Source organism: Nostoc sp., assembly GCF_036917395.1.
Classification (GTDB): domain Bacteria; phylum Cyanobacteriota; class Cyanobacteriia; order Cyanobacteriales; family Nostocaceae; genus Nostoc.
This window is the reverse complement of the sequence record NZ_JBALDI010000003.1, coordinates 173,015-230,685: the sequence shown is the minus strand read 5'-3', so window position 1 is coordinate 230,685 and position 57,671 is coordinate 173,015. Positions and strand designations below refer to the sequence as shown.

Genomic DNA, 57,671 nt, shown 5'->3' with positions numbered 1-57,671 from the left:
AGTACCTGTTTTAAAATTACTCCTGGTACAACCTCAGATTTAGTACCCAGAATACCGCGACGCAACAAAACTTTACCTTGATAAAAAACCACCAGCGATCGCGTTACTGTATTAGTCAACAATAAATGAGATGCCCAAGCTAGTTCTGTTTTCACAGCTTCAGGTAAATCTGCTGCTAGGACAAAACCAACTTCACCAATTAGTTCTACAGTATCAGGCGATCGCGGCTGAACTTGCTGCCAAATCAAACCCGTCAAAATTAACACTGCACTTAAAATCACGCCTACCACATCACCACGCGATTGAGATTGGGTTAGTTCCAGTGTCAACAAACGGTTAATTAACAAAAGCACAGCGCCTAGCCCACCCACAACAATGGGTAGACGCCGCAAAACTCGATTAGGATCAGATTTAGTCATCCTTGGGTAAAGTTATAAGTTATGAGTTATGAGTTGAAGAAAGTTTTTAACTCCTGTAGAGACGCGATTAATCGCGTCTCTACTTCTAATTCCTCACTCCTAACTATTTTCACTCCTCCCCTGGTTCAATAATCCGCTGAAAAAGATAACCAGTACCCCGCGCTGTGAGAATCAATTCTGGGTTGCTAGGATCATCTTCTAACTTTGCCCGTAAACGGGATATATGCACATCTACTACACGGGTATCCACATGACGTTCTGGTGTGTAACCCCAAACTTCCTGCAAAATTTCCGAACGGGAAAAAGCTTCTCCAGAGCGACTTACTAACAACTCTAATAAGCTGAACTCCATACCTGTCAATCGAATGCGCTCATCGCCTTTGTAGACTTGTCGCTTATTCGTATCGATTTTAATAATAGCGACATGAATTACCCCAGAACTGGGAATACCAGATCCACTAGTTTTGTCTACCCGCCGCAGTACCGAGCGAATTCGAGCTTCTAGCTCCTTCGGGGAGAATGGTTTAACTACATAGTCATCAGCACCTAATTCTAGTCCAGTGATGCGATCGGCTACATCCCCCAAGGCTGTTAGCATAATAATGGGGACATCTGATTCTTTTCGTAATTCTTGACATACACCGTAGCCGTCTAGCTTTGGCATCATTACATCCAAAACTACCAGGTCAGGATCAGTTTTGCGAAAAGTTTCCAAAGCTTCTTCCCCATCGCCAGCTGTCACTACATCGTAGCCAATCATGGAAAGGCGCGTTTCCAAAATCCGGCGAATGCTGGCTTCGTCATCTACCACCAAGATTTTTTCTTTATGGCTTTCCAAGTTTTTCAACGCTCCTTCACTAAAAATTTACATGATTAATTTTTAATACCATAATATTAAGATATCATTCCATCAATTGATTTGGAAAAAGCTCTAAATACTACTATTATTGGTTTTTAGTTTTTCCCAAGAACTAAGCAAATATTAAGAATATTTAATAAGATTTAAGAATGGCAAAGCCAAAAACCTTTTACGTTTGTAACGAATGTGGAGCAGAATCGCCCCAGTGGTTTGGTAAGTGCCCAGCTTGCGGCACATACAATTCTTTAGAAGAACAGATCACTATCCAGTCTTCAGTAGATGTACCCAGTCGAGGGGGAGTTAGTAGTTGGCAATCAACTCAAACCAATGGCAAATCTCACGCTAAACCAGCTAAAGCGCGAGCCTCTTTAACATTTGACCAAATTACCGATCGCCAAATTGCTCGATGGGAGTCTGGTTATGAAGAATTAGATCGGGTGCTTGGTGGTGGAGTTGTCCCAGGTTCTATGGTGCTGATTGGTGGTGATCCGGGTATTGGGAAATCGACTTTATTGTTGCAAGTATCAAATCAATTAGCACAGAAATATCGCATCCTTTACGTAACTGGTGAAGAATCGGGACAGCAGGTAAAATTACGAGCTTCTCGTTTGGGAGTATCAAAAAGCGTAAATCTGGTTAATGAGCAGGAGGGAACAGTGGTAGTAGATACTACACTACCCATAGACCCTGACAGTATAGGTGCAGATTTATATGTATTGCCAGAAACAGATTTAGAAGAAATTTTACGGGAAATAGACTCTCTAAAACCAAACGTGGCGGTGATTGATAGTATCCAAACGGTGTTCTTTCCGGCGCTGACTTCTGCACCCGGTTCGGTGGCTCAGGTACGGGAATGTACAGCAGCATTGATGAAGGTGGCGAAGCACGAAGATGTGACTATGCTGATTGTGGGACACGTCACCAAAGAAGGAGCGATCGCTGGGCCAAAAGTTTTAGAACATTTAGTAGACACAGTGTTGTATTTTGAAGGCGATCGCTTTGCCTCCCATCGGTTATTACGGACAGTGAAAAACCGCTTCGGCGCAACTCACGAAATCGGCATCTTTGAAATGGTAGCCGAGGGACTGCGGGAAGTTGCCAACCCCTCAGAGTTATTTTTAGGTAACCGTGACGATCCTGCGCCTGGTACTGCCATTGTCGTTGCATGCGAAGGCACTCGCCCGATAGTTGTGGAATTGCAAGCTTTGGTGAGTCCCACCAGCTACCCTTCTCCCCGGCGTGCTGGTACTGGCGTAGATTACAACCGCTTGGTACAAATTCTCGCCGTCTTAGAAAAACGGGTGGGAATTCCGATGTCCAAGTTAGATTCCTACGTTGCTTCTGCGGGTGGGTTGAATGTGGAAGAACCAGCCGTAGATTTAGGAATAGCGATCGCGATCGTTGCCAGTTTCCGCGATCGCATAGTTGACCCAGGTACAGTATTAATCGGTGAAGTTGGGTTAGGCGGACAAGTGCGATCGGTTTCCCAAATGGAACTGCGGTTGAAAGAAGCTGCTAAGTTGGGATTTAAACGAGCGATCGTGCCAAAAGGGACAAAATTTCCCGATCTTAATATTGAGATATTACCAGTATCCAAAGTAATAGATGCAATTATCGCCGCTATCCCCCATCAGGAACTGACAACCGACGATTTAGAATTCGATGAAGATGAGTAACCATAACCCCCTTTTTTAAGGGGGTTGTGGGGGTCTAAATAGAGTCAAACACCAGGGTAAAATCCGAGATAACACCACACCAAAGGACAACCCATCATGACAGCCCTTACCCAAGACTACCAAATCACTTGGGAAAAACTACCCGATGATTACAAACTGCCAGACGATCCAGTGGACAACATCAGCCAACCAGCTTTAGCCGCAGCACTTACACAAAGCTTAGAACTTGCTGGAAAACTTCCACCTAACGCCCTCACACCAACAAATTACGGCATCTGCGCCACCTTGAATGGCAGAATCGTCGTTAAAGCTCCCGACTGGGCGTATATTCCCAAAATCAGCGTTGATAGAGAGGAAGTAATACGTAGTTATACTCCGCAGCTACAAGGAGACATCCCCATAATTGTAATGGAATTTCTTTCTGATACAGATGGTACAGAGTATTCCGTCAAACCGACATATCCCCCAGGAAAATGGTTTTTTTACGAGCGGATCTTAAAAGTGCCTAATTACATTATCTTTGATCCAAATAACGGCAGTTTAGAGATGTATCGCTTGTATAACGCAGAACAGTACATTTTGCAAGAGCCTGATGAAAATCAAAGCTACTGGATAGCCCAAATGAATCTTTACCTTGGGGTATGGCAAGGTACTCGGGAAAACCGCGCCGGAAAATGGTTACGGTGGTGGGATGAACAAGGAAACCTTCTGCTTTGGGGTGGAGAATTAGCCGAACAAGAACGCCAACGTGCTGAACGACTAGCAGCACAATTGCGGGCGGTGGGGATTGAGCCAGAGGTGTAATGACTTGTTGTTACGTCCTCCTAATGAAGATCCAAAGTCCTGCAAGAAACTGCTCAAGCCAAACGAAAAGCAGAACGTTTGCGTCACTTAAGCGTGAATCCTGATCAACTAGATAAATTATTCTAGCTTTAGGAGTCTTTTATTGTATACAGGATAATTTTCTGCTTTTGAAGAATCACCTGTACTGAAAACTTTGATGGCGGATGTTGAAGCAGCTATATCATAACGATATTCTCTCGCAGAAAGATTAACTTTTGAGAGCGATCGCATATTCAGCACTTGAAATACATATAATATTCCCTTTGGGAAGTTTATAGCAACCTCAGTTTTCTAGAATAAACCATAATGTCACGCTATATCCTTACTGTTCCAAAACTCAGTGCCAATTGAGTTATTAAGGGTAAGATGTGGTTCAGCAGCAAATCCAAAAGGCGATGCCCTGAACACTCGCAGATATTACCGCAGACACTAATTATCTTCCGGCTGCTAAAATACGTAAGTATGAGTAGTATGATCGAACTACTCAAGTAAAAATTGTCTACTTGATCATACAAGACCGTCGAAAGATTGTAGAAAAGTGTGTTTCCCTGTATTGATAGTAGTGCTAACCTCAATTTTAAGGATGTTATCAGCCTTTATCTGCTAGAGTTTCTGACTTTCAGCAAACAAGATAATCTATCAATAATAAAATCGCAAGGAGTGCGATGAGATGTCACAGTCCCCGATGACAAGACCAGAAATAACTGCTGGAACTCTAATCGATAACCGCTATACTATCCAAAAACTTCTAGGACAGGGAGGATTGGGACGAACTTACTTGGCGTTTGACACTCGTCGGTTTAATGAAGCTTGTGTTCTCAAGGAGTTTGCACCCATTGGCACAGGGGAAAGTGGACTGGAACAATATCGCAACTTATTTAAAAGAGAGGCAAAAATTCTTCATCAATTGCAACATCCTCAAATTCCCAAGTTTTTAGCTTGCTTTGAAGGAGATAATCGGCTGTTTCTAGTACAAGAGTATGTTGACGGTAAAACATATTCTCGGCTGCTGGGAGAACTTCAACGTCAAGGAAGAAACTTTTCCGAAGAGGAAGTTATAGAGTGGCTAAAGAATCTACTGCCTGTTTTGGAATATGTCCACCAACACAACATCATCCATCGAGATATTTCTCCTGACAACATCATGTTACCCGATGGCAAGGATCTGCCAGTGCTAATTGATTTCGGTGTAGGCAAGCAAATTGCTGATATTAACGAGGCGAGAAGTTCTAACCATCAGGTGACCTTTGTTGGCAAAATGTCCCTTGTAGGCAAAGTGGGATACGCTCCCCGTGAACAGATTAGCTTGGGTTTATGCTCCGCCTGTAGTGACCTTTATGCTTTGGGGGTAACAGCAATTGTATTACTCACAGGTAGAGATCCATCTTTACTAATGGATCAGTACTCCCTAGAATGGAACTGGCGTTATTATACCTATGTCACTGAGGATTTGGCTCAAGTACTTAATTATATGTTGGCAGATAGGCCTAACAACCGATACCAAACAGCCAGGGAAGTTCTTATAGATTTAGAGCGGATTGGAGAACCAGAAGTGGCAATGTCTCCTCCAATCATGGTTGATGATTTGCCTGCCACGATATTTAATCCGGAATTTCAGGCTATGTCGGCAATATCGCCGTCATCCAACCAACCTGGAGAAACAATTTTTAGTCCACCTACTTCACCTATTAATCCGCAAATTGGGCGAATTGAACAACAACCTTCACTCAAACCAGCATATATCAAACATTGTCAGCAAGAGTTAGCTTACCACATCGGACCAATGGCAAATCTGATTATAGAAGAAATATTAGCTGAAAATCCTTACATTTCGCCTGACCAATTTGTTGAACTGATCATCAGGGAAATTCCTGATTTTCAGGCAGCTTTTGAATTTAAAAAAAGCTTATTTTCATAGACATTTAGACCACTGTTAATTAAGGAGAATTTTGAATTTTTTAATCCACTGTACCTCCCTGAGTGCGTTTGATTCTTTTCATTGCCATTTCTAAACTTAACTGCATCCGTTTAAAAGCTTTAGCTAAATTACCGATTTCATCATTAGACATCTGCTCAAATTCAACTTCCATATGTCCCGTACTGACTTCTTCAGCTATGCGAGTCATGCGTTTGAGAGGCAAAACAACTTGTCGATTCAAGAAAAAGTTGACTAATAGGATAGTTGCTATAAATATAGTTGATACAATTAGGATAATGAGTAAAGAAGACTGATTAGCTTTGCTGATGACATTATTCGCCGGCACTGATATAATCTGAGCGCCAACAATTTCATTCAGCTTCCACCCAAATCCATTAGCTGTACCATACTGAGTAATCATACTTTGAGGTGCAGCTTCAGGTACGCTATGACATACCAGACAGCTTTGTTCCGAAATTGGCAGCGGACGAGCAATGTAAAAGATATCCCCACCAGGAATTGAGCGAAATCCACTCACTTCTTTAAGGTCTGATTTATTTCTGAACCTTTCTACAATTTCCGTCTCAAAACTGTCAGCCTTATCCCGAAGATTTGTGGGATTGAGAGTTGCTTCTTTATAAAAGAAGTCACGGTAATCTGTCGTTTTTCGTAAAATTTCAAATACCTCGCGTGCTGAGTATGCAGGCACACTTTGCGGCAAAAACTCAGTTGCCAATTTATCAGCTAGCTCTGGATTAACTTGAGTACTGGTGTATTTACGAACAGAACTCATTGTTTGCATGAGTATAAGACCTGTTGAGCTAATATCTTGTTTAGCATTCTCCCTGAGCAGAGAAGAAAGAGCAAATCCACTCAAGCTCAGACCAAATGTTAGAATTACCAGTAGTAAAATTGTAAACTTTTGTTTCAGCTTCAAATTCTTTAGCATAATTCTAAATTACCTACAATTCAAATTATTATGAACAAATATGGTGAAACTTATCGTTTACTTTATCATGATCAATCAACTCTCATATTAGGGTGTGAAAACATCGTTTAGCTAAAACTATTAAAGTAGACGCAACTTTATACTATTAGTAATTATTCAGGTTAATGAAAATGTTCTCTAAGTAACTAAGTCATAAAAAGCTACAACAGCAATTCAAATGGAATTCCCAAAAATTCGTATTGGCTGTTTTGATACTGTGCCAAAATAAATACCAGCAATTGTCAAATATTACTAATGGTGTGGAATGCAAGAAAGTCTTTATTCGGGGGACGCTACATTATTGAAAGCCAACTAGGTGAAGGCGGAATTGGCATTACTTACCTTGCCAGAAATCAACAAAATCAACTGCGAGTAATTAAAACCCTCAAAGAAGAAATCCTGAACCACCCTGCCTGGATACTCCACCGAAACAAGTTACGGCAAGACTTCCGTGATGAAGCAGTTCGGCTAGCTGTGTGTCACCATCCTCATATAGTACAGATAGAAACCATCTTCGATGAGGGAAATTTGCCCTGCATGGTGATGGAGTACATTGAAGGCGAAGACTTAGGACAATACTTGAGACGGATGGGGGTGCTATCAGAAGCAGAAGCGCTGCTGTACATCCGGCAAATTGGCGACGCTTTGACGCTAATTCATTCTAAAGGACTGCTGCATCGGGATTTGAAACCACGTAATATTATGATCCGCATTGATAAATCAGAAGCAGTACTGATAGACTTTGGCATCGCTAGAGAATTTATTCCCAATATGATTCAAAGGCATACAGTGTATCGCACTCCTGGTTTTGCCCCACCTGAGCAATATGAATCAGAAGCACCACGAGGAGAATACATTGATATCTACGCCTTAGCTGCTACCTTGTATAATTTGCTCACCGCCGTTATACCGACGAGTGCAGATGATAGACGTCACAATATTAATTTAGAACCACCACAATATTTTAATCCTAATATCAGTAACAGAGTCAATCAGGCTATTATATGCGGCATGGATCTGGAGTCAACCTATCGTCCCCAGTCTGTGCAGGAGTGGTTGGATTTATTGGGATCTGACACAGGAAAGAATGTAGTATTAGTAACGCATGAGGTAGTGAAACCGCTTAGACTTAAACCACCTCCACCTGTTGTATTAAATCAGCATAACTGGCAATGCATACAGACCCTCAAAGGTCATTCTAGTATGGTTCATGCGATCGCCATTAGCCCAAACGGGCAATTGATTGCTAGTGGCAGTAATGACCATACTATTAAACTTTGGCAAGTGGGTACTGGCAAGCTAGTGCGTCAACTGGGTCGTTGGTCTTCTGGTCATTCCAGTATGGTTCATTCCGTCGCCTTTACCCCAATCTCTCCAAACCTTTCTTATCAAGGAGAGTCGGGCAAATCTGCGAAAGTTGCAGAGCTGAACTGGGGAATCTTGGCTAGCGGTAGTTGGGATAACACAATCAAATTGTGGGATGTAAACACAGGCAAAGAAATTCGTACTCTCGTTGGTCATGCTAATTGGGTGAATTCCGTTACCTTTAGTCCAGATGGTAAGTTTCTAGCTAGTGGCAGTGCTGACTGCACAATTAAACTGTGGCAAGTACACACAGGCATAGAAATCCAAACTCTCATAGGTCATTCTGACTCAGTTTCTTCAGTCGCCTACTCTCCAACGATGCCGACAACGAATAGCAAAGATAGACTGCTTGTGGCTAGTGGTAGTAATGACTACACCATCAAATTATGGCAAGTATACACAGCCAGAAACATTTCCACATTATTAGGCCATTCTTTCTTCGTCAACTGTATCGCCTTCAGCCAGGATGGGGAAATTATCGCCAGTGGCAGTGGTGACAACACGATTAAACTATGGCATGTAAATACAGGCAGAGAAATTCGTACTCTCATTGGTCATTCTGATTCAGTTTGGTCAGTCGCCTTTAGCCAGAATGGGGAACTTCTAGCTAGTGGCAGTTGGGATAACACTATCAAACTATGGCACGTAAACAGTGGCAGAGAAATCAGCACACTTACAGGGCATTCCAACTATGTTAGATGCGTCGCCTTCAGTCCTAATGGCCAAACCCTAGTCAGCGGTGGTGATGACGATACTATCAAGATTTGGCGACGGAGATAATAAATAATTCCTAATGACGCTCTTACGTTGCTTTAAGCGAACGCAAGAGCGTCTCGCTTAGGGCGCAGCCTTTCGTAGACAAGGCTTTACGCTACCAAGAGAGTAATTTGTAATTCCGAATCTTTTTGCTTGGTCTGATTAGATACTTTTAGCCTACAGATAGAACTGCGATCGCCCAAAACTTGTGACAATAATGACGACAACCGTTATTTTTGAACAAGAATTAATATTTATGGGCTTTGGTATCGGTGATTTATTCTGGATTTTCCTCCTTCTCACTTCTTTGCAACCCCTTTGGCAAAAACGTCAAATAGAATATCGGCGCTTGCGTGCTTTACAAGAATTCCAGCAGGAACGCAAAAGTCGGGTGATTTTGCTGATTCACCGCCAAGAGTCTATTAGCTTTCTGGGAATTCCCTTATCTCGCTACATTACTATCGAAGACTCAGAACAGATACTGCGAGCAATTCGCCTTACACCCCCAGATGTGCCGATTGACTTAATTTTGCACACTCCTGGTGGTTTGGTTTTGGCTACCGAACAAATCGCCAGAGCATTAATTCGCCACCAGGCAAAAGTTACAGTCTTTGTACCTCACTACGCCATGAGTGGCGGTACTATGCTTGCCCTCGCCTCTGATGAAATTATTATGGATGCTAACGCTGTCTTAGGGCCAGTTGATCCCCAATTGGGTAATTACCCCGCAGCGAGTATCCTGAAAGTTGTTGAAGATAAACCTATTGGTGAGATTGATGACCAAACCCTAATAATGGCCGACCTCTCACGCAAAGCAATTGGGCAAGTACAGCGGTTTGTACGGACTCTGCTTAAAGACAGTATACCCAAACAAAAAGTTTTGCCAGAAAATATTGAATCAATTATCGAAGCCTTGACAACCGGGCGCGTCACTCACGACTATCCCATCACTATTGAGGAAGCAACAGAAATGGGGCTGCCCGTAACTGTCGGACTGCCCCATTCTATTTATGATCTCATGGATTTGTACCCACAGCCACAAGGAGGGCGACCCAGCGTCCAGTACATTCCTATGCCTTACAATGACCGCCGTCCAACTCTACCTACACCCAAGGGCAGACCCTTAGAAGAACCAAATCAAATGATTTGAGACTTTGGGGTAGGAATTTTTTTGTGACGTCTAGGGTGTAGCTGTCGGTGTAGCTGTTGGTGTAGCTGTTGGCGTAGCTGTTGGCGTAGCTGTCGGCGTAGCTGTTGGCGTAGCTGTCGGTGTAGCTGTTGGCGTAGCTGTTGGTGTAGCTGTCGGTGTAGCTGTTGGTGTAGCCGTCGGTGTAGCCGTCGGTGTACCTCTTGGCGTAGTTCTTGGCGTAGCTCTTGGCGTAGCTCTTGGCGTAGGCGTCGGTGTAGCTGTCGGCTGACTGAAGACTGTCTTTGCTTCTTCATTCAGCTTTTGGCGGAGTGCTAAATTAGCAATTCCAGTTTCTTGCAACTGATATTTCTTCTGATACTCCTTCACCACTGCTTCCGTGCGGGAACCATAAAAATAATCGCGGGGAAGGGGAGGATTTGGCTTCACCACTGCATTCAAATTTGTTTGCAGAATTTTTATGATGTTAGCAGCAAAATCTTGGGTTTTTCGTCCTGCTATCCCATCAACTGGTTGTAGCTTATACCCCGTTTGAAATTCACGAATTGCCTTTTTAGTTTGATTATCCGTCAAAGGCGTATTTGTTAGCTTGACGTTATAGCCTAATCCTCGCAACACAGCACGAAATTGCTGTGGCGTATAGCTACGTTGAGAGGCCGCGAAACCTGTGTCTGCAATTACCAAACTAGCAGTTATCAGGCAGGTAGCTGCAAAAGTCGCGCTTGATTTTCCAAACCCACACCACATATTTAAAACTCCTTTGGATTAAATCAGCAGGATCATAAAGGTTAACAGCTGCATTTTAAGTTTGTTTAATAACTTTTTTCGCTATTTTTTAATGATTTTTGAATAATTTATGATTTATTTTTGTCAAATTTAACTAGATTTAAAAAAACTAATTTGTGTCATCTATCAAAAGAAGTATCTTGTATTAGCAGAGATACAGCGGTTATTATTTGAATCGAATACACTCCTTGAACACTAAATTAAAGTAGGGGCGTACATTTGTGCGCTTCTGAGTTGAGTTGAATACAGACCTAACAAGAACAGCCCCAACGCTACAAGGGTTGGGGAGTAAGATTCAAAGCTTCGGCATCGGACGCCAGTGGCTCCTCCTTTCAGGAGAGAAGAATGGAACTGAGGTCAGAGTGTGTTGGATACAAACGAGAAACGCTATATTCCAAATATCCAAAAAGCGTATAATATATGACAAAAAATGAAAAATCTAAAATCTTCTAAGCAGCGGAATCTTTGGTTTGAAAGATTTATGGCAATTACTGCCACCGTAAATTTAGGTTTAGTTTTGTTTGATTTAAGTTACGTACCTTGGCGAGATTTCTACTTGCGAAAACTTCCCCAAATTATTGAGATTTATGACCCAATAAAAGGTATCGAACCCCATCGAGAGACGAAAAATTATTTAGAACAAGTAAAGGCATTAGAAGAACAAGTCAGCCAAACAGGATTACAGTCGCCTCAGGTAAATAGCAGGCTAGAGGAAATAAAGCGTCTGAGCAATGAGATGATTGACACTAACCCATTTGCGGGAGTGAACAAGAGTGGTACTCTAGAAAAAATCAAAAAGCGGATGCGATCGCACATCGGTAACGAATCAGCAAAACAGTCCTTTGCCACTTTTTGGAGTCAACCTCGTCTATCACAAAATGGCTGGGTTAAAGAAATTAATTTTTTTAACCAGAGCATTCGCCCTTTGATTGCCTCTAATTACTACCGCCAAATCGGTGAAAATGGCGAATTTGTTGATAATTTCTGGAAAATTGACTTACCCTTTGTAATTTTATTTGGTGTAGAATTGCTGGGGCGTACCTTCCTTCTCAGACGCCAACATCCTGGTTTTAGCTGGTTGGAAGCAGTATTGTGGCGTTGGTATGATTTATTTTTACTACTGCCATTTTGGCGGGGGTTGCGAATCATACCTGTATTAATTCGCCTCGATCAAGCGCGGTTATTGGAGCTGCATCCAGTGCGAAAGCAAATTAATCAGGGGATTGTCGCCAATTTTGCCGAAGAACTCACAGAAATTGTAGTGGTAAGGGTAATCAATCAGGTTCAGGGTTCAATTCAGCGAGGTGAGTTGACGCGCTGGCTCTCACAACAGGAAAATTTACGTCCCTACATAGATATTAATAATGTGAATGAAGTGGAAGCGATCGCAGGTCTTTTGGTAAAAACAATTGTCTACCAAGTGCTACCCAAAATTCAACCTGCGATCGTTGCCATTTTGTGCCACAACATCGAAACCGTCTTCCATCAAGTCCCCGTCTACCGCAACCTCCAGAACTTCCCTGGCGTGGGACAAGCCCAAACCCAGTTAAGTGAACAACTGGCGACCCAAATTACAACTAATCTTTACAAAACTTTAGTTAGTGCTGTTGAAGACCCTGTAGGAGCAAAACTCACCAGTCAACTGGTACAAAGCTTCAGCGACGCCTTAGGATCTGAAATAAAGGAAAAACACGTACTTTCAGAAATTCAGAGTTTACTTTTTGACTTTTTAGAGGAAATCAAACTCAACTATGTCCAGCGTTTATCCCAAGAAGACATAGATCAAATTATTGAGCAAACCCGGCAGCTACGAACACAAGTATCAGTTCCAGCAGTAGTGGATAAAGGTACTATCCCAAAAATACGGGAAGGGTAGGTAAAGCAGAGGAGCAGGGGGAGAATTTTTAACTCTTGACTAATGACTAATGACTATCCAAGAAATGCGCTAAACTCGAATTAGGCGAATCATCATTGGTTCGTCACAAGACTTCTTGAAAGATATATCTATCGCAGGAAGTGGGTCGAAGCCCACTTTTTTTATTGAATTCTCTCATGGCTCATCCTTTAGTTCCACAAATTATTGATTTGGCGACACCAGTGGCAGAAGAACTGGGATTGGAAGTGGTTGGCGTGGTTTTTCACACTAACCAAAGTCCACCAGTGTTGCGGGTAGACATTCGCAATCCTGAGCAAGACACTGGGTTGAATGATTGTGAGAGGATGAGCCGTGCTTTAGAAGCCTCCTTAGATGCTGCTCAAATCGTTCCAGATGCCTATGTCTTGGAAGTGTCCAGTCCTGGTATTTCGCGGCAACTGGTAACAGACAGGGAGTTTATTTCCTTTAAAGGATTTCCTGTCATCGTCTCCACAACGCCCCCCTACGACGGACAACAAGAGTGGACTGGTCAGTTGATTCGCCGGGATGAGACAGCACTTTACTTAAACCAAAAAGGTCGTGTAGTCGAAATTCCCTGCTCCTTAATTACTAAGGTGCAGTTAGACGAGCGCCGATAAACGAAGGGCTAGGGCTTAGGAGTTAGAGACTAGAGCACCTTGGCTCAAGGCTAAAGATTAGGGGCTAGAGGTTATGAACTAAGGGCTAGAGATTAGGGGTTAGTGTAAAGCTATTCTCTAATCCCTAGCTCTATCTAATGCATAGTTTTTAGTCCCCATTACCCCTTATCCCCTTTAGGGGCCCCGAGTTCCCCACTCCCTAATTTTTAAAGGAGATTGCTTATGTCAATGGTTACTTTACCTGGATTAAAAGAATTAATTGAAAGTATAAGTCGCGAGCGGAATTTACCCCGGCTTGCAGTCCAATCAGCTATTAGAGAAGCACTACTCAAAGGCTACGAACGTTATCGTCGCGCCCAAAATTTAGAGCGCAAACAGTTTGACGAAGATTATTTTGAGAATTTTGAAGTAGAACTCGATATTGAAGGAGAAGGATTTCGCGTTCTTTCCACCAAAACTATTGTTGAAGAAGTCAATAACACAGACCACCAGATTTCCTTAGACGAAGTTCAACAAGTAGCTCCCGAAGCGCAGTTAGGAGACTCTGTGGTGCTGGATGTTACCCCTGACCAAGGTGAATTTGGTCGGATGGCGGCGATGCAAACCAAGCAGGTACTGGCGCAAAAATTACGGGATCAACAGCGCCAAATGGTGCAAGAAGAGTTCCAAGATTTGGAAGGAACTGTGCTGCAAGCAAGAGTCCTGCGGTTTGAACGGCAATCAGTGGTTCTAGCAGTTAGCAGTAACTTTGGTCAGCCAGAAGTAGAAGCCGAATTACCGAAGCGAGAACAGCTGCCCAATGATAATTATCGGGCAAATGCCACCTTCAAGGTATATCTTAAAAAAGTATCTCAAGGTCAGCAACGAGGGCCACAGTTGCTTGTGTCTCGTGCTGATGCTGGTTTGGTGGTTTATCTTTTCGCCAACGAAGTCCCAGAAATCGAAGATGAAGTGGTACGGATTGTTGCCGTAGCTAGGGAGGCAAACCCCCCTTCCCGTTATGTCGGTCCCCGGACTAAAATAGCAGTAGATACTCTTGATCGCGATGTAGACCCAGTAGGCGCTTGTATTGGAGCCAGGGGATCGCGAATTCAAGTGGTAGTCAACGAATTACGCGGTGAAAAAATAGATGTAATTCGCTGGTCACCAGACCCAGCAACATATATTGCTAATGCTTTAAGTCCAGCCCGGGTGGATGAAGTACGCCTAATGGACCCAGATTCCCGGCAAACTCACGTACTAGTGGCTGAAGATCAACTGAGTTTGGCCATAGGGAAAGAAGGACAAAATGTCCGTTTGGCAGCCCGCCTGACTGGTTGGAAAATTGACATTAAAGACAAAGCTAAGTATGACTATGCAGGAGAGGATGCAAAATTTACAGCTGTAAGAACAAAATATCAATCAGAGGAAGATGATCTTGACTTTGAGGAAGAAGAGTTAGATGAAAATCAGGACGAATTAGAAGAGGAGGATACTTTTGACACTAACGACGATGAATAATTGATTAATTTTGTAAAGTTTTGATACTGTTGATTGTAGTCTCAGTCTCAAGGATTATTTTCTCAAAGGCTACTTGGTATAAGTAAAAAATAGTAATAATAAACTTCTTTTTACATCCAAAATCCTGGACTGAGATCGCATAGAACCAATGAAACCAAATTATCGGCGCTGTATTAGTTGCCGCAAAGTAGGCTCAAAAGATGAATTTTGGCGGATTGTCCGCGTCTTTCCATCGGGAAAGGTACAATTAGATCAGGGCATGGGGCGTTCTGCCTATATTTGTCCAGAAACGAGTTGCTTACAAGCGGCTCAAAAAAAAAATCGACTAGGGCGATCGCTACATGCATCAGTGCCAGAAACACTGTACCAAAGCTTGTCGCAACGTCTAGCCCGCACCAATACGTAAAACCAAATTTAGTTGGAATAACTTTGTGAGGTGATCACCAGAGGAATTGTGCCAAAGCCGAAGTCGTGCTTTCATCACACCCTCTGTTGATCGTTAAGGTTAGTGTCAAAATAGTAAATGGGTGTAAAAGGCATTCGGCTCTCTAATAATTAAGAGGGGCGAGGCAATATTCCCAGAACAATATGATGTAATCGATTGTGTTGTGGAAGACTCAGAATCAACAAAACAAGAAACTACAAAATGGCAACCTGGTAGCGCTCAGGCGCAGTTCGGCGTCAATTCCCATAAAAATCTTTTAAAGAAATTTTTATGGGTCTCCCTCAACCATCATTCCTGGTGGGGATGCCATTATTAAACCGAAACATCTCTCTTTCCTGATTGGAGGCACCGGCAAAAACTGAACGGCAATCTAAAAACAGTAATCCAAGGATGGAGATGTCGCAAACCAGGCAACCATCCGCTAAAACTGTAAATTAAAGGGGAAGAGTGGATGAACAACGGCAAAGTTAGAATCTATGAATTATCAAAGGAATTGAATTTGGATAACAAAGAGCTACTAGCAATTTGCGACCAGCTCGACATTGCGGTCAAAAGCCATAGCAGCACGATTTCAGAATCCGAGGCAGAAAACATCCGGGCGGCAGCAGAAAAGCTTGCAGCTACGAGTGTGTCCGCCAAAAAGGAACTAGGTACAACCAGCCATAAACCAAATTCACCAGCGAACGGTGGACTCCCGCGACCTGCTGCACCCCACAAACAGCAAATTTTGGAAATACGCAAACCCAAAATATTGAGAAATACTACCTCCAACGCCTCCGAGGCGTCACTTGCTACCAATACCCAAGCTGCCTTGTCTGAAGCTAATCCTCCCTCTCCTCCACGGCCCTTCGCTACACCAGTCTCACCCATGAAGCCGACGGCACCAACTCGACCTGTACCCCGGAATCAAGCTGAGACCCAAGAGCAACCAACGATCACAGACTTGGAACAAACGCCTAATCCAAATCAGGCGCCGGAAAAAATAGCATCCCAAAAACCGGAAAAAATAGTTCCACCCAGACCGAAATCGGAAAAACCTCAAAAACCGCAACTAGTTGCCCCTCCAGCAAGACCTGCAGAAGAAGTTGTCCAGGTGGCAGATGAGCAAGTATCTCAGGCAGACAAACCGATCCTCAAACGCGACCAACGGCTACGGCCCGTTGAAGGCGATCGCGATCAAATTAAGCCAAAAGTTGCGAAGCTGCCAACTGACCAGTCCCCACAATCTGCACCACAAAGGCAGGCTCGTCCCACTCCTGCACCCAGCAGACCAGAGCAGAGGGGCAGTAGACCATCTTCACCATCACAACTACCAGAGGGGCAACGGCCCAGGCCAGCCCGTCCTGGTGAAGCTGTAGCAGCCGCAATGCCGATCGCTACTCCACCCAGACAGATATCAGGAATAGCAGGCAAATCTCAAGGATTGGGTGATGAGCCAGTCGCACCTGATCTCCTCGATTTGAAACGCCCTAGTCCGCCTCGCCCAACCAAAGGCGGCAAAAAGTGGGTAGAAGAGGAAATAATTGACGAAGTTAAAGAGAAGGCTAAAGCTGGCGTCAAAGGCAAGCGGATCAAGCCGATATTGGATGATGAGTTTGAAGAAGATTTGCTGGATGATGACGATCTCGACTCACCAGCCACCGTCCAAGTCAGCCTTTCCATTGCCCGTCCTCCCAAACCCAAAGCCACTCGGCCTGTGCAGATGCCAGGTGCAACCCTTGCTAGCGCCCCAACTGCTAGAGGAAGTAGAAAGTCTGGTTCCAAGTCGGGTTCTGGCCGTGACCATCACAATAATAACCGTCGCCAACAAGAAGCCGATACAAAACGTGACCGTCCCGAAAAGGTCGTGATCACAGGCCCGTTGACTGTGCAAGAACTGTCTGACGTTTTAGCCGTTGCCGATACAGAGATTGTAAAAATCCTGTTCCTCAAAGGCATGGCGGTGAGTATCACCCAAAATCTGGATATTCCAACAATTACCCTGGTAGGAAAAGAACTAGAAATAGAAGTCGAAACCGCCGAGCGAGAAGCAGAAGCTCGGAAAATTACGGAAATGGTCGGCGCAGAAGACCTAGAATATCTCCACCGCCGTCCGCCAGTTGTGACAATTATGGGTCACGTAGACCACGGTAAAACAACCCTGCTCGACTCAATCCGCAAAACAAAAGTGGCTGCTGGCGAAGCTGGGGGTATCACTCAACACATTGGTGCATACCATGTGGATGTGGAACATGAGGGTAAACCGCAGCAAATAGTCTTCCTGGATACCCCCGGTCACGAAGCCTTTACAGCTATGCGGGCACGAGGAGCGCGGGTAACAGACATTGCCGTGTTAGTAGTGGCTGCTGATGATGGTGTCCGTCCCCAAACCATTGAAGCCATTAGCCACGCCCAAGCAGCAGGAGTGCCAATTGTCGTTGCCATCAACAAAATTGACAAAGAAGGGGCACAACCAGAGCGGGTGAAACAAGAACTCACCCAGTATGGTTTGACCGCAGAAGACTGGGGTGGTGAAACAATCATGGTTCCCGTGAGCGCTATCAGGGGTGAAAATCTGGATACGCTCTTAGAGATGATTCTCTTAGTAGCAGAGGTTGGAGAACTATCTGCCAATCCAGATCGTGCCGCCAAAGGAACTGTGATTGAGGCACATCTGGATAAAGCTAAGGGAGCAGTTGCTACCCTGCTAATTCAGAATGGCACCCTGCATGTAGGAGATATCTTGGTAGCTGGCTCGGCTTTCGGTAAAGTCCGGGCGATGGTGGATGACAGAGGCAAGAGAGTAGATATTGCTTCTCCCTCCTTTGCTGTCGAGGTACTAGGTTTAAGTGATGTGCCAGCAGCAGGCGACGAGTTCGAGGTCTTCCAGAACGAGAAAGAAGCCAGAGCACTCGCTAGCGATCGCGCAGACAGACAACGCCTATCCCGCCTGTTGCAGGGTCGTGTTACCCTGACAACCCTCTCGGCTCAAGCCCAAGAAGGCGAGTTGAAAGAACTCAACTTGATCTTGAAAGGAGACGTACAAGGTTCGGTGGAAGCCATTGTGGGAGCGCTGAAGCAAATCCCGCAAAACGAAGTCCAAATTCGGATGCTATTGGCTACTGCTGGAGAAATCACCGAGACAGATATCGACTTAGCAGCTGCCAGTAACGCTGTGATTATTGGCTTCAACACCACCTTCGCCAGTGGCGCCAGACAAGCCGCCGATGAAGCAGGTGTAGATGTTCGAGAATATAACGTAATCTACAAACTCCTGGAAGATATCCAAGATGCCTTGGAAGGTCTTTTGGAACCAGAGTTGGTGGAAGAACCCTTGGGTCAAACCGAAGTCCGTGCTGTCTTCCCAGTCGGACGTGGTGCTGTTGCCGGTTGCTACGTTCAATCTGGCAAGTTAGTTCGCAACTGTAAAGTCAGGGTGCGACGCGGCGGTAAAGTGATCTTTGAAGGCGTCCTTGACTCCCTAAAACGGATGAAAGAAGATTCTCGTGAGGTCAACGCCGGTTATGAATGCGGTGTCGGCATGGATAAATTCAATGATTGGGTTGAAGGTGACATCATCGAAGCCTATCAAATGGTTACCAAGCGCCGTACTCTCACCTTAACGAGATAGTGTTGAGGGTAAAATGGTTAGAAGTTAGGAGTGATAAATTAGGAGTTAGGAGTTAAAGGCTGCTAATTCCTAACTCCTAACTCTTAACTCACAACTTTTTATAATATGCATTCATTTCGCTCTGAACCTATTTTGTGGATTCACGTCGCTGGACTGGCGACATTGCCTGTTTTTTTAGTCCTCTGCTTATTGTTTTTATCTGTAGGCGAGCGATTTTTGCCAGTCTGGATGGAGCTATTCTTAGTTGCCGCCATTGGTATTTTGCCCCTGCTATGGATGCAGTTACGTCGCCCTTTTTATATATTTGCTCTTTTAGGAATAGCCTTAAAGCCAGAAAATCTGACTGAGCGGCAGCGAAAAATTCTCTGTTTAATTAATACAAAGTTAAATCGTATCCTGGCATTAGTGGCAGCAGTATTGTCGGTTTGGGTGCTGTGGCATCTCTACCAAATTGCCCCATTAGTCGCAAATTCAGCTAAATTTCTTCCCCAATGGCGCAGCCTCGCACTAGTGCTTGCGGGGTTAGCCTTTTTGGGCAGCAATTTATTTTTACAAATACCTGTGAGTGTAATGCGAGTTTTGGTGACTAATGACACAGAATTCGCTGGACTAGAGCCATTATCTTTAGAAAAGATTAAGCAGGATTTCACAATTTTAGGGGTGCGGGTTAATCAAATCGTGCCCAAATTATTGCAATCCTTGTTTAGGATTAATAGAGATTCGTAGCATACCAATGCCCAATCCCCAGTTACCGTTGAAGTTTAAAACAAAGGAATGAGAAACTATGGCTCAAATTCCAGCTTCTAGCGATCGCCAATTTTCTGCTGATCCCGAAATTTGGTATAACCTCAAATGCGCCATCTCCACTAGTTCCGGTTTTCAACGCTGGCAACTAGAACCCAATGCTCAATTACAGGAAATTAGCTTGGAACAGCAAGTACAACGGTATTTAAGAGAAACTTTAGAAACTTTAGCTTACTAAACACCAAATAAATCTTGTAGGCTTGTTTGCAAGCGACGAAGTTGACGGATATGCACTCTCCAAGCGATGCCTACGGCGGTAAACTACGCCATCAACTTCTACTTCATTTTTTGGATAATTCTTAATAATTTCAATCAGCGACACCTGCCCGTTTTGACTCGCAGAAAGTATTAACGCGGCTCGTCAAGCCTGCCGAGCGGCTTTGGGAGACGGTGTATAAATAACTAAGCCCGTAGTACAGCTTGGCGAGAAAATCTAGCTACCATCTCAATTAACACGACTTGGGGCAAAATTCCCTTGTTAAAGGTAGACAAACTGACGCTACAATCTACTAGTAAAATTTTATGAATAAAATAATATAACTAATGTATAAGTTCTGTGATCTATCTAGGGAATTTAGCTGAATCAGCGCTAATCATCCAGTATAGTTTGGCATGGGTTTTAAAGCAGCTACAAGGCTGCTAACTTCAACCTTGTTTGACATCCGCTAATTCAGCACATCACAGACGGAAAAAATGAAATATCGGGGTTTTCACATTTCTCTAGCGAAAAATTTTCGCCTTTTTTCTAGCAGTCATCTCAGATATACTTTACGCGTAGGAGCCGGACTAACGGCAATGCTTGTTGTTTCTAGTGGGTCAATACTACTACCGGGTGAGGTTAATGCTGGTGCTACTCACCCAGAAGGTATCGCCCCAACTATCACAGCGCAAGCTCCTGCAACTGCCGCAGTGATTTACGTTAATTCAGCAACTGGTGCAGATAGTGCTGGTGCTGGTACAACCTCAGCTGCACCCTATAAGAGCATCAGTTTCGCTCTCAGTCAAGCCCAAACAGGTGCAGTTATTCAACTAGCACCTGGGAATTATAACCAGGAAAGTGGCGAAACCTTCCCGCTATTGCTTAAACCAGGGGTGACACTCCGGGGTGATGAAGCTAGTAAAGGTCAGGCAATATTGATTACAGGTGGAGGATTCTACACTAGTCGCACCTTTGCCAGGCAGGACATTACCATCCTTGCCGACCAAGATACCACGATCGCTGGTGTCACCGTCACCAACCCAAATAGCCGGGGTACGGCTGTGTGGGTGGAGTCAACTAATCCCACTATCCAAAACAGTACTTTTACTAACAGTGTCAGAGAGGGTGTTTTTGTCACGGGTACAGCCAATCCCAAAATTGAAAGTAACCTTTTTGTGCAAAACAAAGGCAACGGGATTTCAGTTGCTAAAGCTGCCCAAGGAGAAATTCGGAATAACTTATTTCAGGATACTGGTTTTGGTCTAGCGATCGGTGGCACTTCCACACCCCAAATTGTGGAAAACCAAATCATCGAAAATCAAGACGGTCTTTTTATCTCAGAGTCAGCAAAGCCTATATTGCGTAAGAATGTCATTCAGAACAATAAGCGGGATGGCTTAGTAGCAACTGTCAACGCTCTACCCGACCTTGGCACCAACGAAAATCCTGGTGGCAATCTTATCCGCAATAACACTCGTTATGATCTGAACAACGCCACCAAAACCGGTAAAATTGTCGCTGTTGGCAACGATATCGATCAGAAAAAGATTTTTGGCTCAGTAGATTTTGTTGCCGCAACTGTTGATGTACCCCCTGGAGGGCCTGTGGCCTTTAAGGATGTGCCAGCAAATTACTGGGCAAAAAGCTACATCGAAGCTTTAGCCTCCCAAAATATTATTGCTGGCTTTCCTGATCGCAGCTTTAAACCCAATGAACCTGTAACCCGCGCTCAATTTGCCACTATTGTCACTAAAGCCTTAACACCACCAAGCAAACGCGCAGGCATTCAGTTTAAGGATGTAGCAAGCAATTTCTGGGCTTACGCTGCAATTCAATCCGCTTATCAGAGTCAATTTGTTTCTGGTTATCCCGATGGGACTTTTAAGCCACAGCAGCAAATTCCCAGAGTGCAGGCGTTAGTAGCTTTAGCGAATGGTTTGGGCTTAACTGCGAATAATCAGAGTGTCCTTTCCTTTTACACCGATGCTGCCCAGATTCCTGGTTATGCGATCGCTCCTGTTGCTGCTGCAACTGCACGGCAACTAGTGATCAACTATCCCACAGCGAAGCAACTCAATCCTAATCGTCAGGCGACTAGAGCTGAAGTTGCTGCCTTTGTTTACCAGGCACTCGTCAATGCTGGACGTGCGCAAGCAATTCCTTCATCCTATTTGGTAACGGTTCAGTAAATGCGTAGTTAGCAAATTAGAAGCGCCAGACTAACAAATTATCAGTCTGGCGCTTGCAATTAATGTGAGTTTTATTAATTTTAAGGGTCTTTAAATATAGCTGACCCCATTTGAAAGTGATTGGGTTTATAAGTAATGTTGGCTGAAAACTTAAAGAATATAAAGATATATAAAAGAAAAGCAGTAAAAAATAACAGCTAAAATTTCTTCCTTCAAGAATTAGGATTTTTACCCGATTGGGGGCGTTGTTGGCGACGCTGTTCCCAGCGCCAGAGAAAGACCATTAGGGTAACTATTCCTACTTGGAGAGCTAAACTAGGCAAAGCACTCTCAACATCCCGTCCGGCAAGCACTTGGAAAAAAAAGACAAATGCGCCAATCGAGCCAGAAGCACCGAAAGCGATGTAGATGAATTGTCGGAAGCCGCGATAAGGAGCGGCTACTTCTGCTTTGAGGCTGGCATATTGTTCAGGGTTAAGGCGATTTTTGGGATTTTTATCTACCATGATTAAATCATGTTATACTCTTAGATTGTGTACGCCGATGTGGCTCAGTGGTAGAGCAGCTGATTCGTAATCAGCAGGCCGTGGGTTCAAATCCCATCATCGGCTTTGATCAAAGTATTGCTCAATACTCAAGTTTGACATAAATCAAGTGTACAGTGACTAATTATTTCTCGTCGGTGACAGATTACAGCTATTTTCAGGTAAATAGACCACACGGTAGGGGCACAGCATTGCTGTGCCCTTACGACAGATGTGGTTCAAATACTTGAATTCTGCTCTAATGTCGTTGTGAGAAATTATTGTCATCAAACCTAGTAATTTGCTTCCGTATATATTGGTGACAAATTATCAAAACAGAATTCAGGAGTCAGGAGCCAGAATGGGCTAAACCTTAGCTATCCGCCAACAGAATTGAATTCTGTGATTTAACACCCCTAGTCCCATTTTCAAGCTAGGTGGATTATTGCAGCAAGGGAGTTGTGCCATTACCATTAGTTGAGGCATTCGCAATTGCAGCTTGAGTAGGTTGAGTAGTAAGAAGTGCTACAACTGGAGTAACTTTTGAACTAGATTGTTTACTTCGTTTTCGATTAGATCCGCCAGCCTTGGAATACTCTATACTGTTTCTGCCGTAGACAGTTGCAACTCCACTTAGCATTCGTTCAGACATTTCGGAGAGGGCTTTATCCATCTGGGTTACTGTTTTACGCGATTCTTCCAGATTGGACACCAGCGTATTATTAGCTTCTACCATTGCACGGGTAGTATTGATTAAGTGGTTGTAGGCTTCAATAGTTAACCCATGTCCTAAATCCAGATTTTCATCAATAGATTTAAGCAAGGCGAGACGAAGTTGGGCTTTGTCAATAGCAGCAGAACCACGAGTTTTTAAAGACATAACACATCCTTTTTTAATAATTCTTTTTCAACATAGTAGAGTATCCTTTTACCTGAGATGGGTAGTTTTGTGGATTTATCTCATTAAAAGTTCAACGAAATAATTACGAGTTTGCCTGTATTTTTACTCATTTTTCATATCGATTTGTTGTTTGAGAATAAGTACAATCAGCAATAGTAATCACAAAATCAATAATTGCGTACCTCGAAATAACAAATGCGTACCCCGAAATAACAAATGCGTACCCCGAAATAACAAATGCATACTCCGAAATAACAAATGAGTACCCCGAAATAACAAATGCATACTCCGAAATAACAAATGAGTACCCCGAAATAACAAATGAGTACCCTGAAATAACAAATGAGTACCCTGAAATAACAAATGAGTACCCTGAAATAACAAATGAGTACCCTGAAATAACAAATGAGTACTCCGAAATAACAAATGAGTACTCCGAAATAACAAATGCGTTGGCGTAGCCCAACCCAGGCATCGCCAAATCGAGAAATGCGTTGGCGTAGCCCAACCCAGGCATAAGTAGATGAACAAAAATATTTACAGTCATTGCGAACGAAGCAAAGCAATCCCAACCCTTGCGATTGCTTCATTCCGCTTCGCTCCATTCGCAATGACGTTGTGTAATTAATTCTGTTTAAGTACTTAGCTAGATTAACTTTTGATTATGAAAGTAAAATGAAATTATCCTCCACCTAAGCCCCATCATGGTTGTCCCAGAACTCGAACAACAACTCCTTCAGCTTTCACCTGACGATAAATTGTATATTATCCAACTCCTGGCACAAAGCCTGACTACACACAATAACAACGCCCAGCCTGTGCAAACAAGCAAAATATCAGAATTATTCCGTCAATCCCCCGTGGCTGAATTACCCGAAGAATTTGACGTTACTCGATTACTAAAAACCCTCATTGAGTCCCTACAACCAGCAACTCCAACCGAAATAACAGAATACCCCTTGCCTCAATTCTATGGATGTATCCAAGATGAAACCTTCTTCCGTTATCCCCAAGGACAACAACCAGAACGCGAACCAATCCTGTGAAATTCCTGCTCGATACTAACACCTGCATTATCTATATGCGGGGTAAAAATTCCACTTTAAAACAGAAACTAGAATCCACTGCCACTAAAGATATTGCCGTTTGCTCAATCGTCAAAGCTGAACTATTTTATGGTGCAATGAAAAGTGCCAATCCACAACGGAATATTACTTTACAACAACAATTTTTAGCCCAATTTACATCACTACCCTTTGACGATTTAGCAGCAACAACATTTGGAACAATTCGCTCTCAACTAGAAGCATTAGGTACTCCCATTGGCGCGTATGACTTACAAATTGCCGCCATCACGCTGACAAATAACTTAACCCTCATCACCCATAACACTAGAGAATTCCAACGCATTAATAACTTGTTGATTGAGGATTGGGAGATATAGCGATCGCCTAAATCACAATTGCGTTAGCGTAGCTCAACCCAGGCATCGCAAAATCTATAAACGCGATCGCACCCTTGTTTTACCTGAAACTGCCACTGGGCGATCGCATGAACAATCTTTGCAACTGGTATTTGACAAGCAAGTGGCGCTAAAAGCACTTTGTCAGGGACAAACTGTAATTCCCTTTTAGTGCGATCGCCTGCATCAACAATTAAGTTCCGTTAAAAATTATCGTAAATAAGTAGTGATGCTATAATCTTTGATATTAGTGTAAATTTTTATACGTATCTTCAATCCAAACAAAGACCATCTTATAATTGAATTCTTTGACATAAAATATTTCATGATCAAGCCAGCTTGCAATCCAGGTTCAAGGGTTCGTTACAGGGCAAACATCAAATTATCTAAAGAGCAAGATGAAGAGCTTAATATTTCTTCATCTATTGTGTCTGAAACTACTTCTTTACATGGTGCGCTTACAGCTAAAAGTAAGAATAAACGCAAATTAACAGTAGTTGATTATATAGCAAGAAAATTTACGGATGCTGGGTATGTTCTTTTTCCCGCAGTTCTAGATGCTGCTTAATATAGTGTAATCGCTGATGTTAAAACCATTCAAATTATTATTTTATTAATTTAAGTTAATATTCAAACTTATGAATAGATCTGATAATAACAAACATGAGAATTATGAAATTCTTAATTTAATTGGATATGGTTTAGCTAAATTTGATATGGATTTTGTTATAGAATTTAGTTTTAAAACTAAGCAAGAGTTTTTTCTTTATTTTGTAAACACTGGTATTGCTAAAACTGTAGGAACAATAAAAAATAGACAAGATTTATTTGATCCTTTTTTTGATAATGCAAGAAAAGGATGGTGGCAAAAGGGAAATACATATATTCATCGAAAAATACTCATTGATTCCCTCTTTGGTTCAGAAGATTATAAATCTTATGCAAATATTATCAAACTCTACTTAGATAAAAAAATCAGTAGTATAGACACTATAGATGCAAAATCTATAAGCCCTATTTTAAAGAGCAAATTTAAGCAACTACAAGATACGGGAAAAGCAGCAGAACTGTTTTTTATGAAAAACTATCAAAGTATCCAGGAATTTAAAGATGGTTTTTTAGAGGATGCCCGAACGTTTGGAGATGGCTACGATTTTCAAGTAGATGTTTTCCAAAAAGCATTTTTAGCTGAAATCAAAGGCATTAAATCTAATTATGGTAGTGTAAGATTAACAAATAATGAATTTTTGAAAGCGCAGGAATATAGGAAGGATTATGCTCTGGTCGTAGTAAGTAGTTTGGAAGATGTTCCAAAGTTTAGTATTATTTTTGATCCTGTAAGCAATATAAGTTTTACGAAAAACATTATATTACAAAGACAAATAACTTTTAATTCTAACTATCTTACTTGGTAATCTAAATTATTAATAATTACATAATTTACTATATTTTAAATGATTTAGCAGAAATAGCAAGACGAATCACCTCTACCTACAGAAGTTATAGAAATTAACTCTGTTACTGGTGAAGGAATTAGAGGGACACCTGAAGCAAGTGGGGCGTGGAAAGATGATTTGATCCTGCAAGCTGTTAATGCCCTGAAAGATCAGCCGAGATACCAAAATACGGGTACATTAGTAATTGTCAATTTAGATTCTAATCTAAAGAAAAGCGCTAGTAGAAACTATACTCAGCTTGGCAGTGTTTTACCTGGTGATGCTGGAACAGTACCTTATGGAGTTGCTCGTAACTATCCCGCGTTATTAATGACTAGATTAAAAGGTGAGGTTGATTCTCAAGGTGGTTGGGATGGAGTGCCTTTCTGGGTTCCAATTATCCGATTTCCAAATGGTAACTACGCCTTTTCTGTAAATGAAAGCTAATTTAAATTTCTTCAGATACCCTAGATAAACAACTTTTGAGAAGTTAGCATCTCCTCAAACGCAAAGCAGCAGTGATCGCAATGCTTCTGCTCCCATAAAGCAGAGATTTTAAACCTAACCCCACACTTTAAAACATTTGGAAAGTAAACGCAAATTATGGCGTTCACCGCTCATACGACATCAAAAGCAGGGACAATTTTGCTGTGCGATCGCGCATTTTCGACAATCAGAAAAATTCAGTCAAACTCAGTTTCGCAGAAAGCTTTTAACAAATCAATACAATTTGCGATCGCTCCTAAATGAGCAATTTCATAACCGTGGGTATTTTGGGTAGGAAATGCCAAACAAGCAGCACGCCCAACATGCCCAAATTTCATCGCAATCGAAGCATCACTACCAAACTGACTCAGTATCGTTAGCTGCATCGGCATATCCAACTGTTTAGCACAGTGGCACAGTTGGCGATTTAGCCCTTCATCATATATCCCATAAGCATCTTGAGAAAAAAGTACAGGACTTTCGCCATCTTTAACAGGATATTCATCAGATAATGGACAAATTTCTAAAGCAATTAAAGCATCCAAACGCTGGTTTTGGGTAAAAAATAGCGCCCCAATTGCTCCGACTTCTTCTTTTGCTGACGCCACCAGATAAACATCAACATCTGGCTGTTTCAGGTTTTCAGCCAAAGCTAACAAAATGGCAACAGAGGCTTTGTTATCCAAGGTGTAACTGGCGATATGATCCTTTAACCTAATTGGATACTTGCGATGTTTGCCGACTACCATTCTAGTTCCAGGTCGAATGCCAGCTGCTTCTAATTCAGCAGATGTGAGCTTCGTTTCAATCCAGGCATTTTCCCACTTAACAGTAGTATCTTCCTGCTGGACTTTTTGAGGAGATTCATGGGAAACATGGCGGGAACCAAAGCTAAGAATACCGCTAATGGTTTCGTTATCACCGATTAAATCTACAACTCCTTCGCCGTAAACCCACGGGAAAGAACCGCCGAGTTTACGGACTTCAACACGACCTCCATCACCAAGAGTCTTGACAATTGCGCCAATTTCGTCTTTATGTGCCGTGATAGCGATCGCTCGGTCTGGATTTTTGCCTGGAATCTTGGCAATAATATTATCAGCGCGATCGCACCAGACTTCTACATCCAGCGCCGCAAATCGTTGCATCAACAACTGGTTAATCTCAGCTTCTGCACCACTAGGAGAATGGTGCATCACCAATTCTTCAATAATTTCAAATAAGCGATCGTAATCCCACATTAATACAGTTAATTTAATTTTCAACTATTATTATGGGACAATTGTGCATCAACAACCCGACCTGCTGGTACAAGTGCTGACCTTTTTTGTTGACGCTTCAGCACTCCTACCGCACCAAAAGCACCAAGCGCTAAAATCCCCAAGTTTATTGAGGGTTCAGGTACAGACTTAGCATCAATCGCAGCCAGTGCAGTGTCTGCTATCACCTTATGAACAGCAGTCGTTGGGTGGACATCGTCCCAGAAAAGAAACTTGTTGTTTCCTGGGTTACATATATCTGGTCTAGATAGACAAGACTCGGTTACATTCGTAAAACCCAATGCACTTGCCTGATTAAATAAAGAATAAATATCAACAGAGAAGATGTTGAGATTCGGATTTTGGTTCAAAGCGCTCACAGTTTCTGCTAAACCCAAGTCAAACTCGCTACTCGATTTGCTAAGGGCTGTAGGGTTACGGCCTTTGGTTTTAGCTGCTGGTAGATCTCCTAAATCTGGCAAGTTAAACACCAAAATATTTTTTGCGCCGGCTCCTACGAGAGTATTCAACGCCACAGATATATTACTGATTGGCGTGGTCGAGTCTTTGGGGTTAGGAAAAAGGAAATCATTTGCACCTCCCCATAATGTATAAAGTGCATCTGGATTAGCAGTTTGATTATTTGCTTTCAAAGTTCCAGCAAAATTAAGGACTTGTTTAAGTACTCCCGGTAAACCTGAATCGGGAAGGACAGCATTATCTAAACCAGAGCTAGCACCACCGATAGCGAAGTTTATTCCTTGGGTAGGAGGTGTGGAAGGAATAGTAGTGAATAAAGTAGGCTTTAACCCTAGCTGATCTCCGAGATAATCTACCCAGTTCGGCCCATCAGAAAAACGTCCTTCAAAGTAAGGTGGGCTTTGAGGGTATCCTTTCCCAGTAAGATTATATATATTGCCTGTATCGGAAAGACTATCGCCAAATACATAAAGTTGATCAAAACTCGCAGCAGAGGTTTTGGTTGGCAACATGAAAGAAAATAGAACAAATCCTGCCGCTACAGCTTGTTTTTTCATATTTGTTTTACCTGTGGTATTTTTTAATCTGTTTAAAAGTAATCAAGGGGCAATATGACAACTAGTCTTTTCTTGAGTTACTTCAAAACCAGGCATATTTAATGAGTTAATTTGCGTTATTACACCTAACTATGCCTTAAAAATTCATCATACACAGGTAAAAACACTGTAAATACTTAGATTTACATTTTCTTGATAAAAATAGGTGGATTAAAAAGAAATAGCAAAGTTTTCATTCTAGATATAGAATTGCCCACTTTTATGCAGGCTGGCTATCAACTAACCGCAAGAGAATTGCGTAACCCTTCGTAGACATCGCTTTAACTTCGCTTTAATTTCAAAGCCTCAGCAGCCGATACACCCTCACCCTGAGTGCCGAAATACCACAAAACTGTAGCAGCCTCAGCCCGAGTTACTGGTTTTTTAGGTTGAAACAGAGTCGTATAACCAAATACCCGCCGAATATTTGATTGTTCGCTATTTTGGTAATCAACCAACACTGCTCTTAAAGCCTTAGGGTCAATTCGCGCTGCGTCTTGGAAACCCCAGGTTTGTTTGACCGCATCTAAGTTAGCAGAGGGTAAAGCTTGGCGAGTATCTAGGGGTAATTTCCACAGCAGCAACGCCTCCCGCGTTAGGGGTGCATCAGGACGAAACAAAACTGCTGTAGAATCTCCAGACAAAGGACTGGGAATTAACCCAGCCTCGGCTAATCCCTGAATTGCTGGAAAATCAGGGTCTTTTGCGGGCACATCACTAAAAGCTGGTTGAGTACTTTCTGATGCCAAGCGAATTTGTTTAGCTGGATTGCTGGGATACATAGCATTGTTAGCAGCAATTAGCCAACGGGCATATTCCCGATGTGTAACGATTTTACCGGGTTCAAACTGGTTAGTTGTGGTAGTAGAGTTGCTCTTAGTTGCCTTTGGCTCTATGGATAAAACGCCTAATGCAGCCAAGTCTTGGATGTGTTGCCGCCATTCTTGCGGTATCTTATTGAGATCGTTGAATTCCTGAGATTCGGGTGTGGCTGTAGGAGTTGTTTGGTTATTAGCCGTACTTGGTGGCTGTGTTGCCAAGTTTGCAGGTGGTATCGGTCCAATGAACTGTGGATCTGCTGGTTGGGGAATGGCGTTAGTAGTTTCGTTAAGATTTGTAGTTGGGGTAGGCTGTGCCGTAACGGTACTATTCGGTACGTACTCAATCAGTAATTCAGTGGCTGTTTGGGGTTGATTGGGTGTGGCGTTAGTAACTGATTTAGGCTGAATGGAAACCTTCAACAGCAAATCGTTACGACGTGCCTCAAAGACATCTGCCGCATTATCTGTTGGCTGTTGCAAAATCTGCCAGTTATTTGTTTTAAACTGGCTGCTATAAAAGCTAGCAATAAAGTTGCTGGGATCAGAACTCAACCAACGAGTTGAGACTCTGTTTTCTGAGCCACTAGCAGGTGTAACTTCCTGTAGTTTGGCATTGGAATATAGTGGAATATCTTTAGGAAAATCAGATGGTAACTGAACTTTTGATTCGTTTTGCTGTGCTTGTGGTTGGTTACCCTGAGATTCTCCAAAGACAACTGGATTGCTTTGCAGCTTAGGATCTGCCGCCAAGGATTGCTCAAGGTTTTTGGCGACTGGACTGTTAGCACAGGCTGTTAACGAAGTCAGTAGAACAGCCCAAATTAGAAATACAGCTGGACGTTTACAGGGAAGCACAGGAAATCACAAATTGAGTTTCAATTCCTACCCTAGCGCAGACTGTTCATTAAATGGGCATGGGTCATTAGAGACTGGAATATTGAAAAAACCCCATTTCCTCTGCCTCTGTGCCTCTTCATATCACGAAAAGACACTACCAACTCACCACGTCCTCTTGGTAAATGTCTCTGTTAGTCAAGATGATGATATCTGCTATAGGTTTGTTTATTTAAATGTCAACTAAGCCCTATCTCTAAAAATGAGTAAACGGTAGCAAAAGCTACCGTATTGTCTTTGTTTTACAGCCATTAGGTTTTGATAATTCCCATGCTTATTTATAGAGTTCCCTAAAATTCTGGCAAACTAACACTTGGGAAAAAAAAACATAAATAAACCTGAAATACTTGCTAGATAAGAGTTTTATAATTTGGCTCCTCAAAGTTAGTAGTTCACCACACCAAGTTGGATGGGTGAATCAGTTCGTAGTCGGGACTTTAGTCTTTGATTTGAGTGCTGAAATTGTTGCCTTATCAAAGCACTAGATTGAGAATCAATTTTTTAGATAGTTGTGGAAATATTCAGTTGGCAGAGTGGATAACTGATTGAGAACTTGCTAAAGAACAGCATAGCTAGCAAAAGCTTTAATCTCCTTGCAGATGCACTAGTTGTAATGCGATGCCTACGGCGGGCAAAGCCTACGCCAAGCAACTGAAGTGATAGACTAGGACTAAAGCCCCCCTCAGCCTCACCCAAGCAAGGAAATAGCTCAAGTTCGCTAACGTTCGCTTACAATCGATTCTGGAGATTATTCATCTGACGATGGTAAGCTGAATAAGGCAATAGGTGGAATGCCAATGTTAAGCAATTCCAGGAACTTAGCAGCATAAGTTTGTGCTTCTTGGCGACTGGGATCATAGGCAAAGCAGTCAAGTGTCACAGCAGTTTCCCTAATATCTATAAATTGATTTTCTAGGGAAAGTGCTACTTGTATTGTAGCCACGAGTTTATTGGCAGCCTCAAAAGCAGTGAGTGCTGACTCTAAAAGTGCGTAGTTTACCGCCGTAGGCATCGCCTCTATGTTTTCCATTGCTTTCTCTTGGGCAATCCATCTCCTGTTCTTCTGGGATAGGGCAGGGGTTCTTTTAGGAAAGGCTGGGCACAGGCTGCGCTTTACAAGTTATAGAGGCAGTACATAGTCAGCTATAGCTGTTTCCTAATCCTACTAATGATTGGGTAGAGGCAAAAAAGACACTTCATCGGATGCACTGGCGGTTGAGAAAACCCTCTACAAACTTGGTTTGAACAGTTAACAGCTTCCTGATAGATTAGATACAATTAGCATCTGCGTTTGGTACAGTGATCACTAGTTCAAGGCGAGTAATCAAATTGACATGCTGCTCAAATAGCCAATTTGACATAGTATTAAACCTTTTACCTGCTGGTTCTGGCGAATATTTTTGATTTAGGGCAAATTAAGACTTATATTATTCAAGGGCAAAGGTGTTTCTTGGAGGTGAAGTTAGCCAAAAAGGGGCAAAAGGCTGAAAAAGATATGTCTGATGTCAAAAACGCAGATCTAATCGGAGTATGAATGAAGAAAAAACAACGATCATCGACAACCGTCAGTCAATTTTACTTTCTGTAAAACGTCGCCAGGTTGTTACCAGTGCTGAAACACGATTACATGCAAGTTTCCCAGGATCAGCCTATTTATTCTGAGGCTCCACTCCAACTGTTACTATTTGTCGATGAACGCCCAAAGTCGCGACAACAGGTGCAGCGAATACGTGCTTACTTAAAAGAATTACAGGCTGAGTATACTTTTGAAGTTCAAATTATCGATATTGGACAACAACCTTACTTAGCAGAACACTTTAAATTGATCGCAACGCCAGCTTTAATCAAAATCCATCCGGAACCACGACAGATATTAGCTGGGAGTAATATAGTAGCACAATTGAAAAACTGGTGGCCTCGCTGGCAAGCCGCTGTAGACGCTTACTTAAAATTACAGGAAGACTTGCAAGAACGTATAGAGGACAAAGCTAGGGCGACATTACCCAAATCCACTATCCATTCAGTTGCTGTTTCTGCTGAACTAATCCGACTCTCAGACGAAATTTTTCGCTTGAAACAGGAAAAAGATAACCTCCAAGAGCAGCTACAGTTTAAAGACCGGGTGATTGCTATGTTGGCACACGATCTTCGCAATCCCTTAACTGCTGTCGCGATCGCCATAGAAACTCTCCAATCTAACTACAATTTAGAGAAAGGAGAATTTCAGCGCCTCAAACCATCGATGACGGCACATTTATTAAAACAAGCCCGTAATCAAACTAAGATTATTGATCGGATGATTGCCGACCTTTTGCAGGTAGGTCGTGGAAAAGATACAGAACTCCCTATTATACCAGAAAAGGTACAGTTAGGGAAACTGTGCTTAGATGTATTAGAAGAATTGTGCGATCGCTACACCGCCAAATGCCAAGAGGTAGAAACAGATATTCCCAATGACTTGCCATATGTATATGCTGACCCAGAACGCATCCGCCAAGTGCTAGTAAATTTGTTGGATAATGCCATCAAATACACCCCAGAAGGTGGCAAGATTAGTGTTGCCGGATTGCACCGTACTACCCAAAAAGTTCAGTTCAGTATTAGCGATACTGGACCTGGTATTCCTGTAGAGAATCGCGATCGCATCTTTGAAAACCACTTCCGCCTGGAACGGGATGAAGGTACAGAAGGTTATGGCATTGGTCTTTGTTTATGCCAACGCATCATCCTGGCACATTATGGTCAAATTTGGGTAGACTCTGCCCCCAATAATGGAGCATGGTTCCACTTCACACTGCCAGTTTATCCTTCTTAGAGATTGGGCACTTTTACTAAGCGACTTGTACCCAGCGGGCCCCTACGGGGAAGCAAGCTACACGCAGCGTCTCGTAGAGAAGTCGAGGTAAGCCGTTGGCGTAGCCTCTCCAAGAGTTGTATTGGGCATTGGTCAAAGCAGAACTAAGAACTTGAGACAAAGCGATCGCGCCCCCCGGCTTTAGCTTGGTAGAGTGCTTTATCTGCCCGTACAATCAAATCTAAAGGTGAGGATTCCCAAGTAGGGACAACGGTCGCCACGCCCATACTGAGGGTGACATACTGACTCACTACAGACCCGTCATGAACAATTTGCAAATCTTTGATTCCAGCTTGGATCACTTCGGCAATGTGAACTGCGCCAGATGCAGGAGTGTATGGCATAATCACAGCAAATTCTTCGCCACCATAACGCGCTACTAAATCCTGATGTTTTTGTACCTTAAAGCTTAAGACACCACCCACCTTTTGTAAACAGATATCCCCAGCAGGATGGCCATATCTATCGTTATAAAATTTAAAAAAGTCGATATCACACAAAATCATTGACAAGGGAGATTCCTTTTGTACAAGATTAATCCACTGAGTATTGAGATAATCGTCAAAGCGGCGACGATTAGCCAACTCAGTTAAGCCATCTACATTGGCAAGGTGCTGCAAAGCTTGGTTTGCCGCCTCTAATTGTTTGTAAATTTGCGCTTCCTTTAGCAGTCGGCGCAACCGCTGGCGCAATACAGGCCAGTGAATTGGCTTAGTGACATAATCAATTGCCCCTGCGTCAAAAGCAAGGTTTACGGATTCTTCATCGTCCAAGCATGTGATCATTAATATGGGAGTGCGCTCCCATATCTGGGAGATCACAGTATTGTTAAGGCTTGAGTCAGTATCAAAGGTTTCAACGGCTGATTTTAAATTATTTTTGGCAATTTGGAACAAGTGCTTACAGCAGGTAAAGCCATCCATCACAGGCATTACAGCGTCTAGCAAAACTATATCTGGTTTGATAGTCTCGTAAGCATCTAAACATTGCTTACCATCATTGACCTCGACCACTCGATAACCTTCTTTTTCCATAGCTTTACGCAAGAATACTCGAACACTGTTGTCATCATCAGCCACTAAAATCAGGGGTGGTTGCTGTAGTTGCTGCTTACAATTAGAAAATGGGCTTATGCCTGACATGAATTGCCTTCCACTTGCGGGACTATCCTGAAAAAGGCTGTGCAACTCGATCGCATGGTGGCGATCGCTCTTTTCATCAATGCCAGGATTTGCGGCAAAGGTGTATCGGGCTTTACAATCAACTGTTTTTTGACACTAGACTGCTCAATGTTAGTGAGCCAAGCAAGCGGTAGATAACTAAGTTGCATAGACAATCTATAATTGGAACACGAAGGCAATTGTTACCTTTTCGTTCGGCTATGGTTATGGGAGGAAATGTTACTTTTATATTTCCCTATTGTTAAAGTCAAATTGCGATTTTTTTGAAAATTGTAAGTGCACACCTTAATTATTTAGTTCTGTAATTAGTTTAGAAACCTAGTGAGACAGGGCAAAGCAATTGCCAAAGCGTGCTTAGAAGATAGCTAATACTAAAGACTAATATCACCTGGCTTAAATTTATTTAGTCTATTCACAAGGCTTGCAGAGGTTTAGTATAATTACATAAGATTAAGGTTCAACTTAATGCAAAGCTTAATTATCAAGTCGTTCTGAGTTAATAAATTAAGTAAAAATTCTCCTTGAATTCGATTCAGTATATCTAGTTATATTAAAAAATAGTTTGTTTTTTCGGAAAAACAGCAATTTAGTCGCTAAGGTTATATTAAATATAGATATACTAAATAAAAATTAATATTTTTAACAATTAAACTCTATAATTGGTTCACAGACAGCAGATAAAACCGCCATCTTTTTGGCGAGACAAACAACAAGAAGTATTTATAAAAAACTTAAAGTTTATTTACGTTTACTAAATATTTAAAATGCCAGACTCATTAATGTATCAGCAGGATCATTTTGTTGTTCTAGAAACAAATCAGCAAGAACAATTTCTTACACAATCAGAGTTATTAGAAAAGCTCAAAACAACTCTCCAACAACTCATAATTCAAGATTTGCCGCCTGACTTGCAAAAGTTTGATTCTGTGGAAGCTCAAGCACAATATTTACTGGACACCAGTTGCGAATTAGATATTGGGCCTGGGCAATATTTACAGTGGTATGCAGTTCGTTTAGAAAAGTAACTTTTTGGTCAGTTGTTTAGAAGAAAAGGAGTTAACGAAGAAGTAGCTTCCGATGCTCAATGACTCCCTAAAGCTGAGTTATCCGTTGGTGTAGCCCGCACTTCTCTACAAGACGCTCTTGCTAGTAAGATTCCCGTAGGGGTACGGCATGGTTCGACTGCGCTCACCAGCTGCTCAGTGACCACCGTAGGCATCAGAACTTCTCCTGACGGAGACACTGCACGAACGGAGGAAGCAGGGGAGAAACCCTATACTTAAAAACCTTGTCATTACCAATATCAAATAAATCTTCCACTTCGTTGTTATCCCGCCTTGAAATAAATTCTGAGGCTAATAGCTTGCATTCCTCTCAAGAAAACTAAATACAATATTTTAAGTGATGTATATGGACATCTTTTGTGAAAGTGAAAATTGAAATTCACGCTTAGTAAATAGAAGCTATTAGTCCAGAATTTAAGTTATGGGTGGGATGTCAATTAGCGCAGCACTTTGACTGTTACATAAATGTGGGTAACGACAAGCCATAAAGGCATGACGTTTAGGTAAGGATAATTTTTGATCTTGACTATTGACTACTGACTAGTGACTCTTTTTTAGTATTGATCAGCGCTAACTCAATTGTATTTTCAGATGGCTGCGTTATTTTTATCTCCAATCCGGGGCCAAAATAGTTGGTCATTTTTTCCTGCTTTTTTTGCCACACATCAATTGGTATTAGTGGAGAATCAAATTCCAAAATTAGGGCATAGTTGCCATTAACTTCTGTTTCTCGCAACCCTGTGACTGTTGGTCGTTCCTGGTCTGTGGGACTCAAACCCAGAAAAGAAAGTGTTGTATCTAGATGAGCATCTTGACCGTAGCAATATCGGGTGATGTCTTTGCGAATTTTATTTTGAGTATCAGTTGCTTGCTGCTGGCGCAGTATCAATGCTGACGGTGATGTAGTTTGGCTAAATGGTACTGGCTTAAGTTCATTAGCTTTCAGCGCTAGCCCTCCTAACAACAGAGGAATCCCGTAAAAAAATCCGACAAGATTGAGTGTGGCATTATCAGCAGCATAGGCGACGAAGCCAATGATGGTTAATATGCCACCAATAGTTAAACCGAGTGTTCCCAAAGAGATTTGGCGTAGCATGAGCTTAAATTAGTATAAAGTCTGAATACCTCAGTTTTATTATCATCGGCTATGAGTAACAAATTAGGAAAGAACATCGTCCCCAGGTGGTAATATTCAACCAACTCAAAATTGCCAGATTAAGACTGACACAAAGAGAAGTCAAGAGCTTCTGGCTTGGTTTCTCCGATTAGAGACGCTCTTGCTAGCTGGCTTTTGAGTAGGGGTACACCAGACACGGAAAGTTTTTAAGGGAGGAAAGTTAGTGTAGTAGAATTACTAAGGGCGTATAGTGCCCCAGAATGTTGGATTTTGAGTTAACTTTAAATTTAAAGGTAGTTAAAGATAGGAAAAAATAATGGATGTACAGACTATAAAAGAACGAATTGTCGCAGTTCAAAGCAAACGCGAGTACCTGTTAAGCCTACTGGAGCAACCTAACCTGGGAACTTTGAGAGTTGACGTAAATCAGGCTTTGGAAGAACTGGATGAATTAATTGATGAATTTAGACGCACCATTCCGGTAGGGTAGAAATTATCAAAAACTGCGTCGGTCTAACCGTCAACTTCAAGCTATACCGACGCTCCTCAGTAGGATCATTTCCTCAAATCCCCAGAATTGAACTAAGCTGAAGTTGGCAAAGCAACATAGCTCATTATTTATCCATCTCCTGCACGCTGACCCAACTGCCTAACTAAGGCAATAAGTTCGCTTGTAGGTACATCTTTCTTGCAAACGTCATCAAAGCTAGACATTGCCTTTGTCCCCTGAAAATTTACATCTTCCACTGAGGAGTAAGCAAGGATCTGGGTGTTCGGAGATATAGCTTTAATGTGACTAGACGCACTCCAGCCATCCATGACTGGCATCTGTAAATCTAGAACAATTACGTCTGGATGGCAACGTTTAACCATTTCTATAGCTTCTTTACCATTACTAGCTAAACCTACTACTTGAATATTTTCCTGGCAAGAAAAAACTAATTGTAAGGTTAAACGAGTCAGTTCGTGGTCATCAACTACTAGAACACGCAAGGTAGAAAGCTCACAAGATAACATTAACATTTAGGAAAAAGACAATTTTATTTAAAATAATGTCTCCAGTTTATGGGAATAAGTGCCAGCACTTACTCTATCCTATGGTTGAATAACTTGTGTGAACCCATGACAAACAACTTAGATAACTTCTCAAAAAATTAAAGTTTTCTAAAAAAAACTAAGTTGAGTTAGTTGTCAAGCTAGAAGTAACTAATTTTTTAATCAATTTTTTAATCAATCAGGTTGAGGCTACACCAGTTACGCGTAATGCCATATTCATGAGAATCTTTTGTGAATTAGCTTCTGGAGAATCATCATAGGGACGGCGTTGAATGTAAGTGCCATCAGCTTGTAATTCCCAAGCTTGGCGATTATCTGCGAGCATAATTCCCATAATTTCTTGCAAATCTTTTGCAATATCCGGGTCTTTCACTGGGGTAATTACTTCCACTCGGCGATCTAAGTTGCGGCGCATCCAGTCGGCACTGCCAATATAGATTTCCTCTTGTGTATTGTTATGAAAATAAAAAATCCGAGAATGTTCTAAAAAGCGACCGACAATGCTGATTATGCGAATGTTTTCACTAATGTCTTTGAGTCCTGGACGCAAACAGCAAACACCCCTGATGATTAAGTCGATTTGCACTCCGGCGCGGGAAGCTTCATATAAAGTAGCAATGATTTGCGGATCAACTAGGGCATTCATTTTGGCAACAATGCGCCCAGAAAATCCATTTTGAACATTTTCGATTTCGCGGTGAATTAGTGCCAAAAAGCGATCGCGCATATTCACAGGTGCAACCAGCAACTCTCGATAAGACTTTTGCAGGGAGTAGCCTGTCAAGAAATTAAATAAATCTGTGATGTCAGCAGCCAATTCTTCACGGCAACTAAACAATCCCAAATCTGTATACAGCCGTGCCGTTTTCTGGTTATAGTTACCTGTGCCAATATGCACGTAGCGACGTATGCGGTCTTTTTCCCGCCGTACCACCATGACGGTTTTACTGTGGGTTTTTAGTCCCACTAAACCATAGACAACATGAACTCCAACTCTTTCTAGTCGTTTTGCCCAGTAAATATTATTTTCCTCATCAAATCGCGCCTTTAATTCCACCAGCACGGATACTTGCTTACCATTTTCGGCAGCAGCAATTAAAGCGTTGACAATGGGTGAGTCGCCAGAAGTCCGGTAAAGAGTCATCTTGATGGCTAACACATTCGGATCGTAGGCAGCATGGGTAATAAAGCGCACTACTGTAGCCGTAAAGGATTGATAGGGATGGTGTACTAGCAAATCCTTTTCCCGAATCACAGCAAAAAAGTCTTTTCCTTCGTCCGTCTCCAATGAATCTGGGTTTAAACTCGGTTCCCTCAACCTTTGCAGGCGTAATGGTACAACAGATTGGCGTGGTGGATCTTTGAGTTCCGGCAGTGGTAATGCCATAAAATACATTAAATCCCGTAGACCCAAAAGACCGTCTACTTCATAAAAATCACTTTCTGTTAATTCCAAATCATGCAATAATCGCGATCGCACTATTTCGGGAGTTTGGGACTGAATTTCTAGCCGGACTGGACTCCCACCTAGCCGCCGTTTTCGCAATTCCTGTTCGATGGCTAACAACAAATCATCTGCTTCATCTTCTTCTAATACCAAATCGGCATCACGGGTAATGCGGAACGGATGATATTCTTGAATATTCATCCCTGGAAATAGAGATTCCAAGTTATGAGCGATCGCTTGTTCTAAAGGGACTCCAATCCAGTGGGCAGGTTTTTCATTGTTCTGATCTCCTAATTCAGGCGGTATCGGTAAAAATCGTGGTAGAACACTGGGGACTTTAACTCTGGCAAAGAATTCTTCTTCGGTGTCTGGGTTTTTGACCACAACAGCTAGATTCAGACTGAGATTGGAAATAAAAGGAAAGGGATGACTAGGATCAACAGCCAAGGGAGTCAAAACTGGAAAGACTTGTTCCTCAAAATAACTGTTGAGATGAGTCCGCTGTTTCTGATTCAAATCTATGTAATCCAGGATATGGATGCCTTGATTTACAAGTAGGGGACGAAGTACTTGCTCAAAATGTTGATGCTGTTTCTTTACATGAGGAATCAGGGTAGACCTAATATCATCTAGCTGTTGTTGTGGTGTCCGACCATCGGGAGTTAACAGGCTGACTTTTGCCTCTACTTGTTGCTTTAAAGCAGCAACACGCACCATGAAAAACTCATCCAAATTAGAGTTAAAGATTGCCAAAAACTTGAGGCGTTCGAGAAGGGGCGTGCGATCGTCACAGGCTTCATGTAACACCCTGCCATTAAATTCTAACCAGCTTAACTCTCGGTTAAGATAATATTGTGGATCGTTTAAATTGATGGGATTGGCGCTTTTCTTCGATTTTGCCATAACGATCTTAGGGTAGCCAGATGTAGTCTATACAGATGGATAACAATACACATAGTAAATTAAATCGGGCATCCAAGTGAAGCGGTTTGTCTTTAATTATCGCTTTTATCGGTTGAAAAAATTAAAATATCAAAACAGTTATTTTTCTGGAGTTTCGTTTTTCTCCTCAGTTTCCTTAGCTGCGGTGGCAATTGGCAATTGCAGATTTTGGTTGTAGACTAACTCTTTGTTAACTGCTACTTCTAAATTGGGTAAAGTATCGCTGTTAGTGATGCCATTTTGAATAGGAACCCGTTCAACAAGATAAACTCCTTCTGGCAAATTCCCTAACTCGCTTATTTAAAGCAGTTTCTTCTGCATTGTAATATGTTTCAAACTACTCGTCGCCGTCTTGCCGTCTGGTACACTGCTATCACTGCTGTATTACTACTATTATTCGCCAGTGGAGTATATTTATATGTCCGCAGTACATTAATCGAGCGGATTGACGATACCCTCAATCATGTAGTGGAAATTGTAGAGCGATCGCTTGTAGTTGAGTCGATCAATGATGATGTTGACAAATTTCGCATTAATCTAGAAGCCAGTTTTCGTGATAATGCCGACACTGTAGAAGATGACCATATTGACCTAGAATGGTTTAGTGGCACTGGCGAATTACTTTGGTCAACGCTATCCGAACCACTAAATATTCCCATTCGTCCTAACCGTACTGGCGAAACTGTACGCGTAGTTAAGGAAGAAAATTCAAAATTCAAAATTCCTAACTCCTCACTCCTCACTCCTCACTCCTCACTCAAAACTGAAAACTCAGCACTGTTATTGCGACAAGTTACCCAACGGGTGGAAGTGGGACGGCAGGTATTAGGATATCTGCGTGTAAGCCATCCCTGGTTTGAAGTCACTAAACCCAGTCGCCAATTAATTTTTGATTTGGCGCTAGGTATTGGGTTAATGGTGCTTTGTGTCGGAGCAAGTGGTTGGTTTCTTTCGGGTAAAGCGATGGAACCTGTAGGTGAGTCCTACCAACGCCTTAAACAATTTACTGCTGATGCTTCACATGAACTTAGAAGTCCCATTACTTTGATTCAAACCAATGTGCAAGTCGCCCTTGCTGACTTGGATTTAGCAGAGACAGAGGCAACTACTTCTATGCAGTATCGGCAACAGTTAAAGGTAGTGGAACGGTTAACGCAGCGTTTGGGTAAGTTAGTCAATGACTTACTGTTTCTAGCACGGCAGGATAGTGGTATTAGCAAAGATATTTTTTTACCTTGTCCGCTGGATGCCTTGCTGATGGAAGTGGTTGAAGAACAAGAATTGTTAGTCCCTGAAAAAGAAATTACCCTTTCTCTAGATTTAGTTGACCCTCCCGCCTCAGAAACAAGCCCCGAATTACTGGAAAATTGGTTTACACTTATGGGCAATTGGGATCAACTGGTGCGGCTGTTCACAAATTTAATTGCTAATGCCTTACATTACACTCCAGCAGGTGGACGGGTGAAAGTGGGATTGGCACGGATAGAGGGAATAAATCGCGTTTCTGGACTACGTTACACCAGTGCCCTGTTGCAAGTTAAAGTGAGTGATACCGGAGTTGGAATTCCAGCAGAAGCACTACCACGTTTGTTTGACCGCTTTTATCGGGTAGATCCGGCGCGGACTCATCCAACTGGGAATACAGCTACAGCCAGTGCGACTGGTTCAGGATTGGGATTAGCGATCGCTCAAGCTATTGTCGAACATCATCAGGGTCATATTCAAGTTGAAAGTATCCAAAGCATTGGCACTACGTTTACTGTCACTTTACCAATAACTCTTGAGTCTTAATTCGGCAATAAATATTTGTTTCTTGTGATAGATGTAGAAAAGTAAATAAATTAACTACTTTATATAATAACAATTGCAGTATTTAACCGCATTAAATTTGCTGTTTAAAAACTATTAAAAAAATAAGTGTTTTTCTAGGAGTCCACAAAGAATATGAAATCTCAAAATTTTCGCAAGTCCGCTGAGTTATTTGGCGCTATTTGTGGAGGATTACTGATTAGTCTGCCAGTAATTCCTCAAGTAGTAGCACAGCAGTCTCCTCCCAAGGTTAACCCTTGTCCGAGAATTTTCTACGAAGAACCACATAATAATCAGGTTGTGGTGCCGCCGGGATGTCCTCCTAATGCCCTAACTAAAAGACTAGCTGCTCAAGGGCTTCTTCCCGTCCCTGCTACCCCATCACCAGAGCAAACAAGATTGAGTGTCGGCAGTGAAGCTCCAGAATCAGGTGTCACAACACCACCCTCAGTTCCTAGCGAGCAAACTCAACAGCCCTCACCAGGGGCGGTTTCCAGCGACCAACCACAACTACTACAACCACGGCAAACCCCCAGCGCTACGATCGCCCTAGCAAATGGTACAGTTAATATCAAGTTGGTAAATGAGACTGCGGCTAATGTAACTTTCCAAGTGATTGGCGATACGGCACCGCGATCGCTACAAGGTAAGTCAGATGTAACACTGCAAGGTCTAAAGGCACCAGTAACGGTAACATTTGAACGACAAGATGGTGGACAGTTGAGCGTGACTCCACAACCCTCTTCAGAGCCAGGAAGCTTAGAAGTTACATTTAAGGAAGCCACGGATGCAACTCAAGGCAGAAGTGCTATGAGAATTGAACGAAACGGTTCTGTCTTCTTGAATTAGTAAAGGCAGGGGTGGGTTAAGTTCTAGCTGTTCTCAATTCAGTCAACTTAAGCCCTGGTGATATAGAATTCGCGGCTAGGGACTTCCAGAAATGAGCTTATTTGCAATTAATCCTGGCTCAAACCGATGATTGCAGGCTGGTTGCTCTTTAATCCTGGCTCAGTTGCAGATAATCCAGGCTCAAATGAAATTATAGTTGCTCTCTAATCCTGCCTGAAAACAACGATCATTGCAGGTCGGGGGATTTCTAATTGCAGGTCGCTACACAATACGGTTCGGTTTTTCTGTGCCCGACCCACTTGAAGTCACAATTGAATTAAAAGTATAAGGAACTAAAAATGTGGCTGACCAAGGTTGATCATATACAACTAACCTATCCTGTAGAAGCTGAAGAAAAAGTTGCAGAATTTTATACCAAAATTCTGCAACTCCCAGAAATTGAAAAGCCGCTCTCGCTCAGGGCAAACGGGGGAAAATGGTATGTCTTGGATAACATGCAATTACATATCAGCAGAGAGCAGGTTAAGAGAACAAGCTCAAAGCAGCACGTTTGTTTTGTTGTAACCAATTTAGACCAGTTCAAGGAATATCTCTTGGCACACCAGATCGAAATTGTCCCTGATAAGCAACCACTGAAGGAATGTGAGCGTTTTTATATATTCGACCCAGCGGGTAACCGTCTAGAAATCACCAAATTTACCGAGGTATAATAATGAGAAACTCAATAGCTGAAGCATTAACCTTTATCTCAGATGAGGCTTCCCAGGATATCAATGAGATAATCGTACTGGGAAAAAGCTTTGCCCTCAAAGCAATTGAATTGAGAAGCATCAATAATAAGAACGTTTGCACATTCAACTCGACAGAGCTTAATCAGCTATGTGCAACTTTAGCGTGAGCGATCGCTAAACTGATCTCGTGACCATAATGTTTAGATATTGCTGTGAAGGTTTTATCAAACGTAGTTGCGTCTATCATAATGATTCCCACCATTCCTTATTAGGCTGAGAAAATATTTTTTTGATATTCATGCTATTCAAAGCTCCTAAATCCCGGCTGTTAACATGTTTTCCCTGACTTGCAACCTTGTCACTGAGAATAGTTTCCAGTTGCGTTGGATCAGTTTGCACTTCAACTTCAGGAATGTTTTTTAAGCTGGGTTCAACAGATTGTAGAAGCGACTGGCGCTCAAATCATCCCGATTGATGGCAAGAGTGTCAAAGGCTCTTATGACCGCAATAGAAAGCAGTCATCCTTACACATGGTAAGTGCTTGGTCGAGTGAGAATCGGTTGATGTTGGGTCAAGTCAAGTTAGAGGATAAGAGCAATGAGATTAAGGCAATTCCAGCTTTACTAAACTTACTTGAGATTACAGGGTGTATCATTACTATTAATGCTTTTGCGTACTCAAACGGAGATTGCTAAACAAATTATTGAGAAAGGAGCAGATTATGTGCTTTGTCTCAACGAGCAGCAATGAATACAGATTATCTGCTTGAAGTGCTGGCAGTAACGCTACCCCATTAGCACATTATAAGCAAAAATTTCTGGCGCTTACCAGGGTAATACAAGCCCTTGTTTCATAAAACTTACCTGTAAAGTTGCAGGTTTAAGTAAAAAGTCTAAAAAGAAGTTTGAAATTATTAAATTAAAGACAATTAATCTACGCATTTATCCTTAAGTCAAGATTGCTCTAAATCTTCCCCAAAGTAAATAGTGCGAATATCTGTGGGTAATTTGTCCTCTAGCATACGATAGCCTTTCTGGAGAGAATTGGCTACTTCACTAGGGGCGATCGCTTCTCCTTCGGCTTGTAAATAGGCGGCGATTCTAGTTTCGCTCCAGTGGAAAGTTTGAGCCATTAACACCATCAATCGCAAAACAGGTGGTAATTGGTCTAATGCCTGTTGTACATAGCACCATAGTGGCGGCGAAGTTGTTTGAAGAGAATAATGAATTGCTTCTGTGGGTGGTAGCTTAATCTCGTTAATACAGAAAGCTGTCATATTAATTAACCAATTTTGCAAGGTTAAGGCTTCCTCACCTGATTTAGAGTTGGTTAAATTTAGTCCACCGAGTTCGTAGTAGATATGTCCCCAGGTGAGGGCAAACAGATAATCTGCTTGCACAGGCGATCGCGCCGAATGCCGAATTAAGGTATACACTATGGGACTATAGCGGCAAAAAATCACCGTAAAGTACTTTCCGGCATCTGGATAGCGCTGAAACAGAGTAAGTAGTTCATCGTCACTGTGATGGAACAGCGACTTTACCAGCGGGTGATTAGCTTCGGGAAAATGAGGAATTTGCACAAGTCTTTGAGTTGATAGTTGTTAAAATAGTTTTGGGAATTGCACTCCCGTAATTAATCGCATAATATCTTGGTGTTGCCCAGTTTGTAGCCCAGATCAGACTACTAGAGTATTGATAAACTAGAAACAAAGACTTAATTTTAGTCTTAATCGACAATCATAAAATCGGCTCTCTTATAGAATCCTTATTTGTTCATGGTTATAGCAGTTAGTGTGATATCGTTCCTGCTCAGTCCCCTTACCTTAGGCTCCTTTCTCCCTTCCCTGCCCTTAGATAGCCTGTTCTCCACCCAAGGCATTATGGTGATGCTGCTAGCAGCCTATGCTGGCGCAATGTGGATGTTCCTCACTAGTGCCCCAAAAGTACACACTGTAATGGTGTCGGATTTGGAGATTGCCCGACAGTTGTATGAAGGACTGCTAGATTTGCCAGCCGCTGAGGTGCCCTTGCACTATTACTACAACTACGAACAAACTATAGGCGCAACTGGCATTGATCCACTATATATGTCTACTGGGCCGAGCTTGTCTAACAAAATGATGAATAATGCTACAGATGGGCTGTGGTATCAATTAAAGAAAAACACCCAGCTACACGTTATTACTGGCGCAAGTTTAGGTAGCAAAAATCAGCAACGCCACGTTTGCTTTGACCATGACTGCCTAGAAATGATTTTAATGCGAGTCGAAATGCGCGGTTTGAAATTGAAGATTCGCAACCACAAGCCCCTGAATTTTTTGGTGAAGGACTATGAAGGGCGCGTTATTGAGGTAGCAGAGGTAGCAAATTAGTCATTAGATTTTAGATTATTTGAGGTTGGGTGGTGCGTAGCTTGCTGCCGTAGGCATCGCACCACCCAATATTTTTTTATATAGCAGGTGAGGCGTAGCTTGCCGCCGTAGGCATCGCGCTACCATTGATTATTTAAAGTCATTATGGGGTTTTGCTAAATAAAAGCTTATGACCGTTGAAAAAATGTACACATCTCATCTATATGAAACAGATTTCTATACTTGGACTCAAGAGCAGGTTAGCTTGCTCAAAACTCAACAGTGGGATCAATTAGATACCGTTAACCTGATTGAAGAAATTGAAACTTTGGGCAGAAGGGAACGGCAAGAATTGAGAAATCGTTTGGGCGTATTGCTAGGACACTTACTCAAATGGCAATTTCAACCAGAAAAACGTAGCAATAGCTGGTTGGGTACAATTCGAGAGCAACGTGTCCAAATTAAGCTACTTCTGCAAGATAGCCCTAGCTTGAAACCTTATTTAGATGAAGTTTTCTTCACTATTTATGAACTAGGCTTGGCTTTGGCGGTTCGAGAAACCGAGTTAGATGAACAGGTTTTTCCAGAAATATGCCCTTATACTTTAGGCAAAACTTTAAATCCTGAATTTTTACCAGATCCGAATCAGGTTGATAAGTAAGATAGTAATCGTCCCAATACTATTTTATTACCGTAAACCGTGGCAAATAAAAGCAGCCCAGTAATGAGGATCTGAAAAGGGGAATTGCTCTATGGAATTTTCTAGCACCTCAATCTGATTTTTAAGCTTCTGATACTTTAGAAATTTACGAGTCCAATTTAACCGCTCTGCTGAACCTCGCTCGTATTGGGATTTTTGAATCTGGGCTTCTTCAAATTCCGTTTTTGCGTGATTATATAGTTTTTAATATCCTTCCTCTTTAGCAATTTCTCTTTCTTAAGTTCGCGCAGTTTGATTTGGGATTGCTGTAAAGCTTCAGGACGGCTATTACCTTCTTGTCGCTGCTGGTAGTAGAAAATGGAAAATAATGCTGTGGCTAAATCATTGACTGACCACAGAGTACTAACTACACTTCTAGCACCAGCACACAAAAATCCTATGGAGAGAGTAAAAATATCATCAGTTAGGGAAGGAATACCCAAATTAGTTTCGCAGCAAGAAAGAAACACTTCTACAAGTTGAGGTAAACGCCAGGTTGGTGTCATCAATTGCCCCAAGGTGATGCTACCATCAGCTAATTTTAACTGTGATTCTAAAGGATTATCGAGGCGAGATTGGGCGTGGTGGCAGGAATGAAGTACTTGAACTTGTTGTGCTAACTGTCGATAGTTTTCACAAGTGGCTTGACTGCTGCCAATTAATCTGTTTTCTGGTGGAATGTTATACATTTGGGCGAGTTTTTCGCCTTCAAATCTTGCACAGGGAAGGTTATCTTCGGCATCTTCCACAGTTCCATATTGTAGAGAGATTTCATTAAATGTCCCGACATTATCACGTTGTTGACAAAATTCTAAAATTTGGCAGCTTTGGGTATAACGAATCAGAAATTTATCTCCTAAATATTCCTGATATTCTCCTGTAGGCAAAGCAGCAAAGGGAATCTGATGCAGTAACAGGTGAGGTACTAAAATTAATCCTTCTATTCCTTGAAGATGTTGGGATATCAGTTCAGGTATTTGCAGGCGTTCAGCTAGTTCGCGGAGAATACTGTTAATTTGAGTTTCCCATTTTTTGGGATCATTCATATAAGGCAATAACCAATTCAGGTTAATCCAGCCTTGCAACGTCTCTAGTCCTTGTCCTGTGGAGGTGTGGAGATTAATTTGGTTTTGCTGTACGACAAAAATATGAGTGTCACTGTTGGTAGTGTAGAAACTGAGAATAGCTGTATTGGGCTGATCAAATAGTAGTTTTTGAATTTCTGACAAACAGAGGGGGTTTACTTTAATTTCGCCAGCTAATACGGGATCTTCGCGTCTGAGATTTTCCCAAACTTGCTGTTTTTGGGCTTCTAAAGATGCGATCGCTTCATTGTAAGCTTGGAATGCAGCGCGTGTTTCACTACGGTTATTGTCGGATTTATGGCTTTGGCGTTCTTGATTAATTTGTTGTTGCAGTTCTTCATACTGCTGCAATAATTCTTGAACTTTTGGGGGGATTTCTTCGCCTTGACAGAGGTTGTAGCTTGCCATTAAGTCTACCAGGCGTTTGGAGCGCGATCGCTCGGAGTATTCAAAGGCTTTTTCTATTTGTCCAGCGCTGATGCAGGCTTGCACCATATTTTGGTAAATACCAATAGATTTCCCCAGAATTTCTTGACGGTGTGATTCAGATTTTGCCCAAGTACGGCTGGTTTCTACTGCTTTAATGGCAATATTATAGCCCTGGATAGCTTCTGACCATAATTCGGCGTGAAAGGTCATATTGCCTAAATTAGATGCAGAGTTGACACACATAATTGGAAAGGCTATATGTGTGTAGACTTTTAGTGCTGACTTAAACTGCTCTATTGCCTGATCAATTTGTCCTTTATCACGGTAGGCAGCACCTAAATTATTTTGCGTGCTTGCCCATTCTTCGGGAAAATCTTCTATTGTACGAACTTCCAACGCTTGTTCATAATAGCAGATAGCTGATTCTAGATTTTGTACCTTATCGCCATAAATCCGATTACAGTAAGCATTACCCAAATTATCTTGGATTTTCGCCCAATATTGGGGAAATAAATATCGTGTAAATACTTGCAATGCTAATTCGTAACTTTTGATAGCTTGTTCAACATTATCCGCTCTATCAATACCAATCATCTTGCAGTAGGCATTGCCCAGATTGATTTTAATTCCGGCCCATCTTTGAGGAAATATATGCTGATTATATATTTGCAAAGCATTTTGATAGCAAATAATCGACATTCCCAAATTCTCGAATTGATCGCCGTAACTTCTTTCAAGATAGGCATTTCCCAAATTACTCTGTGTATCTGCCCACCTTTCCGGAAATTTTTCCCGGTTGTACACTTGCAAGGCATTTTTATAGCAAATGATAGCAGTTTCTAAATTATCGAATCGATCACCACGAATTCTGTCAAGATAGGCATTTCCTAAATTACTTTGTATATCTGCCCACCTTTCCGGAAATTTTTTATGGTTATACACTTGTAAGGCATTCTGATAGCAAATAATCGCTGTCTCCAAATTTTTGGCTCGTTCTCCACGTAGCCTTTTACAGTATGCATTGCCCAGACTGTTTTTGGCAGTAGCCCATTCTTCTTGATATATTTTGTCGCTGAAAACACTTTCAACCATTTGGTAGCCGATGATAGCAATTTCCAAATTAATAGCTGGAAAACCCAAGGAAAAATCCTGAATTAAATTGCTGAAATTGACAATATCTACTGCTATTGCATGTGCTTTTTCTGCATCTCCTCTAAACAGAGTATCTAATGCCCAACTTCGCCAGACTTGAATCAGCTTATCATCCAGTTTGTTCAGGTTAGTTTGCAGTAATGAAGAGATTGCCTGGGAGTTGCCGTCGCTGTCGTGGGTTACCTGCAATACCTCAAGCAAGAAATCGAGATAGTATTTGTGGTTTTGTCTTCCTTTTTTTTGTTTTTGAGTACCGAATCCTTTTGCCATCTTAATTCAGCTATTTTCTATTTATAGTTATCAAACATTTCTGCCAACTTCTCTAGTAGTTCTTCAGCTAAATCCAATAACTCAATTTCATCAATTTCATCACTGGTTCCGCGGTTACTTTCTCCAACAGCCACATTAGCAGCCAAAACATTTTTGACAGAAAAAAGCCTATCTTCTTCTTCAGATAGACTCAAATATTTTTCCAACTCAGCGGCAATTTCTTGGATCGTCCTTGAACCCAAACGCGCTCTTACTTTCACCGCTACCGAATTGTCACTTTCCAGCAGCTTTACTAAAGCTTTTCTCAGTCCATCATGTTCGCCAGAAAACTTCTCAACGGCTATACGCACATATTCCCGCACGCTCATGTTTGCCGCCAATGCCTTTTGTGCAACTACATCTGGTACATCTACCAGCAATGAACCTTCGTTATCGCTGGCTTGATATAATTCATCCCCTTGTTTGACGGCTACAAGCAAATCTGCACCCAATGTGTGTAAATAGTGCAACACTGATTCCAACTCATGTTCTTTTAACGCCGACTCCAATTTGGACACCGCCGCTTGCTTTACTCCCAGTTTTTTCGCTAGCTGCGTCTGAGTTAATCCTGCTTTTTTACGTATTTCCCGCATGGCATCGGTGAGATAAAGGCGCAGGTACTCTAACTTCCCTGCCAGAATCACCTCTGAATCGTCGCTGACTTTCTGCTGTAACCAAGCTTGAAAATTAGGCTTTTTCATCACTGTTCCCTCTGCTGCAATTCACGCAATCTCACTCTTGCAGGCTGTTTGTCTCTATCTTTGATAGCGTCGTCGTATTTCTTCATAAAGGCGTGCAACACCACAAAGTGCTGAGGAGTACCAGCCGTTAAGATAAACCGTGGGTTATGTTCGCTCTTAGTCATACGTAACTCATACAAATCATCTTCCAGTTTCTCAAAGATGCCACTGGTAAGTGATGCGAGTCCTTTGTCGCACAGGTAGCCAAGATTAACTTGCAGACGCTTGGTTTCGGAAGCACTCAGTAACGGCTTTGGTGGATTTTCTGGTTTCTCCTCTTCGGGAATCATCCTGATGAAAAAAGCCAGCAAATCTTTGGGGATTTCCCCATTGACATCTAGATAAAGTTCCCAAGTCCAGGTCACTTCCTTCCTCACAGTTGATAAAGTTCCCAAGTCCAAGTCACTTCCTACCTCATAGTCTAGTATTCCTTATAAGGAATGTCAAGATTTATATTCCTTTAAAGGAATATAATATAGAACAAGTGAGTGCAACTTAGGCAATAAAAATGGTGCGTTAGGCAAAACCATAACGCACCCTACTGTTTATATGCTTAAGTAGGTCAACTCAATTGTTCAAATTTAAATTTCCCTTTAATAAACTTGTTAAAGTATTGACCTTTAGACGGTGCATTATCTAAGTCTTCCTTGACACTAGGAGGTACTTTGAAATATTCGTAAACACTTCCACTATCAAATTCAATAGTCAGTGTTTGAGTTTTTGGCTCATAGCTAAATTGCTTAATAACGCTGCCTTCGGGCTTGAGTAGAGGGAAGGCGATCGCATCCCGAATACTGGCACAATCAGTTAATAACATTACCAACCGATCAATCCCAATCCCTAAACCACCTGTAGGCGGCATTCCGTATTCAAGAGCTGTCAAAAAGTCTTCATCTACGCCTTGCGCTTCCAAGTCACCAGCAGCTTTTCTTTCAGCTTGTGCTTCTAAGCGTTCTCTTTGCTCGATAGGATCGGTAAGTTCTGAGAAGCTATTGGCAGTTTCTCGCCCTACTATAAATAACTCAAATCTTTCTACTAAACCAGGTTGAGAACGGTGGGGTTTTGCTAGGGGCGAAATTTCTACTGGGTAATCAATTACAAAGGTAGGTTGAATTAAATTGGCCTCTACTTTGTCTTCAAAGGCTAAATTTAGTAACTTACCAATTGATTGGGCTTCATCTACACCAGGAATACTAGCATTTTTACTTGCTGTTTTTGCTTCTTCCAAAGTTTGGAAAGAATTAAAATCCAAACCCGTAGATTCTTTAACTAAATCGTGCATTGTCACCCGCCGCCAAGGTGGTGTTAAATCTATAGGTTCTCCTTGGTAAGTGATTTCCAGCGTGCCGAGTACCTCTTGGGCGACAGTAGTAATAATCCCCTCTGTCAGCGCCATCATATCGTTGTAGTCGGCGTAGGCTTGGTAAAGTTCAATTGTCGTAAATTCGGGATTGTGTCGAGTCGAAATTCCCTCATTGCGGAAAACCCGCCCCAATTCAAACACCTTTTCAAAACCACCCACAATCAACCGCTTGAGATGAAGTTCTGTGGCAATTCGCAGATACAACTCCATTTCTAAAGTGTTGTGGTAGGTGATAAATGGACGCGCATCTGCACCCCCAGTCTCACTTTGCAAAACTGGTGTTTCAATTTCCAAAAAATCCCGTTCTTCTAAATAACGACGAATACCCGCAGTAATTTGGGCGCGACGGCGGAAAGTTTGCCGCACTTCCGGGTTAACAATCAAGTCAACGTAGCGCTGACGGTAGCGCTTGGCAACATCCGTTAATCCATGCCACTTGTCGGGTAGGGGCAACAAGGATTTAGTCAGGATAGTATATTGTTTAACGTAGACAGATAACTCGCCCTTTTCAGTCCGTTTAATAGTACCTTTGGCTCCCAGGATGTCACCTGCATCTGTGAGTTGTTTCAAGTGATTAAAGGCATCAGCATCAATATCTGCCATGCTTTCTTGGATGCGATTTTTATCCAGATAAAGCTGAATTGTGCCGGTTTCATCTTGCAAAGTGAAGAAAGCCAATTTACCGAAAACACGACGCGCCATAATGCGTCCAGCTATAGCAACTTCTAAATCAACTTCTTCGCCGCTGGATAAATCGGCAAACTTTTCTTGCAACTGCGCTGCATGATGGGTAGATTCCCAACGATAGGCATAGGGATTAGTCCCTAGCTGCTTGAGTTGTTCTACTTTCTCCAGCCTTGCGGCTCGGATATCTTCTTCCGACATGGTAACGAACTTTCAGGGGGCAAGATTAATTATAGATGCTGCAATCAAGTGGGGCGATTATCTGCAATCTTTACAAACTTCAGATTTGGTGTCGCCATCAAACACTACCAAAAATTTGCCAAACAGTTTCCAATCGGCCCATTAAATGAACATGATGATGACTGGCTAACCGTTTGGGCATGGTTAAACGATTGCAGCAAGGCGGCTCAAGGTGCTTCACTCATCAGCTTTGGAATTAGGGAAAGGAAATCTGAAATTGAAAGAATGCTGGAGTATATAGCGAAAAAGCGAGGGATGACTGCTGAGGAACTGTTCAAAAGCATTCTGGATGGAACTGCTGACAGCAGTGGCAATGAGCCAGGCCAGGTAGTCAGGAATGAAGGTGTCGAAAGCATATTGCTCAGTTAACGGGTAGTCGTCATGCTCAATAGGGCAAGATTAATTTATAAATGCTGCAAAAGTTGGCAGTGAGAGATATTTGTCCTTGAGGGCGCGTGCGATCGCCACTCAAAAATAATTGGGCGATCGCTTCTCTTAAGCAAAAATTGCAGAGAACATATCATTGATTATCTTTAACTATAATTAAAGATTTTCCTCTGCAATTCCAAGCTTTATTTTTCCTCCACTTTTAGCGAATGCCTAGATGAAACTGCCTTCATTTTCAAGTTAGTAAATTGCACGATCGCCTTTACAAAATCTTGCTGTTCTGGTTGCAAATTCAGTTTTACTAAGGCTTGATTGATATTATTACCAGCCCGGAGATTGTGAGTAAGTTGGGCACGTTGCGATGTGTTTAAAACTGCCTCAATTTCCCTATTTCTTCTCTGACGCACAGCCTGAAGTTGTTGGCTTTGTAAGGGAGTCAGGTTAATCTCCGACGAGGTGGAATAGCTTGCAGTTTTGGTAGTTTGGGTGAAAATGACACCAGAAGTAGCATGGAGTTGAACGGGTGCAGCTAAGGTAATTCCCGGCAGGAAAAGGACAAAAGCTAGAATAGCAGCAAACACAGAAAGCCGTTTTGTCAAGTGAATTGCCATATTGAGAAATGCCTACATCTAATTTAATGCTGAGATATAGTTAAGCCATTTTAAAGTCTTAATTTTGAATCTTCAATTTATCCTACCCTCAAGAGAGTGGTAGTCCACCTAGAAAATATTATTCACTTTAAGGAAATCCAAAAAAACTATAATGGTAAACTTAACTAAATTACTTTTGCTAAAATCCAGACCCAAATTCAAGTTTGGACAAAATTATCACTTAAGTGCTCATTTCTGTTAATCTGTCAATGCGTAAGTCCTGCTAAAATCTGGTTGCTGGAATTTCTAACAACCAGAGAAGTATCAGAAAATGAAAAAAATAAGTAAAACTCTTGTAACTACCTTGGCGTTTTATCTATGCTTTGGTGGAGCGGCACAGGCTCGTAGCATTACTAGCATAAGTCCGCCTACGGGGCCAGGTCAGGGGGATATATTCTGTACACAAGTTCAAACACCCGTTAATACCCCATTTCCTAATAACAACAACAGCACAGCTGCAAGCCAGAATCAGATTCTCAACTTCCCTGGTTTATCTTGTACCCCCAAAACCTTTCAAGCTATAGCCCCGATTGATACTCAATTGTTCGTTGAACCTTCAGGAGGGACAACAGAGTATTTCTTTACCGAAACAGCCGTAAATAATACTAACTCTACTTGGAACGGGTTTAGTTTTAAGATTGGCTTCGGAGTTAATGATAACTTCGGACCGCCTGAATTAATTCTAGTCCCCTATGGCTTTGCGATTCCAGATTTTGACTTCAACGGTTCAAGCTCTGACCCTCAGCCTACCTCGTCTAAATTCACGCAACTCCTCCAGGATGGTTCTTTCAATTTGCAATGGTCTGGGGGATCGGTTGCTCCTGGCGAGTCCGTCGATTTCACGTTTTCTGTTGATGCTCCCGATGATTTAGACGGAAACGATTTCTCTTCTTCTTTCACAATTCGTGAACTTCCTAGTGCTAAACCTGTTCCTGAACCCACTACCATTAATGGCGTTCTAATTATACTAGGCATACTCAGTTCAAGGTTAGCTCTCAAACATAAAATGAAAGTAGCAATCACCGAACAAAGGTAGTGTTACGGAGCGTGTAACCTATTGGATAAGCTGGATGTGGGGCGTTAGACAAGCCTAACGCACCCTAAAATAATTTACTCAGGTCTTTTCATTCTGTCGATTTCTCGTTGTAATTCTTCAATTTGTCGGCGTAAAGCTTCTGTTTGATTTGCGGATGATTCTGCTGAAACATTTACTGATCCGGAAGCAGGCGATCGCTGATAATTTCCTCGGCGAATTTGCTGGTATTCTTCAGATACTGCCCACGCCCGTAAGTAATGCAAGCGTTCCACTGGGAAAGGATGGCTCAACATCATACCCTGAGCGCCATTGTACATCAAGAATTTATACACCTGATTCAGTCCATCTTCATCCAGTGCCTGATAATTTTCTGACTGCTTGATAAACTCTTGTAAACTACATTCATTGGCATATTTGTTACTACCGCCAGAGAGTTTCATCATCGTTGACATCACGGGATTTAAGTCATCCATCACCAGTAGTGCGGCACGATCTGACGATAACTCGGCTTTCCGCCGCCACTCAAAAAAGGCGTAAATCAAGCCTTGTGTCACAAGATTACCGATGCCGAAGGTCAATTCTCCCAAGGCAGAAGCAGCACTCATCGCCCACATCGCCATTTGAATTAAAATAGTATGACCACATTTAATATGCCCCAGTTCATGGGCTAGCACCGCCCGAATTTCGGCTTCGTCTAGTAAGTCTAGTATCCCTGTATTTATGACTATGTAAGGATTCTCTTGCCCCAGCGCATAACTATTTGCTTGGGGATTTTGCGAGACAAACAGTGTAGGTTCTGGGTAAATGTCCAAATCTCGGACGCATTCCCGAAACATCTGGTAAATAGTGGAATATTGACGCGGCCCGACTTGGATGGCGTTACCCATTAGATAGACTAATTGAGGGCGTTCGTAGATAAATTCCACAAATTTACGAGCGATTAAATCAAATCCCGGTAAATTTCGTAAAGCTTGCTCGGCTTGACGATCTAGTGGATGCCTAAAGGCTTCGCTGGAAATTCCTGTGTAAGTTGGCATAATTTAGGGTATTGGGTCAGTGAACACTTATTAGTGAACAGTTATCAATAAACAGTCTATAAACTGGTAACTCAGAGCTGAGAACTGAATAATAGAAATGGGGCAATTGGAAGTAAAAGTCACTTTGTATGGAATTAAAAGCGTGTGATTGAGGCAGAAGTTCATTTGTCACTACATAACTTTTTGCGATCGCAGGCGGGGTTCCCTTCCTGGCCCCATCATTTGACGATGGCACGGTTGGTAGCACGCGCCTTGCGCCTGGGACGTAGTGCCCTAATTCAAGTAGGGGCGGTTTGTGGCTATCAAGGGCGGTATCGCACCAGTTTCGTAGCATCAGCCCTAATGTGGCATGGCCCTGTAATTATTGTTGCTCAAGAAGCGGTGCAGCAACTTCTGCTACAGATAGAAATTCCCCGTCTACAGCAGTGGCTACCAGCCAACAAATCGATTAGAACAGGTGACGCTTGGCCTGATGCTGAGTTTCAAGGGCTACTGTTAACCTCCCCGGAAGCTTGGTTAAGAGGACAATTTGCTGGTGGCGATCGCTTTCCCCAAGGCATCCCTACAATTATTGATGGGGTAGATGATCTCGAAGATTGGGTGCGTGATCAACTTACCCAAGATATTCAACCCCATGATTGGGATCAACTCATGCTAGCTTGCCCAAACCAAGCTGAGGCAATTAGCGAGGCACGGATACAACTAACACACGAACTTTATCAGCATCCTGCCAATCCCTATGAGTGCTATCTAATTTCCCAGCCAGAAATAGAGATTTTAAGCCGTCTCTATTCTGCTTTAGAGTCAGTACAAGCACTGCCAGAACCTTGGAAACAATTCTGGCAGCAATTACAAATCCTTGATGAAAATCTTTCCCCTCCTGCCTCCCCTACCTCCCCTGCCTCCCCTGCTCCCCCTGCTCTCTTCTGGGCGACTATTGCCCATCGACAAGGTTTATTTTCTTTGCACTACGCCCCAATGGAATTAGGGGAAATCCTCTCGCCTATTTGGCAGCGACAACCAGTAGTTTTAATTGGCAGCGCCATAGAACCGGAAACTGATGCTCCTCTTTTCCAACAGCGCCTGGGTTTAGACGATTTAACTTGTCTGAATTTTTCTTCGGAAAGTCAAGCGGAAGCAATTCAACTGTATGTACCCTATAAATTGCCTCTACCTAACACACCAGAATTTCAAGCGGCATTTATTCACAAAGTCCGTACATTGGTTTGTCTAAGTGCTACAGCACCAGGATTAACGGTTGTCTTGGTGGGGGATGTACCACTCAAGTCTCAAGTGGCAACAATTCTGGCCTCAGAGTTTGGTTCGCGGGTGCAAGTAGAAAAAACTTGTTTAGATGAAAATGGGATTTTGATTAGCGGTTGGGAATTTTGGCGAGAACATCAACGAGTTTTGCCGGCACCTCATTTGTTAATTATTGCTACTTTACCCCTACCATCTTTAGAAAATCCCCTAGTAGCTGGTAGGGTAGCTCGTTATAAGCGATCGCATCAAGATTGGTTCCGTTTATATTTGTTGCCAGCAGCCTTGAATGAATTACAAAGAGCGATCGCTCCAGTCA

At 42.3% G+C, this 57,671-nt stretch carries 57 protein-coding genes, 1 tRNA gene and 1 pseudogene (2 of these 59 running past the window's edge); 32 read left to right on the top strand and 27 right to left on the bottom strand.

Going from position 1 to position 57,671, the window contains the following annotated elements:
• Both V7K46_RS02320 and rpaB read right to left on the bottom strand, forming a co-directional pair.
• Window positions 1–419, bottom strand: partial view of a cofactor assembly of complex C subunit B gene (locus tag V7K46_RS02320; RefSeq protein WP_335110641.1) — the 5' portion only. 220 nt of this gene lie to the left of the window's left edge; only the first 419 of its 639 coding nucleotides appear in the window; it begins with the start codon at window positions 417–419; the stop codon falls past the left edge of the window.
• A 109-nt stretch (window positions 420–528) separates the two neighbouring features.
• The gene (gene rpaB, locus V7K46_RS02315; RefSeq protein ID WP_273769721.1) at window positions 529–1,257 is read right to left on the bottom strand and encodes a response regulator transcription factor RpaB; all 729 of its coding nucleotides are present in this window, start codon (window positions 1,255–1,257) and stop codon (window positions 529–531) included.
• Window positions 1,258–1,427: 170 nt separating this feature from the next.
• On the opposite strand from rpaB, the gene radA reads away from it, so the two are divergent.
• The 3 genes from radA (at window position 1,428) to V7K46_RS02300 (ending at window position 5,715) form a co-directional block, all read left to right on the top strand.
• Complete coding sequence (radA, locus tag V7K46_RS02310) at window positions 1,428–2,954, top strand: DNA repair protein RadA (protein WP_335110639.1); 1,527 nt, start codon at window positions 1,428–1,430, stop codon at window positions 2,952–2,954.
• Window positions 2,955–3,050: 96 nt separating this feature from the next.
• Window positions 3,051–3,758, top strand: coding sequence for a Uma2 family endonuclease (locus tag V7K46_RS02305; RefSeq protein WP_335110636.1), 708 nt, complete (start codon window positions 3,051–3,053; stop codon window positions 3,756–3,758).
• 709 nt (window positions 3,759–4,467) lie between these two features.
• On the top strand, window positions 4,468–5,715 hold the full coding sequence (locus tag V7K46_RS02300) for a serine/threonine-protein kinase (RefSeq protein ID WP_335110634.1): 1,248 nt from the start codon (window positions 4,468–4,470) through the stop codon (window positions 5,713–5,715).
• Window positions 5,716–5,755: 40 nt separating this feature from the next.
• Here the strand turns inward: V7K46_RS02300 and V7K46_RS02295 are convergent, their stop codons facing one another.
• Window positions 5,756–6,664 carry a Tll0287-like domain-containing protein gene (locus V7K46_RS02295; RefSeq protein ID WP_335110632.1) on the bottom strand — a complete coding sequence of 303 codons (909 nt, stop codon included), beginning with the start codon at window positions 6,662–6,664 and terminating at the stop codon, window positions 5,756–5,758.
• Window positions 6,665–6,958: 294 nt separating this feature from the next.
• On the opposite strand from V7K46_RS02295, the gene V7K46_RS02290 reads away from it, so the two are divergent.
• Both V7K46_RS02290 and V7K46_RS02285 read left to right on the top strand, forming a co-directional pair.
• Entirely contained in the window at window positions 6,959–8,848 is a 1,890-nt protein-coding gene (locus V7K46_RS02290; protein ID WP_335110630.1) for a serine/threonine-protein kinase, read from the top strand.
• Between the two features lie 232 nt (window positions 8,849–9,080).
• Complete coding sequence (locus V7K46_RS02285; RefSeq protein ID WP_334975426.1) at window positions 9,081–9,974, top strand: SDH family Clp fold serine proteinase; 894 nt, start codon at window positions 9,081–9,083, stop codon at window positions 9,972–9,974.
• 30 nt (window positions 9,975–10,004) lie between these two features.
• On the opposite strand, the gene V7K46_RS02280 is transcribed toward V7K46_RS02285, so the two are convergent.
• Complete coding sequence (locus V7K46_RS02280) at window positions 10,005–10,718, bottom strand: peptidoglycan-binding domain-containing protein (RefSeq protein ID WP_335110628.1); 714 nt, start codon at window positions 10,716–10,718, stop codon at window positions 10,005–10,007.
• A 469-nt stretch (window positions 10,719–11,187) separates the two neighbouring features.
• Between V7K46_RS02280 and V7K46_RS02275 the strand changes: the two genes are divergently transcribed.
• From V7K46_RS02275 to V7K46_RS02245, 7 genes are all read left to right on the top strand, one after another.
• Complete coding sequence (locus tag V7K46_RS02275; RefSeq protein WP_335110626.1) at window positions 11,188–12,633, top strand: hypothetical protein; 1,446 nt, start codon at window positions 11,188–11,190, stop codon at window positions 12,631–12,633.
• Between the two features lie 176 nt (window positions 12,634–12,809).
• Window positions 12,810–13,271: a ribosome maturation factor RimP gene (gene rimP, locus V7K46_RS02270; RefSeq protein WP_273766707.1), complete on the top strand. Its 462-nt coding sequence runs from the start codon at window positions 12,810–12,812 to the stop codon at window positions 13,269–13,271.
• A gap of 222 nt (window positions 13,272–13,493) precedes the next feature.
• Window positions 13,494–14,771, top strand: a complete 1,278-nt coding sequence (gene nusA, locus V7K46_RS02265; RefSeq protein ID WP_335110624.1) for a transcription termination factor NusA — start codon at window positions 13,494–13,496, stop codon at window positions 14,769–14,771.
• Between the two features lie 148 nt (window positions 14,772–14,919).
• A complete protein-coding gene (locus V7K46_RS02260; RefSeq protein WP_298906330.1) occupies window positions 14,920–15,177 on the top strand; it encodes a YlxR family protein in 258 nt (85 codons plus the stop codon).
• Window positions 15,178–15,667: 490 nt separating this feature from the next.
• Complete coding sequence (infB, locus tag V7K46_RS02255; protein WP_335110622.1) at window positions 15,668–18,826, top strand: translation initiation factor IF-2; 3,159 nt, start codon at window positions 15,668–15,670, stop codon at window positions 18,824–18,826.
• Window positions 18,827–18,931: 105 nt separating this feature from the next.
• A complete protein-coding gene (locus V7K46_RS02250) occupies window positions 18,932–19,552 on the top strand; it encodes a low-complexity tail membrane protein (RefSeq protein WP_273766712.1) in 621 nt (206 codons plus the stop codon).
• Window positions 19,553–19,610: 58 nt separating this feature from the next.
• Entirely contained in the window at window positions 19,611–19,808 is a 198-nt protein-coding gene (locus tag V7K46_RS02245; protein WP_335110620.1) for a hypothetical protein, read from the top strand.
• Here the strand turns inward: V7K46_RS02245 and V7K46_RS02240 are convergent.
• Window positions 19,797–19,952: a hypothetical protein gene (locus tag V7K46_RS02240; RefSeq protein WP_335110618.1), complete on the bottom strand. Its 156-nt coding sequence runs from the start codon at window positions 19,950–19,952 to the stop codon at window positions 19,797–19,799. The two genes, V7K46_RS02245 and V7K46_RS02240, sit on opposite strands and share 12 nt — an antisense overlap.
• A gap of 371 nt (window positions 19,953–20,323) precedes the next feature.
• Here V7K46_RS02240 and V7K46_RS02235 point away from each other — a divergent pair, with 371 nt between their 5' ends.
• Complete coding sequence (locus V7K46_RS02235) at window positions 20,324–22,018, top strand: DUF1565 domain-containing protein (RefSeq protein WP_335110616.1); 1,695 nt, start codon at window positions 20,324–20,326, stop codon at window positions 22,016–22,018.
• 212 nt (window positions 22,019–22,230) lie between these two features.
• Here the strand turns inward: V7K46_RS02235 and V7K46_RS02230 are convergent, their stop codons facing one another.
• A complete protein-coding gene (locus V7K46_RS02230) occupies window positions 22,231–22,524 on the bottom strand; it encodes a DUF3493 domain-containing protein (RefSeq protein ID WP_335110614.1) in 294 nt (97 codons plus the stop codon).
• A 33-nt stretch (window positions 22,525–22,557) separates the two neighbouring features.
• On the opposite strand from V7K46_RS02230, the gene V7K46_RS02225 reads away from it, so the two are divergent.
• Window positions 22,558–22,629: transfer RNA gene (locus tag V7K46_RS02225), tRNA-Thr, on the top strand.
• A 355-nt stretch (window positions 22,630–22,984) separates the two neighbouring features.
• On the opposite strand, the gene V7K46_RS02220 is transcribed toward V7K46_RS02225, so the two are convergent.
• Together V7K46_RS02220 and V7K46_RS31920 are read right to left on the bottom strand one after the other, a co-directional pair.
• Entirely contained in the window at window positions 22,985–23,422 is a 438-nt protein-coding gene (locus V7K46_RS02220) for a hypothetical protein (protein ID WP_335110612.1), read from the bottom strand.
• 127 nt (window positions 23,423–23,549) lie between these two features.
• Window positions 23,550–23,918, bottom strand: a complete 369-nt coding sequence (locus V7K46_RS31920; protein ID WP_442939797.1) for a hypothetical protein — start codon at window positions 23,916–23,918, stop codon at window positions 23,550–23,552.
• A gap of 229 nt (window positions 23,919–24,147) precedes the next feature.
• Here V7K46_RS31920 and V7K46_RS02215 point away from each other — a divergent pair, with 229 nt between their 5' ends.
• The 6 genes from V7K46_RS02215 to V7K46_RS02190 all read left to right on the top strand — a co-directional run bounded on the left by V7K46_RS02215 (window position 24,148) and on the right by V7K46_RS02190 (window position 26,788).
• A complete protein-coding gene (locus tag V7K46_RS02215) occupies window positions 24,148–24,489 on the top strand; it encodes a hypothetical protein (RefSeq protein ID WP_335110610.1) in 342 nt (113 codons plus the stop codon).
• On the top strand, window positions 24,486–24,887 hold the full coding sequence (gene vapC, locus V7K46_RS02210) for a type II toxin-antitoxin system tRNA(fMet)-specific endonuclease VapC (protein ID WP_335110608.1): 402 nt from the start codon (window positions 24,486–24,488) through the stop codon (window positions 24,885–24,887). The genes V7K46_RS02215 and vapC overlap by 4 nt, the downstream gene beginning before the upstream one ends.
• Window positions 24,868–25,077 carry a hypothetical protein gene (locus V7K46_RS02205; RefSeq protein ID WP_335110606.1) on the top strand — a complete coding sequence of 70 codons (210 nt, stop codon included), beginning with the start codon at window positions 24,868–24,870 and terminating at the stop codon, window positions 25,075–25,077. The genes vapC and V7K46_RS02205 overlap by 20 nt, the downstream gene beginning before the upstream one ends.
• Before the next feature lie 153 nt (window positions 25,078–25,230).
• The gene (locus V7K46_RS02200) at window positions 25,231–25,473 is read left to right on the top strand and encodes a hypothetical protein (RefSeq protein WP_335110604.1); all 243 of its coding nucleotides are present in this window, start codon (window positions 25,231–25,233) and stop codon (window positions 25,471–25,473) included.
• A gap of 70 nt (window positions 25,474–25,543) precedes the next feature.
• On the top strand, window positions 25,544–26,320 hold the full coding sequence (locus V7K46_RS02195) for a DUF3883 domain-containing protein (protein WP_335110602.1): 777 nt from the start codon (window positions 25,544–25,546) through the stop codon (window positions 26,318–26,320).
• Window positions 26,321–26,479: 159 nt separating this feature from the next.
• Entirely contained in the window at window positions 26,480–26,788 is a 309-nt protein-coding gene (locus V7K46_RS02190) for a hypothetical protein (protein WP_335110600.1), read from the top strand.
• A gap of 236 nt (window positions 26,789–27,024) precedes the next feature.
• Here the strand turns inward: V7K46_RS02190 and V7K46_RS02185 are convergent, their stop codons facing one another.
• The 4 genes from V7K46_RS02185 to V7K46_RS02170 form a co-directional block, all read right to left on the bottom strand.
• Entirely contained in the window at window positions 27,025–28,068 is a 1,044-nt protein-coding gene (locus tag V7K46_RS02185; protein WP_335110687.1) for a M42 family metallopeptidase, read from the bottom strand.
• A 20-nt stretch (window positions 28,069–28,088) separates the two neighbouring features.
• Window positions 28,089–29,123 carry an SGNH/GDSL hydrolase family protein gene (locus V7K46_RS02180; protein WP_335110598.1) on the bottom strand — a complete coding sequence of 345 codons (1,035 nt, stop codon included), beginning with the start codon at window positions 29,121–29,123 and terminating at the stop codon, window positions 28,089–28,091.
• A gap of 320 nt (window positions 29,124–29,443) precedes the next feature.
• Complete coding sequence (locus V7K46_RS02175) at window positions 29,444–30,838, bottom strand: S-layer homology domain-containing protein (RefSeq protein WP_335110596.1); 1,395 nt, start codon at window positions 30,836–30,838, stop codon at window positions 29,444–29,446.
• A 787-nt stretch (window positions 30,839–31,625) separates the two neighbouring features.
• Window positions 31,626–31,907: a hypothetical protein gene (locus V7K46_RS02170; protein WP_335110594.1), complete on the bottom strand. Its 282-nt coding sequence runs from the start codon at window positions 31,905–31,907 to the stop codon at window positions 31,626–31,628.
• A gap of 579 nt (window positions 31,908–32,486) precedes the next feature.
• Between V7K46_RS02170 and V7K46_RS02165 the strand changes: the two genes are divergently transcribed.
• Entirely contained in the window at window positions 32,487–33,692 is a 1,206-nt protein-coding gene (locus V7K46_RS02165; RefSeq protein ID WP_335110591.1) for a histidine kinase, read from the top strand.
• A gap of 16 nt (window positions 33,693–33,708) precedes the next feature.
• On the opposite strand, the gene V7K46_RS02160 is transcribed toward V7K46_RS02165, so the two are convergent.
• The 3 genes from V7K46_RS02160 to V7K46_RS02150 are packed head-to-tail and all read right to left on the bottom strand — an operon-like array spanning window position 33,709 to window position 35,061.
• Window positions 33,709–33,852: a hypothetical protein gene (locus V7K46_RS02160; RefSeq protein WP_335110589.1), complete on the bottom strand. Its 144-nt coding sequence runs from the start codon at window positions 33,850–33,852 to the stop codon at window positions 33,709–33,711.
• Window positions 33,836–34,873, bottom strand: coding sequence for a PleD family two-component system response regulator (locus tag V7K46_RS02155; RefSeq protein WP_335110587.1), 1,038 nt, complete (start codon window positions 34,871–34,873; stop codon window positions 33,836–33,838). The genes V7K46_RS02160 and V7K46_RS02155 overlap by 17 nt, the downstream gene beginning before the upstream one ends.
• Window positions 34,861–35,061, bottom strand: a complete 201-nt coding sequence (locus V7K46_RS02150) for a hypothetical protein (RefSeq protein ID WP_335110585.1) — start codon at window positions 35,059–35,061, stop codon at window positions 34,861–34,863. Before V7K46_RS02150 ends, V7K46_RS02155 begins: the two co-directional genes overlap by 13 nt.
• Before the next feature lie 615 nt (window positions 35,062–35,676).
• On the opposite strand from V7K46_RS02150, the gene V7K46_RS02145 reads away from it, so the two are divergent.
• Window positions 35,677–35,937, top strand: coding sequence for a chlororespiratory reduction protein 7 (locus V7K46_RS02145; protein ID WP_335110583.1), 261 nt, complete (start codon window positions 35,677–35,679; stop codon window positions 35,935–35,937).
• Between the two features lie 56 nt (window positions 35,938–35,993).
• Here the strand turns inward: V7K46_RS02145 and V7K46_RS02140 are convergent, their stop codons facing one another.
• Both V7K46_RS02140 and V7K46_RS02135 read right to left on the bottom strand, forming a co-directional pair.
• Window positions 35,994–36,131, bottom strand: coding sequence for a hypothetical protein (locus V7K46_RS02140; protein WP_335110581.1), 138 nt, complete (start codon window positions 36,129–36,131; stop codon window positions 35,994–35,996).
• Window positions 36,132–36,502: 371 nt separating this feature from the next.
• Window positions 36,503–37,072, bottom strand: coding sequence for a DUF2854 domain-containing protein (locus tag V7K46_RS02135; RefSeq protein WP_335110579.1), 570 nt, complete (start codon window positions 37,070–37,072; stop codon window positions 36,503–36,505).
• Window positions 37,073–37,409: 337 nt separating this feature from the next.
• On the opposite strand from V7K46_RS02135, the gene V7K46_RS02130 reads away from it, so the two are divergent.
• The gene (locus tag V7K46_RS02130) at window positions 37,410–37,583 is read left to right on the top strand and encodes a hypothetical protein (protein ID WP_335000552.1); all 174 of its coding nucleotides are present in this window, start codon (window positions 37,410–37,412) and stop codon (window positions 37,581–37,583) included.
• Window positions 37,584–37,711: 128 nt separating this feature from the next.
• Here the strand turns inward: V7K46_RS02130 and V7K46_RS02125 are convergent, their stop codons facing one another.
• The 3 genes from V7K46_RS02125 to V7K46_RS02115 form a co-directional block, all read right to left on the bottom strand.
• Window positions 37,712–38,116: a response regulator gene (locus tag V7K46_RS02125; protein ID WP_335110577.1), complete on the bottom strand. Its 405-nt coding sequence runs from the start codon at window positions 38,114–38,116 to the stop codon at window positions 37,712–37,714.
• Window positions 38,117–38,327: 211 nt separating this feature from the next.
• Entirely contained in the window at window positions 38,328–40,499 is a 2,172-nt protein-coding gene (gene ppk1, locus V7K46_RS02120) for a polyphosphate kinase 1 (RefSeq protein ID WP_335110575.1), read from the bottom strand.
• Between the two features lie 138 nt (window positions 40,500–40,637).
• Complete coding sequence (locus tag V7K46_RS02115; RefSeq protein WP_335110573.1) at window positions 40,638–40,820, bottom strand: hypothetical protein; 183 nt, start codon at window positions 40,818–40,820, stop codon at window positions 40,638–40,640.
• Window positions 40,821–40,865: 45 nt separating this feature from the next.
• Here V7K46_RS02115 and V7K46_RS02110 point away from each other — a divergent pair, with 45 nt between their 5' ends.
• The 4 genes and pseudogenes from V7K46_RS02110 to V7K46_RS02095 all read left to right on the top strand — a co-directional run.
• On the top strand, window positions 40,866–42,329 hold the full coding sequence (locus tag V7K46_RS02110) for a sensor histidine kinase (RefSeq protein WP_335110570.1): 1,464 nt from the start codon (window positions 40,866–40,868) through the stop codon (window positions 42,327–42,329).
• Window positions 42,330–42,482: 153 nt separating this feature from the next.
• A complete protein-coding gene (locus V7K46_RS02105; RefSeq protein ID WP_335110568.1) occupies window positions 42,483–43,196 on the top strand; it encodes a hypothetical protein in 714 nt (237 codons plus the stop codon).
• A gap of 338 nt (window positions 43,197–43,534) precedes the next feature.
• Window positions 43,535–43,906 carry a VOC family protein gene (locus V7K46_RS02100; RefSeq protein WP_335110566.1) on the top strand — a complete coding sequence of 124 codons (372 nt, stop codon included), beginning with the start codon at window positions 43,535–43,537 and terminating at the stop codon, window positions 43,904–43,906.
• Between the two features lie 425 nt (window positions 43,907–44,331).
• Window positions 44,332–44,662: pseudogene (locus V7K46_RS02095) on the top strand (ISAs1 family transposase); the annotation flags it as partial.
• Between the two features lie 217 nt (window positions 44,663–44,879).
• On the opposite strand, the gene V7K46_RS02090 reads toward V7K46_RS02095, so the two are convergent.
• Window positions 44,880–45,509: a sigma-70 family RNA polymerase sigma factor gene (locus V7K46_RS02090; RefSeq protein WP_335110564.1), complete on the bottom strand. Its 630-nt coding sequence runs from the start codon at window positions 45,507–45,509 to the stop codon at window positions 44,880–44,882.
• A gap of 195 nt (window positions 45,510–45,704) precedes the next feature.
• Between V7K46_RS02090 and V7K46_RS02085 the strand changes: the two genes are divergently transcribed.
• Both V7K46_RS02085 and V7K46_RS02080 read left to right on the top strand, forming a co-directional pair.
• Window positions 45,705–46,301 carry a glyoxalase-like domain protein gene (locus V7K46_RS02085; RefSeq protein ID WP_335023240.1) on the top strand — a complete coding sequence of 199 codons (597 nt, stop codon included), beginning with the start codon at window positions 45,705–45,707 and terminating at the stop codon, window positions 46,299–46,301.
• Between the two features lie 184 nt (window positions 46,302–46,485).
• The gene (locus tag V7K46_RS02080; RefSeq protein WP_335110685.1) at window positions 46,486–46,941 is read left to right on the top strand and encodes a DUF29 domain-containing protein; all 456 of its coding nucleotides are present in this window, start codon (window positions 46,486–46,488) and stop codon (window positions 46,939–46,941) included.
• 158 nt (window positions 46,942–47,099) lie between these two features.
• On the opposite strand, the gene V7K46_RS02075 is transcribed toward V7K46_RS02080, so the two are convergent.
• The 4 genes from V7K46_RS02075 to lysS all read right to left on the bottom strand — a co-directional run bounded on the left by V7K46_RS02075 (window position 47,100) and on the right by lysS (window position 52,943).
• Window positions 47,100–49,916, bottom strand: coding sequence for a CHAT domain-containing protein (locus V7K46_RS02075; RefSeq protein WP_335110562.1), 2,817 nt, complete (start codon window positions 49,914–49,916; stop codon window positions 47,100–47,102).
• A 17-nt stretch (window positions 49,917–49,933) separates the two neighbouring features.
• Window positions 49,934–50,656, bottom strand: coding sequence for a helix-turn-helix domain-containing protein (locus tag V7K46_RS02070; RefSeq protein WP_335110560.1), 723 nt, complete (start codon window positions 50,654–50,656; stop codon window positions 49,934–49,936).
• Window positions 50,656–51,060: a type II toxin-antitoxin system RelE/ParE family toxin gene (locus V7K46_RS02065; protein WP_335110558.1), complete on the bottom strand. Its 405-nt coding sequence runs from the start codon at window positions 51,058–51,060 to the stop codon at window positions 50,656–50,658. Before V7K46_RS02065 ends, V7K46_RS02070 begins: the two co-directional genes overlap by 1 nt.
• A gap of 197 nt (window positions 51,061–51,257) precedes the next feature.
• Entirely contained in the window at window positions 51,258–52,943 is a 1,686-nt protein-coding gene (gene lysS, locus V7K46_RS02060) for a lysine--tRNA ligase (RefSeq protein WP_335110556.1), read from the bottom strand.
• Window positions 52,944–52,991: 48 nt separating this feature from the next.
• Between lysS and V7K46_RS02055 the strand changes: the two genes are divergently transcribed.
• Window positions 52,992–53,351, top strand: coding sequence for a hypothetical protein (locus tag V7K46_RS02055; RefSeq protein ID WP_335110554.1), 360 nt, complete (start codon window positions 52,992–52,994; stop codon window positions 53,349–53,351).
• Between the two features lie 203 nt (window positions 53,352–53,554).
• Here the strand turns inward: V7K46_RS02055 and V7K46_RS02050 are convergent, their stop codons facing one another.
• A complete protein-coding gene (locus V7K46_RS02050) occupies window positions 53,555–53,980 on the bottom strand; it encodes a hypothetical protein (RefSeq protein ID WP_335110552.1) in 426 nt (141 codons plus the stop codon).
• Window positions 53,981–54,290: 310 nt separating this feature from the next.
• On the opposite strand from V7K46_RS02050, the gene V7K46_RS02045 reads away from it, so the two are divergent.
• Complete coding sequence (locus tag V7K46_RS02045) at window positions 54,291–55,055, top strand: PEP-CTERM sorting domain-containing protein (RefSeq protein WP_335110550.1); 765 nt, start codon at window positions 54,291–54,293, stop codon at window positions 55,053–55,055.
• Between the two features lie 74 nt (window positions 55,056–55,129).
• Here the strand turns inward: V7K46_RS02045 and V7K46_RS02040 are convergent, their stop codons facing one another.
• The gene (locus tag V7K46_RS02040; RefSeq protein ID WP_335110548.1) at window positions 55,130–56,092 is read right to left on the bottom strand and encodes a M48 family metallopeptidase; all 963 of its coding nucleotides are present in this window, start codon (window positions 56,090–56,092) and stop codon (window positions 55,130–55,132) included.
• 144 nt (window positions 56,093–56,236) lie between these two features.
• Here V7K46_RS02040 and V7K46_RS02035 point away from each other — a divergent pair, with 144 nt between their 5' ends.
• Window positions 56,237–57,671: the 5' portion of an ATP-dependent DNA helicase gene (locus tag V7K46_RS02035; RefSeq protein WP_335110545.1), read on the top strand. It continues 152 nt past the right edge of the window; 1,435 of the gene's 1,587 nt are visible here — the first part of the coding sequence; it begins with the start codon at window positions 56,237–56,239; its stop codon lies beyond the right edge, outside the window.

Bases quoted from the DNA above. Each gene is read 5' to 3' on its own strand.
- radA (WP_335110639.1), top strand. From the start codon at position 1,428: ATGGCAAAGCCAAAAACCTTTTACGTTTGTAACGAATGTGGAGCAGAA.
- V7K46_RS02305 (WP_335110636.1), top strand. From the start codon at position 3,051: ATGACAGCCCTTACCCAAGACTACCAAATCACTTGGGAAAAACTACCC.
- V7K46_RS02300 (WP_335110634.1), top strand. From the start codon at position 4,468: ATGTCACAGTCCCCGATGACAAGACCAGAAATAACTGCTGGAACTCTA.
- V7K46_RS02295 (WP_335110632.1), bottom strand. From the start codon at position 6,664: ATGCTAAAGAATTTGAAGCTGAAACAAAAGTTTACAATTTTACTACTG.
- V7K46_RS02290 (WP_335110630.1), top strand. From the start codon at position 6,959: ATGGTGTGGAATGCAAGAAAGTCTTTATTCGGGGGACGCTACATTATT.
- V7K46_RS02285 (WP_334975426.1), top strand. From the start codon at position 9,081: ATGGGCTTTGGTATCGGTGATTTATTCTGGATTTTCCTCCTTCTCACT.
- V7K46_RS02280 (WP_335110628.1), bottom strand. From the start codon at position 10,718: ATGTGGTGTGGGTTTGGAAAATCAAGCGCGACTTTTGCAGCTACCTGC.
- V7K46_RS02275 (WP_335110626.1), top strand. From the start codon at position 11,188: ATGAAAAATCTAAAATCTTCTAAGCAGCGGAATCTTTGGTTTGAAAGA.
- rimP (WP_273766707.1), top strand. From the start codon at position 12,810: ATGGCTCATCCTTTAGTTCCACAAATTATTGATTTGGCGACACCAGTG.
- nusA (WP_335110624.1), top strand. From the start codon at position 13,494: ATGTCAATGGTTACTTTACCTGGATTAAAAGAATTAATTGAAAGTATA.
- V7K46_RS02260 (WP_298906330.1), top strand. From the start codon at position 14,920: ATGAAACCAAATTATCGGCGCTGTATTAGTTGCCGCAAAGTAGGCTCA.
- infB (WP_335110622.1), top strand. From the start codon at position 15,668: ATGAACAACGGCAAAGTTAGAATCTATGAATTATCAAAGGAATTGAAT.
- V7K46_RS02250 (WP_273766712.1), top strand. From the start codon at position 18,932: ATGCATTCATTTCGCTCTGAACCTATTTTGTGGATTCACGTCGCTGGA.
- V7K46_RS02245 (WP_335110620.1), top strand. From the start codon at position 19,611: ATGGCTCAAATTCCAGCTTCTAGCGATCGCCAATTTTCTGCTGATCCC.
- V7K46_RS02235 (WP_335110616.1), top strand. From the start codon at position 20,324: ATGAAATATCGGGGTTTTCACATTTCTCTAGCGAAAAATTTTCGCCTT.
- V7K46_RS02230 (WP_335110614.1), bottom strand. From the start codon at position 22,524: ATGGTAGATAAAAATCCCAAAAATCGCCTTAACCCTGAACAATATGCC.
- V7K46_RS02220 (WP_335110612.1), bottom strand. From the start codon at position 23,422: ATGTCTTTAAAAACTCGTGGTTCTGCTGCTATTGACAAAGCCCAACTT.
- V7K46_RS31920 (WP_442939797.1), bottom strand. From the start codon at position 23,918: ATGCCTGGGTTGGGCTACGCCAACGCATTTGTTATTTCGGAGTACTCA.
- V7K46_RS02215 (WP_335110610.1), top strand. From the start codon at position 24,148: ATGGTTGTCCCAGAACTCGAACAACAACTCCTTCAGCTTTCACCTGAC.
- V7K46_RS02200 (WP_335110604.1), top strand. From the start codon at position 25,231: ATGATCAAGCCAGCTTGCAATCCAGGTTCAAGGGTTCGTTACAGGGCA.
- V7K46_RS02195 (WP_335110602.1), top strand. From the start codon at position 25,544: ATGAATAGATCTGATAATAACAAACATGAGAATTATGAAATTCTTAAT.
- V7K46_RS02185 (WP_335110687.1), bottom strand. From the start codon at position 28,068: ATGTGGGATTACGATCGCTTATTTGAAATTATTGAAGAATTGGTGATG.
- V7K46_RS02180 (WP_335110598.1), bottom strand. From the start codon at position 29,123: ATGAAAAAACAAGCTGTAGCGGCAGGATTTGTTCTATTTTCTTTCATG.
- V7K46_RS02170 (WP_335110594.1), bottom strand. From the start codon at position 31,907: ATGGAAAACATAGAGGCGATGCCTACGGCGGTAAACTACGCACTTTTA.
- V7K46_RS02155 (WP_335110587.1), bottom strand. From the start codon at position 34,873: ATGTCAGGCATAAGCCCATTTTCTAATTGTAAGCAGCAACTACAGCAA.
- V7K46_RS02150 (WP_335110585.1), bottom strand. From the start codon at position 35,061: ATGCAACTTAGTTATCTACCGCTTGCTTGGCTCACTAACATTGAGCAG.
- V7K46_RS02145 (WP_335110583.1), top strand. From the start codon at position 35,677: ATGCCAGACTCATTAATGTATCAGCAGGATCATTTTGTTGTTCTAGAA.
- V7K46_RS02140 (WP_335110581.1), bottom strand. From the start codon at position 36,131: ATGCCTACGGTGGTCACTGAGCAGCTGGTGAGCGCAGTCGAACCATGC.
- V7K46_RS02135 (WP_335110579.1), bottom strand. From the start codon at position 37,072: ATGCTACGCCAAATCTCTTTGGGAACACTCGGTTTAACTATTGGTGGC.
- V7K46_RS02130 (WP_335000552.1), top strand. From the start codon at position 37,410: ATGGATGTACAGACTATAAAAGAACGAATTGTCGCAGTTCAAAGCAAA.
- V7K46_RS02125 (WP_335110577.1), bottom strand. From the start codon at position 38,116: ATGTTAATGTTATCTTGTGAGCTTTCTACCTTGCGTGTTCTAGTAGTT.
- ppk1 (WP_335110575.1), bottom strand. From the start codon at position 40,499: ATGGCAAAATCGAAGAAAAGCGCCAATCCCATCAATTTAAACGATCCA.
- V7K46_RS02110 (WP_335110570.1), top strand. From the start codon at position 40,866: ATGTTTCAAACTACTCGTCGCCGTCTTGCCGTCTGGTACACTGCTATC.
- V7K46_RS02105 (WP_335110568.1), top strand. From the start codon at position 42,483: ATGAAATCTCAAAATTTTCGCAAGTCCGCTGAGTTATTTGGCGCTATT.
- V7K46_RS02100 (WP_335110566.1), top strand. From the start codon at position 43,535: ATGTGGCTGACCAAGGTTGATCATATACAACTAACCTATCCTGTAGAA.
- V7K46_RS02085 (WP_335023240.1), top strand. From the start codon at position 45,705: ATGGTTATAGCAGTTAGTGTGATATCGTTCCTGCTCAGTCCCCTTACC.
- V7K46_RS02080 (WP_335110685.1), top strand. From the start codon at position 46,486: ATGTACACATCTCATCTATATGAAACAGATTTCTATACTTGGACTCAA.
- V7K46_RS02075 (WP_335110562.1), bottom strand. From the start codon at position 49,916: ATGGCAAAAGGATTCGGTACTCAAAAACAAAAAAAAGGAAGACAAAAC.
- V7K46_RS02070 (WP_335110560.1), bottom strand. From the start codon at position 50,656: ATGAAAAAGCCTAATTTTCAAGCTTGGTTACAGCAGAAAGTCAGCGAC.
- lysS (WP_335110556.1), bottom strand. From the start codon at position 52,943: ATGTCGGAAGAAGATATCCGAGCCGCAAGGCTGGAGAAAGTAGAACAA.
- V7K46_RS02050 (WP_335110552.1), bottom strand. From the start codon at position 53,980: ATGGCAATTCACTTGACAAAACGGCTTTCTGTGTTTGCTGCTATTCTA.
- V7K46_RS02045 (WP_335110550.1), top strand. From the start codon at position 54,291: ATGAAAAAAATAAGTAAAACTCTTGTAACTACCTTGGCGTTTTATCTA.
- V7K46_RS02040 (WP_335110548.1), bottom strand. From the start codon at position 56,092: ATGCCAACTTACACAGGAATTTCCAGCGAAGCCTTTAGGCATCCACTA.